General features: G+C 69.8%; 52 protein-coding genes, 1 tRNA gene and 2 pseudogenes. 31 read left to right on the top strand and 24 right to left on the bottom strand.

The features are described 5' to 3' along the window. Positions 1-159 precede the first annotated feature (159 nt). The 5 genes from ACZ4XX_RS33230 to ACZ4XX_RS33210 all read left to right on the top strand — a co-directional run bounded on the left by ACZ4XX_RS33230 (position 160) and on the right by ACZ4XX_RS33210 (position 7,632). Positions 160-2,370 (top strand): FG-GAP repeat domain-containing protein, encoded by a 2,211-nt coding sequence (locus tag ACZ4XX_RS33230; protein WP_468511578.1) that lies wholly within the window; start codon positions 160-162, stop codon positions 2,368-2,370. A gap of 147 nt (positions 2,371-2,517) precedes the next feature. After that, positions 2,518-4,782 carry an FG-GAP repeat domain-containing protein gene (locus tag ACZ4XX_RS33225; RefSeq protein ID WP_468511577.1) on the top strand — a complete coding sequence of 755 codons (2,265 nt, stop codon included), beginning with the start codon at positions 2,518-2,520 and terminating at the stop codon, positions 4,780-4,782. Positions 4,783-5,195: 413 nt separating this feature from the next. Beyond that, positions 5,196-5,444 (top strand): hypothetical protein, encoded by a 249-nt coding sequence (locus ACZ4XX_RS33220; RefSeq protein ID WP_468511576.1) that lies wholly within the window; start codon positions 5,196-5,198, stop codon positions 5,442-5,444. A 3-nt stretch (positions 5,445-5,447) separates the two neighbouring features. Beyond that, positions 5,448-5,924, top strand: a complete 477-nt coding sequence (locus ACZ4XX_RS33215; protein ID WP_468511575.1) for a lipase family protein — start codon at positions 5,448-5,450, stop codon at positions 5,922-5,924. Between the two features lie 349 nt (positions 5,925-6,273). Then, entirely contained in the window at positions 6,274-7,632 is a 1,359-nt protein-coding gene (locus ACZ4XX_RS33210; protein ID WP_468511574.1) for a hypothetical protein, read from the top strand. 785 nt (positions 7,633-8,417) lie between these two features. Here ACZ4XX_RS33210 and ACZ4XX_RS33205 read toward each other — a convergent pair. Then, positions 8,418-8,579 carry a hypothetical protein gene (locus tag ACZ4XX_RS33205; protein WP_468511573.1) on the bottom strand — a complete coding sequence of 54 codons (162 nt, stop codon included), beginning with the start codon at positions 8,577-8,579 and terminating at the stop codon, positions 8,418-8,420. A 34-nt stretch (positions 8,580-8,613) separates the two neighbouring features. On the opposite strand from ACZ4XX_RS33205, the gene ACZ4XX_RS33200 reads away from it, so the two are divergent. The 3 genes and pseudogenes from ACZ4XX_RS33200 to ACZ4XX_RS33190 all read left to right on the top strand — a co-directional run. Beyond that, positions 8,614-8,958 carry a hypothetical protein gene (locus ACZ4XX_RS33200; protein WP_468511572.1) on the top strand — a complete coding sequence of 115 codons (345 nt, stop codon included), beginning with the start codon at positions 8,614-8,616 and terminating at the stop codon, positions 8,956-8,958. A 450-nt stretch (positions 8,959-9,408) separates the two neighbouring features. Further along, entirely contained in the window at positions 9,409-9,906 is a 498-nt protein-coding gene (locus tag ACZ4XX_RS33195) for a YfbM family protein (RefSeq protein ID WP_468511571.1), read from the top strand. 178 nt (positions 9,907-10,084) lie between these two features. Beyond that, a pseudogene (locus ACZ4XX_RS33190) lies at positions 10,085-10,564 on the top strand (transposase); the annotation flags it as partial. Positions 10,565-10,574: 10 nt separating this feature from the next. On the opposite strand, the gene ACZ4XX_RS33185 reads toward ACZ4XX_RS33190, so the two are convergent. Further along, positions 10,575-10,970 (bottom strand): hypothetical protein, encoded by a 396-nt coding sequence (locus ACZ4XX_RS33185; RefSeq protein WP_231069407.1) that lies wholly within the window; start codon positions 10,968-10,970, stop codon positions 10,575-10,577. 349 nt (positions 10,971-11,319) lie between these two features. Here ACZ4XX_RS33185 and ACZ4XX_RS33180 point away from each other — a divergent pair, with 349 nt between their 5' ends. Next, positions 11,320-12,222, top strand: a complete 903-nt coding sequence (locus tag ACZ4XX_RS33180) for a hypothetical protein (RefSeq protein WP_468511570.1) — start codon at positions 11,320-11,322, stop codon at positions 12,220-12,222. An 86-nt stretch (positions 12,223-12,308) separates the two neighbouring features. Here the strand turns inward: ACZ4XX_RS33180 and ACZ4XX_RS33175 are convergent, their stop codons facing one another. After that, complete coding sequence (locus tag ACZ4XX_RS33175) at positions 12,309-12,554, bottom strand: helicase associated domain-containing protein (RefSeq protein ID WP_468511579.1); 246 nt, start codon at positions 12,552-12,554, stop codon at positions 12,309-12,311. A gap of 175 nt (positions 12,555-12,729) precedes the next feature. Between ACZ4XX_RS33175 and ACZ4XX_RS33170 the strand changes: the two genes are divergently transcribed. Further along, positions 12,730-13,197, top strand: a complete 468-nt coding sequence (locus ACZ4XX_RS33170; RefSeq protein ID WP_468511569.1) for a hypothetical protein — start codon at positions 12,730-12,732, stop codon at positions 13,195-13,197. A 154-nt stretch (positions 13,198-13,351) separates the two neighbouring features. Here ACZ4XX_RS33170 and ACZ4XX_RS33165 read toward each other — a convergent pair. After that, a pseudogene (locus tag ACZ4XX_RS33165) lies at positions 13,352-15,529 on the bottom strand (helicase associated domain-containing protein); the annotation flags it as partial. A gap of 208 nt (positions 15,530-15,737) precedes the next feature. Between ACZ4XX_RS33165 and ACZ4XX_RS33160 the strand changes: the two are divergent. Further along, on the top strand, positions 15,738-16,523 hold the full coding sequence (locus ACZ4XX_RS33160) for a hypothetical protein (protein ID WP_468511568.1): 786 nt from the start codon (positions 15,738-15,740) through the stop codon (positions 16,521-16,523). A gap of 157 nt (positions 16,524-16,680) precedes the next feature. Then, on the top strand, positions 16,681-17,127 hold the full coding sequence (locus ACZ4XX_RS33155) for a hypothetical protein (protein WP_468511567.1): 447 nt from the start codon (positions 16,681-16,683) through the stop codon (positions 17,125-17,127). Positions 17,128-17,153: 26 nt separating this feature from the next. On the opposite strand, the gene ACZ4XX_RS33150 is transcribed toward ACZ4XX_RS33155, so the two are convergent. Together ACZ4XX_RS33150 and ACZ4XX_RS33145 are read right to left on the bottom strand one after the other, a co-directional pair. Further along, positions 17,154-17,498, bottom strand: a complete 345-nt coding sequence (locus ACZ4XX_RS33150) for a hypothetical protein (RefSeq protein WP_468511566.1) — start codon at positions 17,496-17,498, stop codon at positions 17,154-17,156. 9 nt (positions 17,499-17,507) lie between these two features. Further along, complete coding sequence (locus ACZ4XX_RS33145) at positions 17,508-17,891, bottom strand: hypothetical protein (protein ID WP_468511565.1); 384 nt, start codon at positions 17,889-17,891, stop codon at positions 17,508-17,510. A gap of 536 nt (positions 17,892-18,427) precedes the next feature. Between ACZ4XX_RS33145 and ACZ4XX_RS33140 the strand changes: the two genes are divergently transcribed. The 6 genes from ACZ4XX_RS33140 (at position 18,428) to ACZ4XX_RS33115 (ending at position 23,811) form a co-directional block, all read left to right on the top strand. Then, positions 18,428-19,630, top strand: coding sequence for an IS110 family RNA-guided transposase (locus ACZ4XX_RS33140; RefSeq protein ID WP_468511564.1), 1,203 nt, complete (start codon positions 18,428-18,430; stop codon positions 19,628-19,630). A 534-nt stretch (positions 19,631-20,164) separates the two neighbouring features. Beyond that, a complete protein-coding gene (locus tag ACZ4XX_RS33135; protein ID WP_468511563.1) occupies positions 20,165-20,569 on the top strand; it encodes a hypothetical protein in 405 nt (134 codons plus the stop codon). 55 nt (positions 20,570-20,624) lie between these two features. Next, positions 20,625-21,677 (top strand): DUF6292 family protein, encoded by a 1,053-nt coding sequence (locus ACZ4XX_RS33130; RefSeq protein ID WP_468511562.1) that lies wholly within the window; start codon positions 20,625-20,627, stop codon positions 21,675-21,677. Positions 21,678-22,069: 392 nt separating this feature from the next. Continuing rightward, positions 22,070-22,237 (top strand): hypothetical protein, encoded by a 168-nt coding sequence (locus ACZ4XX_RS33125; RefSeq protein WP_468511561.1) that lies wholly within the window; start codon positions 22,070-22,072, stop codon positions 22,235-22,237. A 72-nt stretch (positions 22,238-22,309) separates the two neighbouring features. Next, a complete protein-coding gene (locus ACZ4XX_RS33120) occupies positions 22,310-22,543 on the top strand; it encodes a hypothetical protein (protein ID WP_468511560.1) in 234 nt (77 codons plus the stop codon). A gap of 29 nt (positions 22,544-22,572) precedes the next feature. Then, positions 22,573-23,811, top strand: coding sequence for an IS701 family transposase (locus ACZ4XX_RS33115; RefSeq protein WP_468511559.1), 1,239 nt, complete (start codon positions 22,573-22,575; stop codon positions 23,809-23,811). A gap of 152 nt (positions 23,812-23,963) precedes the next feature. On the opposite strand, the gene ACZ4XX_RS33110 is transcribed toward ACZ4XX_RS33115, so the two are convergent. Then, the gene (locus tag ACZ4XX_RS33110) at positions 23,964-24,344 is read right to left on the bottom strand and encodes an ankyrin repeat domain-containing protein (protein WP_468511558.1); all 381 of its coding nucleotides are present in this window, start codon (positions 24,342-24,344) and stop codon (positions 23,964-23,966) included. Between the two features lie 60 nt (positions 24,345-24,404). Further along, positions 24,405-24,911, bottom strand: coding sequence for a hypothetical protein (locus ACZ4XX_RS33105; RefSeq protein WP_468511557.1), 507 nt, complete (start codon positions 24,909-24,911; stop codon positions 24,405-24,407). Between the two features lie 254 nt (positions 24,912-25,165). Between ACZ4XX_RS33105 and ACZ4XX_RS33100 the strand changes: the two genes are divergently transcribed. The 4 genes from ACZ4XX_RS33100 to istB all read left to right on the top strand — a co-directional run bounded on the left by ACZ4XX_RS33100 (position 25,166) and on the right by istB (position 29,579). Beyond that, entirely contained in the window at positions 25,166-26,788 is a 1,623-nt protein-coding gene (locus tag ACZ4XX_RS33100) for a hypothetical protein (RefSeq protein ID WP_468511556.1), read from the top strand. Between the two features lie 301 nt (positions 26,789-27,089). Beyond that, positions 27,090-27,287 (top strand): hypothetical protein, encoded by a 198-nt coding sequence (locus ACZ4XX_RS33095; protein WP_468511555.1) that lies wholly within the window; start codon positions 27,090-27,092, stop codon positions 27,285-27,287. 106 nt (positions 27,288-27,393) lie between these two features. Further along, positions 27,394-28,812, top strand: coding sequence for an IS21 family transposase (gene istA, locus ACZ4XX_RS33090; protein WP_468511554.1), 1,419 nt, complete (start codon positions 27,394-27,396; stop codon positions 28,810-28,812). Next, on the top strand, positions 28,809-29,579 hold the full coding sequence (istB, locus tag ACZ4XX_RS33085) for an IS21-like element helper ATPase IstB (protein ID WP_468511553.1): 771 nt from the start codon (positions 28,809-28,811) through the stop codon (positions 29,577-29,579). The genes istA and istB overlap by 4 nt, the downstream gene beginning before the upstream one ends. On the opposite strand, the gene ACZ4XX_RS33080 is transcribed toward istB, so the two are convergent. Further along, complete coding sequence (locus ACZ4XX_RS33080) at positions 29,525-29,992, bottom strand: hypothetical protein (RefSeq protein ID WP_468511552.1); 468 nt, start codon at positions 29,990-29,992, stop codon at positions 29,525-29,527. The two genes, istB and ACZ4XX_RS33080, sit on opposite strands and share 55 nt — an antisense overlap. Before the next feature lie 270 nt (positions 29,993-30,262). Between ACZ4XX_RS33080 and ACZ4XX_RS33075 the strand changes: the two genes are divergently transcribed. Continuing rightward, positions 30,263-30,940, top strand: coding sequence for an HNH endonuclease family protein (locus ACZ4XX_RS33075; protein WP_468511551.1), 678 nt, complete (start codon positions 30,263-30,265; stop codon positions 30,938-30,940). A gap of 1,048 nt (positions 30,941-31,988) precedes the next feature. Here the strand turns inward: ACZ4XX_RS33075 and ACZ4XX_RS33070 are convergent. The 4 genes from ACZ4XX_RS33070 to ACZ4XX_RS33055 form a co-directional block, all read right to left on the bottom strand. Further along, a complete protein-coding gene (locus tag ACZ4XX_RS33070) occupies positions 31,989-33,023 on the bottom strand; it encodes a hypothetical protein (RefSeq protein WP_468511550.1) in 1,035 nt (344 codons plus the stop codon). Between the two features lie 2 nt (positions 33,024-33,025). Then, positions 33,026-33,199 (bottom strand): hypothetical protein, encoded by a 174-nt coding sequence (locus ACZ4XX_RS33065; protein WP_468511549.1) that lies wholly within the window; start codon positions 33,197-33,199, stop codon positions 33,026-33,028. A 494-nt stretch (positions 33,200-33,693) separates the two neighbouring features. After that, a complete protein-coding gene (locus ACZ4XX_RS33060; protein ID WP_468511548.1) occupies positions 33,694-34,680 on the bottom strand; it encodes a DNA polymerase Y family protein in 987 nt (328 codons plus the stop codon). After that, positions 34,677-34,919: a hypothetical protein gene (locus ACZ4XX_RS33055; protein ID WP_468511547.1), complete on the bottom strand. Its 243-nt coding sequence runs from the start codon at positions 34,917-34,919 to the stop codon at positions 34,677-34,679. Before ACZ4XX_RS33055 ends, ACZ4XX_RS33060 begins: the two co-directional genes overlap by 4 nt. A gap of 184 nt (positions 34,920-35,103) precedes the next feature. Between ACZ4XX_RS33055 and lexA the strand changes: the two genes are divergently transcribed. Further along, positions 35,104-35,790: a transcriptional repressor LexA gene (gene lexA, locus ACZ4XX_RS33050; protein WP_468511546.1), complete on the top strand. Its 687-nt coding sequence runs from the start codon at positions 35,104-35,106 to the stop codon at positions 35,788-35,790. A 286-nt stretch (positions 35,791-36,076) separates the two neighbouring features. Here the strand turns inward: lexA and ACZ4XX_RS33045 are convergent, their stop codons facing one another. From ACZ4XX_RS33045 to ACZ4XX_RS33035, 3 genes are all read right to left on the bottom strand, one after another. Further along, a complete protein-coding gene (locus ACZ4XX_RS33045) occupies positions 36,077-36,427 on the bottom strand; it encodes a DUF6104 family protein (protein WP_468511545.1) in 351 nt (116 codons plus the stop codon). Positions 36,428-37,320: 893 nt separating this feature from the next. Further along, a complete protein-coding gene (locus ACZ4XX_RS33040) occupies positions 37,321-37,836 on the bottom strand; it encodes a MucR family transcriptional regulator (RefSeq protein ID WP_468511544.1) in 516 nt (171 codons plus the stop codon). Further along, positions 37,836-38,342: a hypothetical protein gene (locus ACZ4XX_RS33035; RefSeq protein WP_468511543.1), complete on the bottom strand. Its 507-nt coding sequence runs from the start codon at positions 38,340-38,342 to the stop codon at positions 37,836-37,838. Before ACZ4XX_RS33035 ends, ACZ4XX_RS33040 begins: the two co-directional genes overlap by 1 nt. A 183-nt stretch (positions 38,343-38,525) precedes the next feature. On the opposite strand from ACZ4XX_RS33035, the gene ACZ4XX_RS33030 reads away from it, so the two are divergent. Then, positions 38,526-38,966 carry a hypothetical protein gene (locus tag ACZ4XX_RS33030; RefSeq protein ID WP_468511542.1) on the top strand — a complete coding sequence of 147 codons (441 nt, stop codon included), beginning with the start codon at positions 38,526-38,528 and terminating at the stop codon, positions 38,964-38,966. A 243-nt stretch (positions 38,967-39,209) separates the two neighbouring features. Here the strand turns inward: ACZ4XX_RS33030 and ACZ4XX_RS33025 are convergent, their stop codons facing one another. Further along, a complete protein-coding gene (locus tag ACZ4XX_RS33025; RefSeq protein ID WP_468511541.1) occupies positions 39,210-39,350 on the bottom strand; it encodes a hypothetical protein in 141 nt (46 codons plus the stop codon). Between the two features lie 733 nt (positions 39,351-40,083). Between ACZ4XX_RS33025 and ACZ4XX_RS33020 the strand changes: the two genes are divergently transcribed. Then, complete coding sequence (locus tag ACZ4XX_RS33020) at positions 40,084-40,245, top strand: hypothetical protein (RefSeq protein WP_468511540.1); 162 nt, start codon at positions 40,084-40,086, stop codon at positions 40,243-40,245. Between the two features lie 93 nt (positions 40,246-40,338). After that, positions 40,339-40,530 carry a hypothetical protein gene (locus ACZ4XX_RS33015; RefSeq protein ID WP_468511539.1) on the top strand — a complete coding sequence of 64 codons (192 nt, stop codon included), beginning with the start codon at positions 40,339-40,341 and terminating at the stop codon, positions 40,528-40,530. Positions 40,531-40,551: 21 nt separating this feature from the next. On the opposite strand, the gene ACZ4XX_RS33010 is transcribed toward ACZ4XX_RS33015, so the two are convergent. From ACZ4XX_RS33010 to ACZ4XX_RS32995, 4 genes are all read right to left on the bottom strand, one after another. Continuing rightward, a complete protein-coding gene (locus ACZ4XX_RS33010) occupies positions 40,552-41,478 on the bottom strand; it encodes a recombinase family protein (RefSeq protein WP_468511538.1) in 927 nt (308 codons plus the stop codon). An 85-nt stretch (positions 41,479-41,563) separates the two neighbouring features. Continuing rightward, positions 41,564-42,583: a hypothetical protein gene (locus tag ACZ4XX_RS33005; protein ID WP_468511537.1), complete on the bottom strand. Its 1,020-nt coding sequence runs from the start codon at positions 42,581-42,583 to the stop codon at positions 41,564-41,566. 263 nt (positions 42,584-42,846) lie between these two features. After that, the gene (locus tag ACZ4XX_RS33000) at positions 42,847-43,494 is read right to left on the bottom strand and encodes a hypothetical protein (RefSeq protein ID WP_468511536.1); all 648 of its coding nucleotides are present in this window, start codon (positions 43,492-43,494) and stop codon (positions 42,847-42,849) included. A 54-nt stretch (positions 43,495-43,548) separates the two neighbouring features. Beyond that, complete coding sequence (locus ACZ4XX_RS32995; RefSeq protein ID WP_468511535.1) at positions 43,549-46,761, bottom strand: Tn3 family transposase; 3,213 nt, start codon at positions 46,759-46,761, stop codon at positions 43,549-43,551. 299 nt (positions 46,762-47,060) lie between these two features. On the opposite strand from ACZ4XX_RS32995, the gene ACZ4XX_RS32990 reads away from it, so the two are divergent. The 3 genes from ACZ4XX_RS32990 (at position 47,061) to ACZ4XX_RS32980 (ending at position 48,394) form a co-directional block, all read left to right on the top strand. Continuing rightward, positions 47,061-47,144, top strand: a tRNA-OTHER gene (locus ACZ4XX_RS32990). Between the two features lie 99 nt (positions 47,145-47,243). After that, positions 47,244-48,158, top strand: coding sequence for a non-homologous end joining protein Ku (gene ku / locus ACZ4XX_RS32985; RefSeq protein ID WP_468511534.1), 915 nt, complete (start codon positions 47,244-47,246; stop codon positions 48,156-48,158). A 47-nt stretch (positions 48,159-48,205) separates the two neighbouring features. Next, positions 48,206-48,394 (top strand): hypothetical protein, encoded by a 189-nt coding sequence (locus ACZ4XX_RS32980; RefSeq protein WP_073919358.1) that lies wholly within the window; start codon positions 48,206-48,208, stop codon positions 48,392-48,394. A gap of 16 nt (positions 48,395-48,410) precedes the next feature. Here the strand turns inward: ACZ4XX_RS32980 and ACZ4XX_RS32975 are convergent, their stop codons facing one another. After that, positions 48,411-48,749: a DUF6233 domain-containing protein gene (locus ACZ4XX_RS32975; RefSeq protein ID WP_468511533.1), complete on the bottom strand. Its 339-nt coding sequence runs from the start codon at positions 48,747-48,749 to the stop codon at positions 48,411-48,413. 416 nt (positions 48,750-49,165) lie between these two features. Between ACZ4XX_RS32975 and ACZ4XX_RS32970 the strand changes: the two genes are divergently transcribed. Next, the gene (locus tag ACZ4XX_RS32970) at positions 49,166-49,564 is read left to right on the top strand and encodes an SSI family serine proteinase inhibitor (RefSeq protein ID WP_073919362.1); all 399 of its coding nucleotides are present in this window, start codon (positions 49,166-49,168) and stop codon (positions 49,562-49,564) included. A gap of 1,421 nt (positions 49,565-50,985) precedes the next feature. Here the strand turns inward: ACZ4XX_RS32970 and ACZ4XX_RS32965 are convergent. Continuing rightward, positions 50,986-52,542, bottom strand: coding sequence for an RNA-guided endonuclease InsQ/TnpB family protein (locus tag ACZ4XX_RS32965; RefSeq protein WP_468511532.1), 1,557 nt, complete (start codon positions 52,540-52,542; stop codon positions 50,986-50,988). 1,117 nt (positions 52,543-53,659) lie between these two features. Next, positions 53,660-54,051: transposase (locus ACZ4XX_RS32960; RefSeq protein WP_468511531.1), on the bottom strand; the 392-nt coding region annotated here is incomplete at its 5' end.

Genomic DNA, 54,051 nt, shown 5'->3' with positions numbered 1-54,051 from the left:
TGGGGGGGGTGTTCGGTTGGGTCCAACAAACAAAAAAAAAACAACACAGAAGGGGGGGGGCAGGACTTTCCCCGACGCACCACCTCCCCCCCCCCCCCGGGGGGGGGGGGGGGGGGCGCCCCCCCCCCCCCCCCCCACTCCTGGGGAGGAACGTCTCCGTTGTCCAACAACGTCCGTGCAGTCGCCGTCGCCGTCGCCCTCGTACTCGCCGTGACGGCCGGCGGTGCCTCCGTCGCCCCCGCCGTGGCGGCGCCCGCCGCGACCGGTGCGTCGGCGGCCGCCGACCTGTCACAGGAGCAGGCCGTGCGCGTACCCGAGAAAGGGCTTCTGCGCGGCGGCGGCCCGTCCGGCTTCCTGACCGTCCACGAGCAGGCGCGTGACCGCTTCACCTGGACCCGGTACGCGGACGGCGGCACCGTCGAGCTGTCGGCGGGCACGTACCGGGGGTCCGTCGGCAGCGACGTCATCGTGAAGCAGAACGGTCCCACCTCCTACGAGCTGCGCGACATGGCGACGGGCGCCGCGCCCGTCGCTGTCGACACCTCGTCCCTCGGCCCCGCCTCCGACCTCCTCAGGGCGGCCGGGAGGACCCTCCTCCTGGCGGTCGAGGACGGCTCCGGGGGCACGAGTCTGCACCTGGTCTCCGCCGGCGACGACGGCAGGCTCGTCGACCACGAGGTCGCCGGCCTGCCCGCGGACGCGGCCTTCGGGATCTACGACCTGTCCGTGCCCGATGTCTTCGCCCTCGCGTACACCGGCACGGTCGGAGGGACGGCCCAGCGGCGCCTGGCCGTCGTCGACCTGGCCACCGGCACGATCGCGGACGACCGGGCTCTGCCCGCCTCCGCCACCGACGTCAGCGCCTCCACCACCCACGTCGCCTGGGCCGAGAAGGACGCGCAGGGCCGGCTGACCATCGTCTCGGCCCGCCGCGGCGAGACCGCCACGGTCCGGACCCCGCTCACCGGCACCGGCACCGGCCTCCGGGTCGACGTCATGGGCAACTGGGTCACATACACGCTGCACGGCGGAGCCGACGCCTCAGCGCCGAACCCGCTGTTCGCGCTCATGGCCCGCCCGCTCGCGGGCGGGGACGCGGTCAAGGTCATGGACAGCACGAAGGCCCTCTACGGCTGCGGCACGGTCCAGGGCGGGACCCTGGCCGGCGGCGAGGGCGTCTACCGGATCGCCCCCGGCGCGGACGGTCGGCCGGTCGCGATGCTCCGTGCGAGCAGCGGTCTGGCCACCGCGCTGACGCTGACGTACGAGTTCGTCCCCACCACTCTGAGGTTCCGTACGGACGCTCCGCAACCGACCCTGATCTGGCACGTCGGCCGGAACAACGCGGTGGCGGACTTCGAGCTCGTCCACAAGGCGACCGGCAAGCGGTGGACGAGGGGAGAGGGCCTCGTCAACGGGAACATCGGGCTCGCCGCCGCCACCTGGGACGGCGTCTTCCCCGACTGGTCGGCCGCCCGTAACGGCGCCTACACCTGGACGCTGACCGCCAAGCCCCTCAACGGCATCGGCCCCGACCTCGTCCGGACCGGCACCCTCACCGTCGACAGCGGCACGGGACCGCACGACTACTCGGACAGCGGCGCCCCGGACCTCCTGGTCCGCAACGACGACGGCCGGCTGCTGTCGTACGACTTCCGGCAGATCCTCACCCAGTACGCGCATGTGTCCGAGCGGACCGACCACGGCGGCGGCTGGAACACCTACGACCGCGTCATCTCCACCGGCGACGTCGCCGGCTCCCGCTTCGCCGACGTGGTGGGCCGCGACCGCTCCGGCGTCCTCTGGTTCTACCAGGGCACCGGCACCTCGCTTGCCCGCCGGATCGAGGTCGGCGGCGGCTGGCAGACCTACGACAAGATCACTGCCGGCTCCGACCTGACCGGAGACGGCCGTGCCGACCTCCTTGCTGCCGACAAGACCGGCGTCCTGTGGCTCTACCACTCCACCGGCAGCGCCACGAAGCCCTTCGCGCCCCCAGTCAGGATCGGCGGCGGCTGGCAGACGTACGACAGGATCACCGCCACCGGGAACATCGCCGGAGCCCGCGGCGGCGACCTCGTCGCCCGCGACCGGGACGGCGTCCTCTGGCTGTACCTCGGCAAGGGCGACGGCACCTTCACCACCCGCACCCGGATCGGCGGCGGCTGGCAGGAGTACGACGAGATCGTCGGCATCGGCGACGCCGACCGGGACGGCCGCGCCGACCTGCTTGTCGACGGGAAGGCGATGTACAGGGGCCAGTCCCTCTCCTACTACAAGGGCACCGGCGACGTGCGCACCCCCTTCGCCCCAAGGCGGAAGCTGAGCACTCCGAACACCTTCAACGACGACAACGGGCTGGTTCTTTGAGAAGGCCGCGGAACCCCCGACCTGACGGACTACCGGGGCACGGCCCAGCGTACGGCGCCGTTCGCCCCCGGGCGCTACATCGGCTCGCTTTGGAGCGACGCGCAGCTCTACTGACCCGCTCCCCCTCCCACTGAGAGGCTTCCTTCCGTGGCTCGCCCCAGATACACCCCACACCGCCGTCTCGGCGCGGTCGTCGCCGTCGTCCTGATGGCCACCGCCGGCCCCGCCGCCCTCACAGCCGGCGCCGCCACAGGCAGCGGCTCCCTGTCCGGCGCCGCGCCCGCGGCGCCGGCGGACGCCGCAGCGCCCCTCCTCAAGCCCGGCGACATGGTTCTGGGCATGGGCCGGACCGGGTTCCTGAGCCAGGACGCGGACGACTTCGCCCTCCGGCGCTGGACCCGCCTGGCCGACGGGGCGGTGACCACCGTCCCATACAAGCCCCGCACCTACCTCTCCCGCGACTCGGACGTCGCGGTCCTCCAGAACCGTGCCACCACCACCCTGAAGGACTTGGCCACGGGCACGGACCTCTTCTCGCTGCCTCTGGACTGGGACCGGTACGCGGGAGCCGTCGGCTCCCACCTCTTCGTCCGAGCCGACCTCTCGGGCCACGGCCCCCTGGACGTGTACTCCCCCGGCACGGACGGACCGGTGCGCCGAACGGTGACCGGGCTGCCCGCGGACGCGTCCGATCTGTTCGTGGTGGCGGGCGCCGACGGCGAGGCCCTGGTGAGGTACTTCACCGGTGACGGGACGACAGCGGCCGCCCATCACCTGGCGATCGTGGACCTCGACTCCGCCACCGTGACCTTCTCCCGCCGGGTCCCGGCCGAAGGCTCGATGGAGGAGTTCGCCTACGCTCTCTCCTCCGGGCACGTCGCCTGGACCGAGTACGAGTCGGGTGCGGGTACGAGCGTCGTCGTCCTCGACCGCTCCACCCACAAGGTCCAGCGCTTCCCGATGCCCACATCGGGGAGGCTGCTCTTCGGCCTTGCCGGGGACTGGGTCACCTACTCCAGGCCCGGGGGGCTGCTGGCGGAGGAAGCGAGCACGCTCATCCCGCTGACCGCCCGCAGCCTCACCGGCACGCCCACACGCAAACTCCTCGACCACACGGTGTCCGGTTTCGACACAGCCGGCGACACCCTCGGCTTCGTCGGCGGCACAGTCAGCGGCGGCGAGGGCCTCTACCGGGTCGCGCCCGGCACGGACGGCGTCCCGGTCGTCACCCGGCTCGCCGCGACGGGCGAGCCGACGCAGGTCACGCTGCTCGGCCAGGCCGTCCCCACGACGGTGGACCTCGACCTCGCCGGCGGCAAGCTCCCCATGTCCTGGGAGCTCAGCCGGACCAACGTCACCATGTGGGTCACCCTCCGCAACACCCGCACGGGCGAGTCGATCACGGAGTACGTCGCCCAGCCGGAGCAGGGCGAGGATCCCCAGCCGACCCGGTTCGACTGGAATGGCACGCTCAACTGGCAGGGAAACCCCAACTTCTGGACCTCCGCCTCGGCCGGCCCGTACACCTGGGAGATCAGCGCGAGCCCGCTCAACCGCGTCGGGCCCGCACTGAAGGCGTCCGGCTCCTTCACGGTCACCCGCAAGACCGGCGCGCACGACTACGACAGCGACGGCTCCCCGGACATCCTGGCCCGCGACGAGTCCGGCAACCTGTGGCTCCAGGACGTCCGATACCGGGAGGAGTGGCGAGAGACCTACCAGAATCCGGACTCGCTCGTCGGCGGCGGCTGGCAGGCGTACGACCGGATCGAGGCCACCGGCAACATCGCCGGGGCCGCAGCCCCCGAGGTCGTCGCCCGCGACCGGAGCGGGGTGCTCTGGCTGTACCAGGGCACCGGCAACGGCAAGGCCCCGTTCATCACTCGCACCCGGATCGGCGGCGGCTGGCAGGCGTACACCCTCCTGACGGGCGGCAGCGACCTCACGGGCGACGGCCGCCCCGACCTCGTCGCCACCGACGGGTTCGGCCGCCTCTGGCTGTACCGGAGCACCGGGTCCGCGAGCGAGCCCTTCGCCGCCCGCCGCCTGATCGGGAGCGGGGGCTGGCAGACGTACGACCGGATCACTGCGACCGGAAACCTCGCGGGCGCCGCCCACGGCGACCTCGTCGCCCGCGACCGGGACGGCGTCCTCTGGCTGTACCTCGGCAAGGGCGACGGCACGTTCGCCGCCCGGACCCGCATGGGCGGCGGCTGGCAGCGCTACGACGACCTGATCGGCTCCGGCGACGCCGACCGCGACGGCAGGCCCGACCTGTACGCGGCCGACGTCAACGACGCCATCCCGGCACCGTTCCTCTACCGGGGCACGGGCGCGTGGCAGAGGCCGTTCCGCCCCGCAGAGGGAGTGAACCTCATCCAGGACAGCCGTTGGTTCAACCTCTTCGCCTGATCCCTACCGGCGGGCACGGTCGCTCAGACCGTCTTGCCAACCGTCCGGTCCCTGACGCCCCACGCCCTCGCGAGGGTGGCTACGAGCAGCAGGCCGTAGCCACCCTCGTCCGGCTCCCAGGACGGTAACGTCCGGCACTCGCCGCGCGCGTCCGACAGCCCCATCCGTACGTGCCCGCCCCCCGCTCCATCCGCGGCTCGAAGTCCCGACGAGCACCCGCCCCTGCTGCACCGTGCTTGCAACGAAGGAAGCCGGGGATGCGCTCCCCGAGGCCGAGCAGTGCAAGGTAGACGAATGGGCGGCCAAGCTCGCCAGGCAGACCAGGGTGGAACGCGTCAAGTTGGCCGAAGACTGGAGTCAGGCTGTCCAGGAGCATCGCCACGCACATCGGCACGAACGCTGCCGCACCGGGGATGACTACCCCGTACTACGGCGATGTCTTTCCCCGCGGCCGACTGCAGCTCGGCGAGAACGAGGAAGCGGCCGAGCTGGAAGCGGACGGCGACGAAGAGTTCCTCCTGCAGGCTCTGGAGGCCCACACCCCGCCGGACCCCTCAAAGCAGCTGCCAGCAGGCACCCTGGGCACGGTGACGCGCGTCTCCCCCCGCGTCACCGCGGCACTGGCTGCAATCGACCGCCGCTTCGGCCCCCGTGCGGGATAGGCAGTGCTCAGCAGGCTCAGCGAGGTCCAGGGTTACTTCAGCGACAAGCACAAAGACAAGGCCGACGAGGTCCGCGACCGGGTACTGCAGTCGATCAAGCAGACCGGCGCCACGCTGATCATCGCCCACTCCCTCGGCAGTGTCGTCGTGTACGACATGTTCCGGCGCGGCCAGATCCCGGCGTCTGTGAACCACCTCATCACCTGTGGCTCGCCACTGGCCTGGCTTCCCCTTCACCGCAAACTCCGTCTGGAGACGCCGGCGACATTGCAGCTTCCGACACACGTGGCCTGGCTGAATGTCTTCGACCCTAACGACCCGGTCACTGCGGGCCTCGGCCTTGCCGCCCTGGCGCCGGACGTCACCGACGAAGCCGTCGAAAACCAGGACGACCCCCACTCCGCTGAGCTCTACCTCGAACAGCGACCCGTGGCACTGACCGTGCATGCCCACATCAGCCGGCAACTGCCCGCCTCGTGACAGCGGTCGCATCCCTCCGAGCCCGGGGGCACTGGGTCCTTGACGCGGGAGGCTGAGAGAGCCTGCCTCGCAGAGATACGGAACGGCGCCACCCTTCCCGCGATCGAGCGGCAGGCCGGCTCAGTCGCAGACCAGTTGACGGGCTGACAGCGATGGGGCCTGTCACCAGCATCAGGCGCAACGGCTTAGCCGGGCCGGGGGAGTGGCCACGTCCATCGGGCCGCGGACCGGCAGGGGTTGTGGACGGACATGGCGCGTGGGGTCCGGACTCAACAGCCTGACAGCTGCTGAGTCCGGATCATGTGCTTTCCTCGGTGCGTTGTCAGTGCCTCCGGCTAGCCTGCCCGCTATGAGTCTCTTGCGCCGTCCCGTATCGGAACTCCCCGGCGATCCGGCCCGCTTGCAGCTGACCTACACCCACGGCCACCCTGCGATCCCCTACGACTACGAGGACACCCTCGAGCACTGGGGCGTCTCCGTCCGCTACATCCACGATGAGGACATGGAGTGCGCGGGCGGCTGCACGGAAGCTTGTGAGGGCTCCAAAGACGACGGCAGCGAGGTTGGCCGCCTGAGCCTGTGGCGGCTGCGGGACCACACCGGAGCCGACCGCTGGATGGTCGCCGACAGCGAATCGGGCGACCTGGAAGGCATCGTCTCGACCGTCCTGGACCATGACGAGTACTCGGCAGCCTTCGAAGAGGCCATCGAGTGCCCGGTGGGCGATCTGCTCATCCTGGACCGTGTCTTCCTCACCAAGGCCTGGCGAGGATTCGGCCTTGGCCCCGTGTTCGCCGCAGAAGCCGTCCGCCGGCTCTCCGGCGGCTGCTGCGCCGTCGCAGCCGAGCCCGGGCTGGGGGAGTGGCCCGACTACAGAGACGACATCACCGACGCCTACCGCGCAACCGCGACGAAGAAGATCGCCGCTCTATGGGAGTCGATCGGCTTCCACCCCTTCCGAAACGGCGTACAACTGCTCGACACCAGCCTGCAAGAGCCCGACGACCTGCTGCGTCAGCGCCGGAACGACCTGATGGAGCTCTCCGCCGCCTACCAAGAGCACGCCGCCGGCGGACCCCAGGCAGACGCACCCGCAACAATCCTGCCCACGCCAGCCGTCCACACCGCGCCGAAGCCAGCTCCGGCCAGCGTGAAGCAGGCCGCGGCCGTGCCTGTCGTCCCACGGGACCACCACGAACACCTCACAGCGGACACGAGCCTTGACGGCCTCAAGAAGGACTGCGACAGCTCGGGGTGGAGCCCCAGCGACCGAGCAGCAGCTCTGCGTGTCGCCGCGCAAGCCACCCACGCCACCGACCTGCGTGACCTCGCCACCCAGGTCAAAGACATCCACTTCGGCCTGAGGCAAGCCTGGGAAGCAGCACTCACCTTCCCCGGCCGGTTCATCGACCTACGGCCCTTCCGCGCAGACCACGCCCTCCTCGGACCCCTGGCAGAAATCCCCGTCTACGGCTCCAACCTCACCGGCCGCTACCAGGGGCGCTCGCACTCGCTGGGAGGAGACTGCCAGCACTCACGACGCCTCGACCGGCACACCGAACGCATGACGCTCGCCCAACTCCTCGCACACGAAGCATTCTGGGAGTGGAATGGTCCGGCCTGCTCCTTCTGTCAGGGATGGTCCGGCCAGCGCCTGACAAGGGCTCAGCACGCGCACTACCTCAGCGTTCTTTCCGAGACCGGCTGAAGGACCTGAGATCCGGACGATTCACGGATCGAGGGGCTGGCCTCCGCACTGGCCGACAGTTTTCTGAGTCGGCGCGCAATGCTGCAGGTGCCGACCGGCTTCGGGAGCCAGTCGGACGCCGCCTCCCGCTACGCCATGGTCAACCACCACCGTGAAGACGAGGCACCTTCCATCACGCGCTTGAACCGGGCAGTCGAGGCGAAGCTCCGCGCGGCCGGTGTCGCAGTCCCGAGACAGACATGCTGAAAAGAGGAAGCCTTCCCCGCGAACGTGACCCGGGCGTCCCGCCGGCGTTCCCACAGCCCCCGGCACCCCCAGCACCACTCTTCTCGGACCCGGCAGCAGGCGGGGATCCACTGGCCGGCCACGGCCCTGCGCCGCAGACGAGCAACGGACCGTCCCGCTCCTCCCCATCACTCCTGAGCAGCCGAGCAGCCGAGCAGCCGAGCGGTGGTACGGCTGTGCTCGAGGTGGTTCAGGCCGATTGCGTGCAAGCCGCGGGAACTCTGGGGTAGACCGCGGTGCGTCCAGCATGTGAAGTCCGCTCGACCGGCCTATGGGGGGCGCATGAGCAGTGCAAGGCCCGGAGACGGCGAGGCGCCGACCAGCAGCCGGGACTGGGGGAAGATCACGGCGATCGCCACAGCCGTGGGAACCCTCCTGGCAGGGATCGCCGCGCTTGTATCGATCTTCACCTACGGTTCGTCATCTCCCGCGCGGGGAACAGCGCCGGGCCCGCCTTCGCAAGCCGGTGCGGCGCCCTCAGCCTCGCGCGAGGCCGGTCCTTAGGCCTCTGAGGACTCCGGGCCGGCCAGCCCCTCCGCAGACCCGTCCACGACGAGCTCACCGCCGGCTGCGCCGACGAGCTCACCGCCGGCTGCGCCGACGAGCTCACCGCCGGCTGCGCCGACGAGCTCACCGCCGGCTGCGCCGACGAGCCCGTGCAAGCAGCCGACTCCGCGCACCGCGCAGTTCGACCTGGTGGAGGGCTACGGGTTCAGCCTGAACGACGATCCGCTGCGGCTGGGTGAAACGGGCCCGCAGGGGCAGGGGTTCGAGGCTCACTGGGACGACTTCTTCAACGCGCTCGTGGCGGACCAGGGCGCAAAATTGATCAAGGACGGGTCGAAGTCCCTGGCCGACTGCAAGAAGGCCACACGATTCGAGGACAGCCTCAACGAGTACTTGCTGGTCAAGGGCGACGGCTTCTGTGTCATCTCGGCCACGGGAGCGGTCGGGCTGGTGGAGGTCACGGGCCTCGAACCGGGCACGTACTTCGGCCTCAAGGTCACGGTCCTGCCCGCATCCGAACCGGCCGCATCATGAGGTGAGTACCGGCGGCTCGCGGATGGCCGCTACGGGGACGGTGCCAGGGCGCGAGGCGGGCTCCGGCGCGGACGTCCGGTTCGGGCCGGACCGCACGGAGCGTGCGGCTCACGCCAGGACCACGCCGCCCACGGCCTCGGTACGCCGGCACCGTAGCGGGCCAGAGAACATCGGCTTGGCGAACGTGCGCTGGTAGTCGCGCGCCGCTGGTGCAAGCAGCGCGCCTCGTTGGTGACAGCTGCCGGGCTTGGCCCGACTGAAGCCGCAGCTCACCAGGTGCCGCTGGCGGCACCCATCGTGCTTCGGCCCAGCGCAACCCCATCGGAGCCCGGCACCGCTTCCCCGGCCCGGCACACTCGCGCGCTGCGGGAGTCGCCAGCGAGCCTGGCCGCGTCGTTCACCCAGCTGGACACGATGATCCTGTCAGTGCCTCCTTCTACGGTGTGGTCTATGAGCATGATCGGGCAGTACCTCCGCCTCACCCCGGCCGAACTCGAGCGCGCGCTGCAGGACCCCGACTGGGCGGCCGCGCACGCGCACGCGCCGTACGTCCGCGACGACGCGGCCGCCGAAGCGCGGGTGCATGAGACGGACAAGGCATGGCACGCCCTCGACTTCCTGCTGAGCCGGCGCGGCTTCCCGGTGGACGTGGTCTTCGGAGAGGCGGACATGCCCTGGCCGGAAGGCGAGGACTGGGGATACGGCCCGCCCCGGCTCCTCACCGCAGACCGGGTACGCGCCGCCGTGGATGCCCTGGAGGCCCACGCTCCCGACAGCCTGACCGACGGTGTCACCCCGGCCGATCTGGCCGCCGCGGACATCTACCCGCAGATCGTCTGGGAGCGCGGCGAGGAACCGGACTGGGTCGCCGCCCACTGGGCCGACCTCACGAAGTACCTGCGCACAGCGGCCCGGGAGGGCGACGCGATGCTCCTCTGGATCTCCTGAGCCCAGCCGCCCCCCCCTTTCCTGCGGGGCCATTTCTACGCCAGCCCGCGGCCAAGGCCGGCTCCTGCGCCGTCGTCAGCCAAAGAAGGGACACTGGAGCCCCGGGCCGCGCTTCCGCGCGGGTTCCGGGGCTCCGGTGTCGGGTTCGGTCAGCGTTCGAGGAGGGCGATGCAGATGACTCGCTCGACGTGGTGCGCGACGTTCTCGTGGCCCGCCGCGTTGGGGTGGACCAGGGTGGCGCGCTTGCCGACGACGCCGCAGTCAACCTCGCCTGATACCGCCACGCCCAGTACCAGGCTCATTTGATGACGCTGGCCACCGCTCTGGCGACAAGGGACCGCGCACCCGGCCCGACCATGTCGGCGGCGATATGGCTTACTCGTCTCGCCGTATTCGGCGTCGCCTGCGTAGACGCCAGATCAGGCACACGATCCCCGAGCCGAGAGACCAGCGGGCCAACCGCCGGCGCCGTGGCAGTCAAGGCGGTCGGCCCACAGGGTTCGACAAGACGATCCACCGGCGCCGCAACGGAGTCGAGCGGACCATCAACCGGCTCAAGAACGTCCGGGCTGTAGCCACACGCCTCGACAAACGGTCGTACGTCTTCCACGAGATGGTCACCGTGGCCGCGATCAGCCTGTGGCTACGACCGGCGTGAAGCTCCCTGTTCAGAGATCCTTGGTGCCAGGGTAATGACGGCGGAGGTCGCTGAGCACGCGCTCGTCGACCGCCCTGACGTCCCACAAAGAACTGTCGAACTCGGTGAGGACGACCACCAGTTCGTCCCCGGCGAACCCACATGCTTCGGCGTCGATCAACTGGAGGAAGGGGGTCGTCAGCGACAACAGCGTCAACGTGTCCATGCCGGATTCGGCGGACCGTCTCTCCATCTCGGTACAGCGAGGATCGACGATCTCGTCGAATTCGACGCGCCAGGTCAGGTCCAGGCCGAAGCTGCCGAGGCGAACCAGCAGCTCGGCCAGGGTCACGTAGTGCTTTCCGTGCCAGGCAGGAAACGTGATCCCCTTCATCCTCGCCTCTGCTTCGGCTGTGTAGCGCGACATGCGGCCTCCCTCGTTCAGCGAAGACTAGGCCACATCCCTGATCGGCTCACACGCCCCATCGGACAGCACCTAGCTGACGTGGATGCGAGAGATCGCAGGTCAGGGCTTGGCCAACCCGTGATAGCGGGGATGACAGGTCAGGGGCACCAGGGAGGCGGTTCAACGACCAGTTCGGCCTGACCTCCCACCGCGCACGCTAGTGGCCGGCAGGACTGTGCCGTCCGACGCTTCCTCCGATGGAGGGTTCCGACACGAGGCCGAGTGACGCCCGTGGCGCCCTCTGCGATCTCTCGGGTTCGGGACAAGGTCGAAAAGACCAATGTCAGTGCCGTGCTGTTCACTTGGCCGCATGGACGCCCCAGCTCTGCGCACCCGTCTGAACGACGCCTGGCGCGCGCCCGAATTGCACTGCCCGCTGCCCATTCATGGGGCAGGGCATGTCTGTGTGCCCAGCGACGCGGAGGATCTGGCCGAGCTCGAGCGCATCGCCGCGGACGTGATCGACGGGGCGAGTCTGCCCGTACGCGCGTGGGTGGTCGGGGGTATGGCGGCAGAGGTGCCCGACGGTGCGCCGGTGGGCGGGGAGGGAGGGATCCCTGTCGGCGGGGAGGGCGGGCTGCTGGAGCTGCGCGGGTGGGTGCTGGCCGAGCACTGGTTTGGATACGGCGTGACGGCCACCGCCGATGGCCCGCGCCGCGTCGTGATCCTCGCCCAGCGCGTGTTCACCCGCCCGCCCGGTGTCGGGTGGGCGGCGTTGCTGCGGGAGGCCACCGGGTGGACGGGGCCCGATCGGCGCGGCGTCGACTGGGCCGCGACGGAGGCCGCGCTGGGCACGGCGCTGCCCGGTGACTACAAGGACATCGTCGACGCCTTCGGCCCGGGCAGCTTCGACGAGTACCTGGACCTGCTGGTGCCGGGTGCGCTGGGCACGGATCTGGTCTCCTGGAGCCAGGACATGGCGCGGTACGCCGACCTGTACCGGCCGTACCCGGTCCACCCCGCGCCCGGCGGCGTGCTCACATGGGGGATCTCCGAACAGGAGCTGACCTTTCACTGGCTGACCGGACCGGAAGATCCCAACGACTGGCCGGTCCTGGTGCAGTACCTGGGCGGTGAGTGGCAGCGCTTCGACTGCGGCACCGGCGAGTTCGTGCTGCGCCTGCTCACCGATCGCACCCCGCCGTTCGCCTTCCCGCCCTCCGCCGGACCGTTCCCCCACTGGTTCGCTTCATCGGAGCTGCCGGAACACTGAGCCCTGCCGAAAGGCCCGCCAGGCCCTGTGAGACCACTGGCGGATATGGGCTTACCGGCGTCTGCCTGGCACGGCGCAGGGAGCGGTCAGAGGATGTCGGGGGCGGCCTGGGGGATCGCCACCGGCCTTGCCCAGGCCATGCCCAGCTCGGCGAGCGCGGCGAGCTGCTCGGCGCCCAGCCGGTCTCTCCTGGATTTCGTGTTCGAAATCCATACGCCCAGCTTCACTGGCACTCGCTCGTTCTGGCCGTCGACCTCGATCTCGACGATCGCGCCGCGTGGGACGGGCCTGTGGGCGCCTTCCCGTTCGACCCACTGTGTGAGGGCGGCCAGGCCCGCTGTCCGGGACCGTCTCCGTCATTACCGGGTAATGGAGGCACGGCCCTCCGCGTCACTCTCGTGACTCCTGCCACCTGCTGCTGTCCGGCCTATTCAAAGGTTGGCCGATCTCATTGAACTTGACCGCCCAGCAAGCACCGCAAGGCGTCGTGCAGCCTATGGTCGCCAGATGACGACATGGTTACCCCTCGTCGGGACTCTCCTGGGTGCAGTCATCGCTCTCAGCTCTGCCCTCCTTGTTGAACAGCGCAGAGCGTGCAAGGAAGATCGCAGGGAGCGCCGCAAGGTGAAGCAGGAGGTGTACGCGCGGTACCTCGCTGCTCATGCCGACACTCGCACCCAGCTACGAGTGCTCTCTGTGGCCGTAGGGCTGACCGACGAAGAGCGGGGGCACCGGGCATTCACCGCGTACGCGGGCTGCTACGCGCCGCGGTACGAGCTTGCGGTTCTTGCCCCTCAATCAGTGCTGACGCTGGCCAAGGACTTCGACAGGTGCGCGCGTGACCTGCGAGACCTCATCATCGACGGCACGAACCTCCAGACCCAGGGCCGGGAGTGCATGCAGAAGTACCTCGCCGCTCTGGCCCTAGTACACACGGGGATGCGCGCCGATATGGGTGCAGACTCAGACAGGTGAGATGTCCGCCGGTTCTGAAGTCAACGGCCTCAACTGCGGCAGTCCATGTTCGATGAGACAGGCCATCCGGTCGGCAACACGCTCGCTAGCCGCCGCCCAGGACCCCGTACCTCCTATGAGGCCCGGTGTCTGGGCAAGCGGCGTAAGACGGCGGTCAGAGGGTGTCGGGGGAGGCCTGGGGGATCGCCAGGGGCCTTGCCCAGTCCATGCCCAACTCCGCGAGTAGGGCGAGCTGCTCGGCGTCCAGCCGGTCTCTCCTGGATTTCGTGTTCGAAATCCATACGCCCAGCTTCACGATCGCCGGCTCCGTCTCGCCGTCGACCGCGATCTGCTCGCCGTGACCCCTTGGCACCGGCCGGTCGCCTTCCCGCTCCACCCACTGCGTGAGGGCCGCGAGGCCCCGCTGGAACGCCTGCTGCGCCTTGCTCGGGGCCTTGGCGGCACGCGCGGCTGCGGGGGTGGAAGACGGTGTCTGGTCGGGCTGCACGCCCACCTTCGCCAGCCGCTGCTGCTGCTCGGGGAGAAGCTGCGCCCAGGTGCCCGGGTTCTTCTGCCGCTGGAGCCACCGCCCGATGTCGTCGCCCTCGAAGACCACGCCGGGTGCGATGGCCGGCAGGTGGCCGTCGGCGTCGACGAGGTCGGCGAGGACGCGGTAGTGGCGTTGCCAGTCCAGCGGCCACGGGCAGTTCCAGTCCGGGTCGATCGCAGCCAGCTGCGCGGCGCGCTCGTGCGCCCGTTCCGGGTCCTTCCCGAGACCGTCCTTCCTGCGCAGGTTCGCCAGATGCTGCCCGATGGGCACCATCGCCTCGCCTTCGCCCCAGACGGCGTCCTGTCGGGGTGCGAGGTGTCCAGTGGCCCGCCGGTAGGAGCGCAGGGCGGCGAGCTTGTTCTCCCACGCCTCTTCGCCGGGTTCCCAGACCATCCCGGCCTCAGGAGCGTCCAGCAGCGTCTTGCGTCGCTCCTCCAGCTCCCCGGCCCGCAGCGCCTTCCGCTGCTGATGCACCCACCGCCCAAGCGGGAACTCCTTCGTGACCCCCACCTCGACCTCGACGTCGTAGGCCACGGAGTGGACGCCGGTGATCTCGTTCTCCTTCCGCCAGCGGATCAGGGCTTGGTAGCCCTCCAGCCACACGAGAGACTCCGGCCGGTAGACCCGGGTGCGCAGGAACGCCGCGATCGTCGCCGCGTCGCGCGGGCTGGAGAAGTGCAGCAGAGCGGCTTCGGTGGCGGCCTGGGTGTCGTCGTCCTCCTGGTCCTCGCCGTCGCTCTCGCCGCCGGCCCCGACGATCCGCCCGTCCTCGTCACGCCGGACGTGCACCTTGCGCTTCCCGCTCGTGAGCGCCCGGGAAGCGAGCTGCTCGACCAGACGTTCGTCATGCGAACGCAGGCCCTGGAGCACGGCTACAAGAGGGCGGAACGAGGCGCTGGCGACCATGTCGGTGGGGTCTTCGTTCGGCTCCAGGAAGACCGGCACGATGATCCTGGCGACCTTGGTGCTGCCGTCGCGGTTGAGCCGGAGGGCCCGGCCGATGTTCTGCACGATCTCCACCTGTGAGCCGCGGGTGTCGGCGAAGCAGATCGAGTCGACTCCCCGCTCGCCGGTGATGTCCACGCCCTCTCCGAGAACGCGAACGCTGGCGAGGAACGCCCGGTGCACCCGGCGCCCGGCCGCGTCGATGCCGTTGGCGAACTGGCGCAGGACCTCGCGCCGCTCGGTGACGAGGTGGTCGCCGCACAGCCACGCCGACCACACGCGGTCCGGCGGGACGTGGCGTCCGGCCTCGAGTTCGTAGAACTCGGCGTCGATCGACGACGCGGGCAGCTTCTCCGCCTTCGCCAGGTCCTCATCGGAGGCGTCGTTCATGTACAGCTCGGCCGCCGTCTCGGGCAGCTTGTCCGCGAACGCCCTGGCTTCCTCCACCTTCTGGTGGAACGTCATGACCGTACGCAGGTTGTACGCCGCCGCGTGCTCCAGGAGCGCGGTCTGCAGCAGCGCCAGGCGCCGGCCCCGCTGCGCTTCCTCGGTCTCCCCGAGAATGGGGGAGGGGTCGCGGATCTCCAGCACGTCGATCTCGAACCCGGCGAGGATCTCCCGCTCGATCGCCTCCGAGAGCCCGAGTTCTGCGATCCACGCTCCATAGGTCCCGTTCGGGTCGTCGACCATGGTCGCGAGCCCCACCTCCTGACCGTCCGCGCCCTTCTGCGGCCGGGGTGCGGCGAGGATGCGCGGGGTCGCGGTCAGGTAGAGCCGGAAGTCCGCCGGGATCCGGGCGTTGTCGTGAATCGCCGCCCACGGACGTCCAAGATCCCCAGCGGTTCCGTGCGCCTCGTCCGTTTTACCGACTGGGGTCGTGTTGGGAATGCCGCTGAGCTGGCGTTTCAGGTGTCGTGCATGTTCGCGATGTCGGAGTGGGTCGGGGAGGTCGTTCATGGCGACGGCGGCACCCAGCACCAGGGGGCCAGCGCAAGAGGGTGACCGTCGCCGTGGACGGCGAGCCGGTGGAAGTGTCGAAGCGTACGACGCCGATACCGACGCGACGGTGCACCCCCTGGTTCTGACTGTCGGGCGGCATGCCAAGGCGGAAGCCGTCGGCTTCGTTGCCCGCCGCGAAGAAGCCCGGGAGCGGAAGGCGCGGCGTGCGGCGCTCCGTGCCGAGGCAGAGACGCTGGCCGCAGCCGAGGCCGCAGTCCGGCAGGCTGTCACGTGTGAGGAGTGCGGCCGGGAGCGGTCGGCCGGGCTGTGCGACGCATGCGACCACCGGCGGCAGATCGAGGTCCTGATCAGCGAGGCCGGCCTCCTCCAGGCCACCTGGTCGGCCGACCTGACCGACCCGTCCAGCGTCGCGGCCGTCACCGCCGAGGTCCGCGCGGCCATCGAGAACGACATCGCCGCCGAGTGGGCGCAGTTCCAGAAGATCACCGACCTTGCCGACCTGGATGCCGCCGGTCCCGAAGCCGCCAAGGACGCAGCCGCGTACAACGCGTTCCTCACCGCCGAGGACGCGGTCGCGGACTACCGGCAGCGTGCACTGGACACGCTGGGCCGCAGCGAGGAAGCCCAAGCCGAGGCACGCAAGGCGTACGCCACCGAACGCGGCAAACCCTGGCACCAGTCCATGCCCGACGGCGACGCCGCCCTCCGCGCCGCGACCCAGGCCGCCGCGACAGCCCAGACCCGGACCGCCGAGCACCTCCTGGCCGTACGGCTGGAGAAGCTGCGTACCAAAGGCCGCCCCGAGCCGGTCCGCCGCGCGCCATGGGCACAGCGTCTGCCCGAGCTCGCCGCCGTCCCGCTGCACGGCAAGAACGCGAAGGTGATGGCGTGAACGCCCGTACCGGACGTGCCCCAACACCTCGCACCCGAACGCGCGATGCGGGCTACCCCCCGGTCATCGCGGACCGCCGGTCGCCGCTGTAGCGACACGCCGCCACGAGTGGGCCGTTCGGGTGCTTCGCCGGATCCCGCATCGGTAGGGTCGCGCCATGGACGACGTACGCGGCACGGTCTACGCATTCCTCTACGGTCCCGCCGAGCGCTTCGACGAGGCCCTCGCTGCCCTACACGCCGCTGGTATCACCGCGGCGCGCGACACCATCGAGCTGGAGGCGATCCGCGCCCTCTTCAGCGACGGGTCAATCCGCCCCTCAGCAGAGTTCATCCACCAGTGCCGGGACCGGGCCATCGCCGCTTCCGCGGGCACCGGCTTCACGGTGGCCGCCGAAAGGATGGGGATCGAGGAGGGCAACGCCGCAACCAGGAAGATCACGTACAACCGCCATACGGGCGAGTACCTCGGACAGTTCGTCGACACCGAAGCACCCCTCTTCATGCGCGAGGAGCAGCTGCAGCGCCTGGCCGACGAGCAGGGAATCACCGTCAGCGACATTGAGCTGCGGGACCCGCCGTACATGACGCCGCCGACGGCGTAACGGGGGACGCCTGGGAGCTCACTCCATCAGGCGAGTGTCCATCTGATGGGGCAGGAGTCCCGCATCAGCTGCGTGACCCACTCCGGGACCCAGTGGGCTTCATGCGTGAACTCGACGTCCACCAGGCCACTCTCCTTCGCCTCGCCAGGCTTCCTCGGCGATCCGAAGACGCGCGCCCTGGCGGTCGTGCGCTCGTTGGGCGGGTAGTAGTGGTCGTAGTGGATCCGGATGTAGGTCGGCACAAGCAGGCCGGCACCGTACGGGAGTGGAACCTCCGGGGCTCCGCTCGGTAGCTCAAAGACGACAGTCCGGAATTCCGAAAGATGTCGAGTCCGGATGCGGGTGGTCGTCTGGTGCAACTCGTCCGCCATGACGGCCTCCTAGCGGGTGAGTCCTGTGGCCGTGTTCTCCAGCCAGCGCACCGCCCAGGCGATCCCCTCGTCGAAGTCGCGCGTGCCTTCGGGGGCGGCTGCCTGGAGACGCTGTGCAAGCACTCGGAGGTCTGACTGCAGCCCCTTGGCCTTAGCGCGTTCCATCTCGTCTCGAAGTTCGTCCGGCACGGCCCAGTCGGATGATGCTCCCTGCTCGCGCTTCTGCTCCTCTTCGGCCTCCTGCTCCGCCCAGCGCTCGTTGATGGTCTCGATGAAGGGCAGCTTCAGAAGGAGCTCCGCGTCGCTCAGCGCGGCAAGCGCGGGCTTCACGACAACGATCACTCTGGCGCCGTCGGGCATGACGATCGCACGGCTGACCAGGTCTTCGCTCACGGCGATCTCCGTTCTCTGGACTGCCACACTCACTGACAGAAACCTGCTGGTCAATGGCTTTGACCAGGAATCACTACGCAGAGAGGGCCCCGGTGCGGTGCCGGGGCCTCTTCAGTCGTACGCGATCTGCGCTTCGGCTTGATACAAGTGAGGTGCCGGGACGCCGCCGAGCTCGCTCTGCCCGCGATCCAGGCGGAGGTCACGGGGCTGCTGAACGAGCAGCACTCGGTGACGCCACCTACATGACGATGCGAGAGCTGTTCGATCGAGCTGCGCGAGGAGCTCGGTCCCCCCCCGTTACCTTTTTCGTGGCTCCGCAATGGGGCCTCCGGCCTTCGGGTCCGGCATGACTTCCCCCCCTTGTTGCGGTTGATGATCCGGGGGGTGGTGTCACCGGGCCCGGAGGCATCGACGGACCGCTGATGAGGGGCTTGAGCACCGGCTTCACCCGAGCCGGAAGAGCTCTCCGTAACGTGGATGTGGCAGCTCGGTGCCGAGGCAAGGCCGGACGAAAGCGTGAGCGGAGGGGCCTGCACGTGATCGACATCGGCGACATCGACGTCTTCCTCGGCCTGGACGTCGGCAAGGGCGAACACCACGCCACCGCAGTCACCCCAGCTGGCAAAAAGGCCTTCGACAAGCGGTTACCCAACACCGAACCCAAGCTCCGCGAGCTCTTCGCCAAGCTGAAGGCCAAGCACGGAACGGTGCTTGTCGTCGTCGACCAGCCGGCCTCGATCGGGGCCCTGCCGCTGGCCGTGGCCCGGGACATGGGCTGCCCGGTGGCCTACCTTCCCGGGCTGACGATGCGAAGGATCGCCGACCTCTACCCCGGCGAGGCCAAGACAGATGCGAAGGACGCGTTCATCATCGCGGACGCGGCCCGCGCGATGCCCCACACGCTGCGGGCGATCGACGGCGAGGACGAGACCATCGCCGAGCTGGAGATGATCGTCGGCTTTGACGACGACCTGGCCGGCGAGGCGACCCGGGTCGCGAACCGGCTGCACGGCCTGCTGACCCAGATCCATCCGTCGCTGGAGCGGGTCCTGGGGCCACGGTTGCAGCACCCGGCCGTCCTCACGTTGCTGGAACGGTTCGGATCTCCGGCCCAGATCCGCAAGGCCGGCCGACGACGGCTGATCACCCTGTTACGGCCGAAGGCGCCGAGGATGGCCGAGCGGCTGGTCGAGGACATCTTCACCGCTCTGGACGAGCAGACCGTCACCGTTCCGGGCACCGAGGCGGCCGCGCTGATCGTCCCGAGCCTCGCCGGATCCCTGACCGCCGTCCTTGACCAGCGGAAACTGCTGGCCGCACGGATCGAAGAACTCCTGAAGGCCCACCCTCTTTCGAAGGTCCTGACGTCCATGCCCGGAATCGGCGTCAGGACCGGAGCCAGGATCCTGATCGAGGTCGGCGACGGCAGCACCTTCCCGACCGCCGGCCACCTCGCCGCCTACGCCGGACTCGCACCCGCGACCCGCAACTCAGGTTCCTCGATCCGCGGCGAACAACCTTCCAGGAGAGGGAACAAGCAGCTCAAACGGGCCTTCTTCCTCTCAGCGTTCGCCGCCCTGGGCGACCCGGCATCGCGGGCCTACTACGACAAGAAGATCGCTCAGGGCAAGCACCACACCCAGGCCCTGCTCTGCCTCGCCCGACGACGGGCCGACGTCCTCTTCGCCATGCTCCGCGACGGAACCTTCTACGAACCCCGGCCGGCAGCCTCAGGCTGATCCTCGTCACGATAGCCACACACCGGGCAGTCGTACTCGTCGACCGAGTCGATCAAGACCGGGTGACCGCAGTAGTCACACGGACGCAGGCCCTCATCAGCCGACTCCTCAACAGGTGCTTCAACACTCATGACAGTCACAGTGCCAGGCGGCCTCACCGCCCGGCACCCACCCCACCACCTTGACCAAAGAGATAGGGGCACCCCCCCCGGCGACAGGGACCGCTTCGACACCGAACGCGACACCGTCGCCCTAGAGCACGCGCGGAGGAAGCCCCGGTCGCAGGTGGCGGGCGGAAACCAAAGCGGCCGGCGCCCACTTCCGCCGAGGCGGGTGGCAAGGGCGCCGGCCAACCGAAAACACACACTCCGGGAAACCCGAGAGGCGTATCTCGCTTCTGAGTGTATCCGTACGAGGCGGCGTTGCGGATCCAGCCGACTTGCCAGCGATGATACAAGCTAGGTAATGTTGTCTTGCTCGCGGGTGGTGGCAGCCCGCAGCGCCGAACACACACCCACCCACTCAGGAGGCCCCATGCCCCTCTCCCTCACCCACTCCGCCGTCAGCACGACGCAGAACGCTGCCGCGTCCGCGTGGCCGGCCACCGCCGAAGCCGCGGACGCTGAACTCGCCCACCTTGCCGAGCTCCTGGCCGAGGCCGGTGTCACCGCCGTTCCCGGCGCGGGCGTCCTGGCGGCTCCCGGCCTCGCCGCGGGCCCGGGCGACACCGCTGGCATCCGGGTGCGCACCACCGCCAACCCGCCCCACGCCCTCTACCTCATCGCCGCCGGCCGCCTCACCCCGCACACCACCGCCGGCAGCGCCTTCGCTCACCTCCGCCCGCTCCTCGAGGCGGCCGCCCGCCCCTGCGACGGATGCGGCGCCGAGGCCGGCGAGCCGTGCAACCCGCACTGCCTGCCCGACCCGACGACCGACTGACACCCCCGCCGGCGGGGCGCGACGAGCGCCCCGCCCTGTGATGAAGGAGAAGCACATGATCCGCGCCGGACGCCTGCCGTACGTCCAGACCATGTCCGACCTGGCTGACGCCCTCGGCAAGAAGCTCACCACGCTTCGAAACCAGAAGCCCTACGCGGCAGAAGGCCACCCGGCGCCCATCAGCTCGCCCGACGCCCGCAACCAGCTCTGGGACGCGGAGCAGACCAAGGCCTTCTACGCCGGCGAGCCCATCCCCGAGCTGCCCCAGGTCGACGACGACGAGGACCTCCTCGACCGCCACGAGGCCGCCCAGGCGCTCGGCATCGAACCCGTCACCTGGAACACCTACAAGAAGGACCCGGCTCTGGTCGCTGGCATGGTCCTCGTGCCTGCCGGCCCCAAGGGCACCGAGCACTGGCCCCGCCGACTGGTCACCGCGTACAAGGACAGCCGGCCCGGCCGCGGCGCCGGCGGCGGCCGCCGCGAGGGCAGCGGCGACATGATCCCCCGCGACCAGATCCTGCCCCGGATCGCCGAGCTCCTGGACGCCGACCCCGCCGTCACCGTCGAGACCGTCTCCGACACCCTCGGCATCACCAAGTTCCCCACCGCGCAGAACGGCCTGGCCACCCTCCGAGGCAGGCGCATCGCCGACCTCGTCGAGCAGCAGCCCGGCCTCGACCTGAAGGACGCCGCTCTCCAGCTGGGCTACCCCGCCATCACCCACCGCGCCGCCGTCACGCACGCTGAGCGCGAGCTCCACGCCCGCGGCGCCCAGCCCTACCTGCAGCACACCGCCGACGCCCTGGCCGCCGCCGACATCGCCCAGCAGGCCCAGGTCGAGATCCGCCAGCTCGACGGCGACGCCCTGGCTACCGCCGTGATCCTCAACCCTGACCAGCCGGCCGCAGCCGTAGTGTGGGACTCCCGCTTCGGCTGGCGCACCTCCACCAGCCGCCGGCACCCCATCGGCAAGGACACCGACACCCCACCCGAGGGCGAGGGAATCCGCTACCTGGGCAGCGGACTCCAGCCCAACCCCGACGAGCTCCTCGCCGCGCTGCACGACGGCCGCATGGGCACCAAGCGCCCTCACCCCAAGCCCTGACGCACCAGCAGTCGAGATGTGGGCACCGACGCCCGCCTGCGCCCAGTCCGGACCGAACCCTCCACCACACTCGCGGGGGCGAGGGAGACGCAGTCTGCACCCAGCAGCCCGACTGCGACACGTACGGCCAGGAGCTGGCCCTGACCGGCCACCACCAGAGAGTGGCAGCCAGTGCGCGGTTCACCGTGTTCCGGGCTCGGGCCGCTGCCGGGGCCTTGCCAGAGCAGGCGGACAAGATCGTGTCGAAGCTGGAAGCCAAGGCCACCGAGTCGGTTCGCGGCTGGGGTACACCCACCCCGCCGACCAGGCCCTCGAGGAGACCGTGCGACTCATCGTCGACGCGGTCTCCGCTGACGAGGGCTGGCGGATCAGCATCCACCCGACCAGGACAAATGCTCGTCGTCGTCCTCAGCCACGCGGCTGCCGGCGCCGACGATGCGGTCCTCGCCGACCTCTTTGCCGTCCCCGGCACCGCCAGCTGCGGCACCGACACCTCCGAGGGAGGCCGGCGGGTGTGGGTGGTGCTGTCCACCGAACGCCCGCGGACCAGGCAAGGCTGAACGGGAGTCACGCGTCACCTCCGTCCGCGCGGGGTCGTTATCAGCGAGCCGCAGAACACCCCAGGAGGTCCCATGGCTCAGGAACCCGACTACGACACATTCGCGGAGATCTACAGTCGGGGCGGGAGGCAGGCGCTCGAGGGAGCGCTGGCCCACTACGCGCCGCGTGCCTCCTGGGCCAGCCTGAACGACGCGGAGAATCTGGCTGTTCAGGTCGTCGAAGGCGCGGCAGCCCGGACCGCGGCCCATGTCGACCAGCTCGAAGCCCAGGCTGCGGCACTAGTAGTGCTTCGTTACGTTGGGTGATCTTGCCTGGTGGTGGGCATCTTCCGGTCATGAGGTTGGGGGAGGTGGAACGGCTCCGGGGTGAGATATCGGAGTTCGTTGCCGATGTGTTCGCCTCGTTGCCGCGGCGGGATCAGCGGCGGTGGGGCGGGTGTTATCTGCGGGGTCTGATGCTGGACGGGCGGCGGAAGTCGGTCCAACCGATGGCCGAGCGGCTGCCGGACGGGAACATGCAGGCTCTGCAGCAGTTCGTGAACCAGTCGCCGTGGGATCCGCTGCCGGTGCGGCGCCGGATCGCCGAACGGCTGAGCCGGGCGATCAACCCGGAGGTGTGGGTGATCGACGATGTGTCGTTCCCCAAGTGCGGCACCGCTTCGGTCGGGGTGGCCCGGCAGTACTGCGGAGCGCTCGGGAAACGGGCGAACTGCCAGGTTGCGGTCAGTGTCCACGCCGCCACCGACACCGGCTCGTGCCCGCTGGACTGGCAGCTGTATCTGCCGCAGGAGTGGACGGACGAGCCGGACCGCTGTCGTCGGGCCGGAGTGCCGGATGAAGCCGTTGCCCACCAGGAGAAGTGGCGCCTGGCGCTCGGCATGCTCGACACGCTCGCCGGCTGGGATCTGAAGGCGCCGGTGGTGGTCGCCGACGCGGGCTACGGCGTCAGCACCCTGTTCCGGACCGGCCTGGAGGAACGCGGGCTGTCCTATGTCCTCGCGCTGACCGGCAAGGAAGTCGCTCATGCCGAAGAGGCCGAGCCGCACCGGCCCGCCTATGGCGGGCTCGGACCGCCGACCCTGCCCCGCTACCGCACCCCGCCCCGAGCCGTCAGTGCCCTCGCGGAGGAAACCGGCCCGGAACAGTTCACCGAGGTCACCTGGCGACAGGGCAGCAAAGGAGCGATGACCTCGCGGTTCACCGTCCTGACCATCCGTCCCACGGGCAAGCGGTCCCTGGCCGCAGCCCAGAGCACCGGCGGTGGCCGCAACCGGTGGGACGGTGTCCTGCCCGCACGGACCCTCCTGGTCGAGTGGCCGCACGGTCAGGACGTCCCGACGGGCTACTGGATATCGAACCTGCCCGCCACCACCCCGGTCGCCGACCTGGTCCGCTGGGCGAAGATGCGCTGGCGCATCGAACACGACTACCGCGAACTCAAGCACGGCCTGGGACTGGACCACTTCGAAGGCCGTACCTGGCGCGGCTGGCACCACCACGTCACCCTCGTCACCGCCGCCCAGGCCTTCCTCACCCTGCGGCGGCTCGACCCAAAAGCCCACACGCCGGCCTGACCCTCTACCAGGTCCTCGACACCCTCCAGGACCTGCTGCAGTGCTGGACCGGCACCTGCACCACCTGCGGCCGATCCCTACCCCGCAACAGAACCAGACGAAGAACCTAACGAAGCACTACTAGGACCTGTCCGGCCGATCATCGGCAGAAGCTACCGTCGGCGGATCCTTCTGAATCGGGCTGCCAGCTTGGTGGTGCGGGTGCTGAACCGATCCATCAGCCTGATCGCCATGTCGTGGCGGAGCTCGTGGGCCCAGTCGTAGGCAGCCTGGCCGTTGACCGCGAGATGTGGATCAGCACCGTATGCCAGGAGGATCGCGGTCAGTGCGCTGTCGATCGGCTCCCCCGACTGGTTCGCGACATCGACCTCTGTGTCGATGGCGTGCATCAGCAGAGTCATCCGGCAGCAGACCTCGTCAGCGTCGGCTCCCTCGTCGAGGATGCGCGTGAGCGTGGCGTGCTCGCTCAGCTCCACCGCTTGGTGAGCAGGCGTCCAGGGATTCTTGCGATTCAGGGCATCCGCCATGGTCATAGGGGCATCCACCCAGGGCATTATGCCGATGGAACGCGACCTTGATCGGCCGGACAGGCCCTAAGCGTCCGGGGCGGTGCGGCGCTGCAGGTGCCCGATCTCGACCTGCCCGGTCGTGCCGTCGGCGTACTGGACGGTGCAGCGCTCTCCCGGCGGCGCACCGCACTTGGGGCAGGTGCCCACGGGCTTGCGCGGCCCCGGGGGCCGCTTCTTCGGCGGAGGGGTCGCGTAGGCGTTCTTCGAGGCCCCGGGGCGCGGAGGGCGCTCGGGCCGGGCCTTGGGATCGCACCGGCCGTGCACCGGCTTGTTGCGGGCGCGGCCGCGTTCCCAGCTGTAGAGGACCCGGTCCTTGATCGCGTAGCCGCAGATGGCGCACACCGCCGGGCCCTTGCTGCGCCGGGCGGGGACCGTGGCCTTGGCCTGCTTCGCGGGCTCGGTCACGACCGTGCCGTCCGCCCGTGTCACGGTGACCTCGGAGGCCGGAGTGATGTCGTAGGACTGCAGGTTGGGCTTGGCGGTGTAGGTCTGGCCCTTCCGCCCGCCCCGGCGGGCACCACCACGTGTCATGTCGTAGAGCGTAGGACACCACCCACCTCACCCGACGGTCCCTGCATCGACGGCCGGACCGCGCAGATGCGTGCCTGGGCGGCGCACGCCGCAGCCCGCGCGCCGGGGCGACAACACGCAGCAGGGGCGCCCGGGGCCGTGAAGCTGCCCGCCCCGGCCCGCGTGACGCCGCGCAGCCCGCCGAAAGGCGCCGCGCTGTCAGTCCCCGGGAGCACAATGAGGAGAAGTCACCCTTCTGGAGCAACTGGAGCAGGATGGACCGACGCCTCATCCAGACCGCGGTCTTCGGCAGCCCCGACTCTGACGAGCCGGCCCTGTGCCCCGAAACCCCTGACGAGCTGGAAGCCTTCCGCCGTGAGCACACCGGCGTCACCATCTGGTGCGGGACCCAGTTCGAAGGCGGCTGCGGCCGGCAGCTGACGACCCGCCTGTGCACAGACAAGATCTGCCACTTCGCCCACCACGGCAGCGGCGGCACGGGCGGCCCCTGCGGCCGCAAGGACCGCGGCAAGGACGACGCCAACCACCTCTTCGCCAAGGCCCACCTGAAGTCGTGGCTGCGCACCCAGGGCATCGAGGCCGAGTTCACCCTTCCCGAGCCCCTGGGATCCGCCGTCATGGTCCATCTTCCCGACGGGCGGGCGATCCTTCTCCACCTCGACCGGAACCAGCCCATCACCTGGGACCCCGGAAGGTGGGAGACCATCCTGGGCCCCGGCGTCCGAGACACCCACGCCCTCATCCAGCGCGGCCACCTCCACCGGGTCCGCTTCGCCGACCGCCCCGGCGGCGGCCGCACCCTGCAGTTCGGCACCGAACTCCACGGCCGCGGCACGGACCACTGGGACCCTCTGGACGACATCGTCCTGACCCCCGCCGGCCTCGTCTCCAAGTCCAGGCCCGCCACCAGCACTCCGGCCCCCGCACCGCAGCCCGAACAGGCGCCGGCCGGCCGGGAGATCGTCACCATCACCCGCGCCACCGCCCGCGACCCCCGGCGCAGCGACCCCGCCCACGAACTGCTGCGCCACCTCGACATCGACCACGACAGCCCCAGGAAGATCAAGGACGTCGTCGAGGCGATCCCGCGCCTCTTGGAGACGGACCTGCATCCGGATGACGCCAACCGGCTGCGCGTCGCCCTGCCCAAGTGCCTGCGGCGGCTGGAGGCGCACGCGCAGCGCCGGCAGAAGGTGGTGCAGCAGCTGCGGGAGAAGCCGACGGAGGCCCTTTACTACGAGGCCGTCAGGCTGCTGGAGGACGACCCCGATGCCTCGCAGGAGGAGAAGGACGTCGTCGCCGCCCTCACAGACCGCATCGAAGAAGCGCGTGCCGCGAAGGAAGCCGCCCGGCGTGCCGCACAAGAGCGCGCCCGGGAGGAAGAGCGCCGGGCCGAGCAAGAACGACGTGACGCGTGGTTGAAGGAGATGGCCGCCAGCCAGGAAGCCACGCAACGGGAGCTGGCCGCCAAGAAGGCCGCCGCTGCCCAGCGAGTAGCCCGAGCCGCAGAACAGCGATCCCGGCAGGCGCGTGCCGACAAGGTCGCACCGCTCGCCCCGGCAGTCCGCGGAGCCCTGAAGAAGGCCGCCCGCGAGCACCGCGTCACCACCTGGCCCGAACTCCGCGACAAGACCGGCCTGCGCCAGCTCGGCCAGCTCAACCACGGCGACAAGGTCGAGCTCCTCGCCCTGGTGGAGGCCGACACCACCCCCGAAACCCCCCTCCTGTCCACCCTCCTCATCACCGACGACGACAGCGCCTCCCTCAACCTCCACCGCGACATCTCACGGCTGCTGGGCCGCCCCCTGCCCTCCAGCGACACCGACCTGATCGAGCAACTCGCCCACGACCGCACCCAGCTTCACAACCAGCGGTGAACACAGCGGGAGGCCAGGCCGACTGATCAAGCTGGTGCGCTCTCCCCTGCGCCCCCATACCTCGATACGGGGGCGCAGCACGTTCCGGGTGGTTACGGGACGGGCTCGTCTTGGAGTTCTGATCCGCGCAGAGGTCCCGGACCGTCCGGCACGCGTGGCGGTCCCGGGCTACTCTCGCGGAGAGGCGGTTGTGAGCCGATTGGTCGTCGCTCCCGTTGCAGCCTCCGCCCGTGCCCTCGTCATCCCCCCCCGGCGAGGGCACGGGTGTAGCGGCACAGGGCAGTGCCCTTGCGGGGGAGTGGTGAATCCCCGGCGGCTCGTCCCGGCCGACGGTGGCACGCTCGCCCGCTGCCCCGTCGGACCCCAGCTTGTGCTCACCGCCACCGACGTCATCGGCCACAACATCCGGGCCGCCGCCCTCGTCATCACCGCCCCCGCCCCCGCGGTCGAAGGCCCGTCCTGTCCAAGCTCACGGTCCCAGTTGTCGGCGTACACGTGAACGTGCAGGACCGCGTACGGATGAACGTGCAGGGTTCCTGATGTGCTGAGGTTGAGGATTCGGCACTCTGCTGCCTGTTGGTCGAGGTCGCAGAGATGGGGTGGCCGTGGTCCTGGATCCGCAGCGCTGGCTGGAACTACGGCGTTTTCGTGGTCTGGTCGAGTCCGGAGCGATGAGCCTGACCGAGGTCGCCAAGGAAACGGGCCTGAACTGGCGGACGGTCAGCAAATACCTGGCAGCCGACGGACCCGCCGCACCTCCGCGCCGGTCGCCGAACGGTCGGTCGAAGGCGAGGGTGATCGACGAGTTCGCTCCGCTGGTCGACTCGATGCTGAGGGCCGAGATCCTGATGAAGGCCGCAGTGATCCACGAGCGCCTTGCAGCGGAGTACGGGTTCACCGGCAACTACCAGCGGACCAAGCTCTACGTCCAGGAAGCCCGGCTCCGGATCGCCGAGGAACTCGGCATCACGCCCAATGAGCTGGCGGGCATGCACCGCCGTTTCGAGGTGATCCCCGGCGCCCAGGCCCAGGTGGACTGGGGCGACGAGGGCAAGATCCTCGCCCACATGGGAATCCCGAAGGTCTACTCCTTCCACATGACGCTGTCGTACTCGCGCGACCCGTTCTGCTGCTTCACCACCAGCCAGGACCTGCAGACGTTCTTCGACTGCCACCGCCGCGCGTTCGCGCACTTCGGCGGGGTGCCGATGACGATCGTCTACGACCGCACGAAGACCGTCGTCCGCCGCCACGTCGCCCCGGGCGAGGCGGTTCCGCTACACCCGGAAGCGGTCGGGTTCGCCGGCCACTACGACTTCGACATCGACGTCCTGGCCGCCTACCGGCCCACAGGCAAGGGACGTGTCGAGCGGCAGGTTCTGATCGTCCGCGACCACGTCCTGTCCGGCCGGTCCTTCTCCTCCGTCGAGGAGATGGACGCCGCCTTCATCACCTGGGTCCCGCAGCGACGGGCCCAGGCTCACCGGACTCACCAGCAGATCATCGGAGAACGGGCGGCCCGTGATCACGTGGCTCTCCGGCCTCTGCCGCCGACTCCGTATCTGGTGGCCGAGCGGCATCTGCGGCCAGTCGGCAAGGACTGCCTGGTCGCCTTCGGCGGCAACCTCTACTCGGTGCCCGCCCGCAGGGTCCGCCCGCGGCAGCTAGTGGAGATCCGGGCCACGAAGTCGCAGATCATGCTGCATTCCACCATGGCCGACTCCAGCGGCGAGACACTGCTGGCGACCCACCCGCGGGCGATCGGCCGCGGGGTCCGTGTCGTCGAGGAAGCCCACTGGGACGGCCTGCCCACGGGCGAGGGACGCCGGACCACCACCGGGGATGTTCTGCCGCAGCCCCGTCGTGAGCGTCATCGGGGCGAGGAATCAGGGCCTTTACGGGCTCTGCTGAACCGGGCCGCAGCCACCCGCGTCGAGGTCGGCCGCCGGCCGCTGTCGGTCTATGACGAGCTGACCGGAACCCGCCCCTTCACCACCCGTCCGAGCACGAGGGAAACGTCTTGAGCGAGCTGGTCTCCACCCGCATCCGCAACACGGCCGGCAAGCTCGGCCTGCCCCACCTGGCCGAAACGATCAACGAGTACACCCGGCGGGCCGACGAGGGGAAGATGGGCTACCTCGACTTCCTCGACCTGGTCCTGTCCGAGGAACTGGCTGTCCGCGACGACCGCCGCTTCCGCCAGGGCCTGCGGCTCTCGAAGCTGCCGCACCACAAGACGCTCGACGAGTACGACTTCTCCTTCCAGCCCGAGCTCGATCCACGGAAGGTCAAGGACCTCGCCACCCTCTCCTTCGTCGAGGGCAAGGCGAATGCCGCCCTGCTCGGGCCGCCCGGGGTCGGAAAGACACACATCGCCGTCGCCCTGGCGGTCGCGGCCTGCCGGGCCGGCTACTCGATCTACTTCACCAGCCTCGACGACATGGTCCGCAACCTCAAAGCCGCCGAGACCACCGGGCGCCTGACGAACAAGCTCGGCACCTACCTGCGGCCCGGCGTCCTCGTCGTCGACGAAGTCGGCTACCAGCCCCTCGAACGAGCGGAAGCGAACCTGGTCTTCCAGGTCATCTCCAAGCGCTACGAGAAGGGCTCGATCATCCTGACCTCGAACAAGACCTTCAGCGAATGGGGCCAAGTGTTCGGCGACGAGGTCCTGGCCACCGCGATCCTCGACCGGCTCCTCCACCACTGCGAAGTGATCTCCATCAACGGCCCCAGCTACCGGCTGAAGAACCGCCTCCAGGCCATCGAGCGAGAGAACGACGTGGCCTGACCAGCTGCGATCAGGACCCCATGGTCCTGGCCCGGCGGGATGAAGGCGTCGGCTCCATCGGCATCCTCGACATGCCCCTGGGCATCGACCGTGATGGCCGTCGCACGCCCCTGCGACGTGATGAGCCAGGCCAGCACCTGTTCCGTCAGCGGCGTTCCACCCGGGCCCTCGTCCTTCCAGTGCACCCGCCACCCTCCGCCAGGCACCGCGGCCACGACCTGGTCAGCTCGCTCCAGGTGGGAGAAGTCCTCGTAGTCAGTCACCGCACGCAGGGCACCACGCTTGGGATCGACGACCAGGGCCGTCCCGGTCGCCTGGTCCCAGCCCTCCACGCGCACCATGCGGCCGACCTCGGTGTCGGTGCCATTGAAGATCGCGGTCCAGCCAGTCTGATTGAAATAGCGAAGAGACACGCTCCATCATCTCGAACCACGACGCCCGCGCTTCACAGGTCTCCTTGCTCTGCACGTTCATCCGTACGCGGCTCTGCACATAGGCGAGTACGCCGACACCAGTGGCCCACTTGCCCCCCGCGGACGTAGAACAGCACTGTTTCTTACCCCGCGGCGTCAACCAGCGCGAGCCGCCCGGTGATCGTTTTCGGTGAACCTGCCTGCCCCCACGAGTGACATCCCACGGATCCACCCCGCCCGCTCCCACCGGAGCCGGTACCTCTACGGAACGTGATCACTTACCTGACCCGGGCCGCAGCAGCGGCCACGCTCGCCCTGGCCTCCCTCGCCGTCACCGCGCCCGCACACGCCGGCGGCGACACCCCCGCCGGCCTGCTCACCCTGCCCGGCGCCGTCGCCGTCCTCCCGGTCGCCGAGGAAGCCCAGAACGACACGTACTCGCGCGACTTCTTCCGCCACTGGAACAGGGGCCTGAACCTCACCGACGCGTGCAGTACGCGAGGCGAGGTCCTGATCTCCGAGGCCGTCGAGGCCCCGGTCGTCGGCGCGAACTGCGCCCTGACCGGGGGCGTGTGGTGGAGTTATTACGACGAGGCCGAGGTCCGCTCGGCCTCCGGTCTCGACATCGACCACATGGTCCCGCTCAAGGAGGCCTGGGGGTCCGGCGCCTGGGAGTGGACGGCCGAGCGCCGGGAGGCCTACGCGAACGACCAGAACGCCGCGGTCTCGCTGATCGCGGTCACCGCCCGCTCCAACCGGGCCAAGGCGGACAAGGACCCGGCGCAGTGGATGCCGCCGGCGCCCAGTGCCCGCTGCCGGTACGCCACCGAGTGGACCGCGACGAAGCTGCGCTGGAATCTGAGCGTGGATCCTGCGGAGGCTGGCGCCCTCCAGGCGCTCGCGGCCGAGTGCCCGGATGCGATCGTGCAGTTCGAGCCCGCCGAGTAGGACGACGGATCGCCGTCTGCGGCTCGGGGGATCCCGCAGACGGCGACGCCGCCCGCCCCGCCTGCTCACAGGATCACAGCTCAAACCATTGCATTCGAGGGTGAAAGGGTGCGCATGGCTGTGAAGTGTGGGGGTAGGCGGGTGCAGAGCGGACCGGGGCCGCTCACGGGCCCGCGGATTCCCCTTCCCGCAGTGGCCCGACCGGGTGGAGGACCGGCCCGCACCAGTGGTGTTGTGCGGGCTGGTCTCCCCGAAGCGGGGAAACCGCGGTGTGCTGCCGGTCGAGGGCCGGTCCCGCGTACGTGCGAAGGGACGCGGGACCGGCTGTGGACGCCCGTCCTGTGGGAGTCATGGCGACCGTACGACGCACCTGTTGCAGTGCGCAGGTTCTGATCCGCCGTCAGTGGCCCGCCGGCAGACCGTGCGGAACCGCTCGGCGGGCCAGCCGCCTCCGGGCTGCCTCAGATTTCAATACGCCGGTGCCACCAGTGCAGATGTTCTGGGGCGAAAGGATCGTTGACCGTTCGTCTGAGGACGCGTGCGTCGACAGGGGCCAGCGCGGCTCGCAGCTCTCGTCGAGCCCGGGCCCGCAGGTTCCATGCCGCCACTTCGAGCAGTGTGCGGATATGCCCGGTTGCGACGTCTGAATACCCGTAGTGCCACTCCTCAGCACCACGGGGTCGGCCGGCCCGCAGGGTCCAGCGCCGGAATGCGAGCGCAACATCACCCCTGGACAGGCCGCGCTCGCGCTCGATCTGGAGGATCTGACGGTTCGCCGACGCAGACAGCCCTGGTATGACGGTCCGTCTGGCGTTCCTTATATCCCGAAGCGGCAGCTGAGACCTGATCTCGCCCGGTGTCCGGCGAGGCATGTCGACTTCCTGAAGGTGCTGGTGCTGGCAGGTCTCCGAACGCTAACTCGGCGGCCAGTGAGCCTCAAGGTCTCAGCTGAGGGGAGGACGAGGTAGTGCCCTGTTTCAGCGACTCTTCCAGCGTTCCAGATCGCGGCCGGGGGAGTTTCCCTCGGCCGCACTGTTGTGTCCTCCGCTCACGCGGGAGGCTGGACGTTGGTGGGGTCGAGCAGGCTCTCCATGAAGGCCTGGAAGCGGTGCAGGTCGTCGGCCCACCCTGGGACGGCCAGGTACTGCACGGTGCTGATGGCAACCGCAGCCTCACCGGCCGCTCCGTTCGGTGCGAGACCGCCCACCCGGACCCACTGGTCCCACATCGCGTCGGCCATCAGGTGATGTACAAGCTCCGGGTTCTCCACGGCACGCGTCCACAGCAGCGCCACTGTGCCGGAGGCCTTCGTGCAGGCGCGGACCGCCGCGCACAGAAGCCGGTCGTCGGCCTGCTCGACCACCCTCATCAGCCCCCGGAGGCCGTCCGCCATCGGGGACTGCGCCATGAGGTCGACGCCGGCGAGTTCGGCCTTTCGATGGGCGGCCCGGATGCGCTCGATCATCTCCCTGCCCTGCGGCCAGGTGGCCTCCCACGACTCCATCAGGCCCTCGAAGCTCACATCAGCTGCCCCGCCGACCAGCATGCGGGCCCCCGGTTCCGTGAGCGCCCGGTGGAAGAGGTTCGGCACGGAGTGGCTCGGGGGCAGCTCGACACCGTCCTTGGCCGCGTATGCGCGCAGCGTTCCGTCCAGGTCCCGGCGCGGGGAGCGACGGTTCCTGAGCAGCTGCGCCGCGAGTTCCTCCCGCGCCTCGAACGCGGCGTCGGAGTCGCCGCCGGGCACCTGATCCACGTTGAGCCCGGCCTTCTCCAGGGGCTTGCGTATCGAGGAGAGCAGAGCGTCCCTCAGCCGCTCGGCGGTCTCCGGGGTGTCGGCGAGGGCCCAGCAGTACCAGCCCGCCCAGCTGACGCTTCGGCCCTGCCCAGACGCCCGGACCAGGCCCATGGTCAGGTGCACGACCTCGGGGCGGAGCGTGCCATCGGCGTCGCGCCAGTCCTTCGTCCTCGGCAGCCACAGCTGCTGCCGCCACCGTTCCAGCTGCGTGGCGGTGACGCGGTACCCGTGCTTGTCCACCTCGGCGATCAGTTCGAGTTCGAGGCGGGACGGCTTCGTACGGGGCATGGTCAGCTCCTGCGGTTCGGGTCGCCGGTGGACATGGCGGTGTAGACGGCGGCCGCCGTTCCCAGGGCGCTCGCCCACTCCTGGCTCTGCGCCGCGGCGACGCCGGCGGCGAGGACCAGGAGCAGGACGAGCACGCGGCCTCCCCGCGTGGGGTGAGGGGTGAGCGGGTTGTTCATGTGCGCGGAATCCTTCCGGGTGAACTCTGCCCGGCCATTCCGGGAGAGGCAGCGTCGCTCGGGAGGCCCGGGACCGGCTTGCACGACCAGTTCCTCATGCCATCCCGGGCGAAGTGCGGGAAACCTCGCGGGGTATGACACTTCGCCAGCCGCCCCTTCCCCTCATCGAGCCGTCTCCCTCGACCACCCGTACCCGGGTTCCAGACGCCGGCGAAGGCCCTGGGCCACCGGCCCCCGCCGTGGATTCGCCCCCACCGGACAGAAGCCCCGGCGCATGGCGCCGGGGCTCCACTCATGTGACGGCCCTACCGCCGACGACATGGCGCGCGCTGTCGCGAGTGGGTCAGCTCCCCCACTCCGGGTCGAAGTTCCGGACCCATCCAGTGTCGACACGCATGCCTGCTCCCCTCGCTGCGCGGGCCGGTGGTCCGGCCCTGGTGTGGCGACGCTACTTCTGACCAGCGGAAACAGGGAAGAGGTGGGCGGGGCCTTCGTCAGGAGGCGTGGCGGTAGGCGCCCGCCGGCCGGACCACGGTGTGCCCCCACCGGGCGTTCAGCTTGTCGAGGACCGGCTCGATGCGGAGTCGTGCCTCGCGTTCGGGGTCGAGGGATAGCTGGGTGCCGGGGCCGTCCTCGGCGGCGGTGAGTTCCTCGGCGGTGACGGTGACCCTGCGGACGCGGGCCCTCTGGAAGGCGAGCGCGTCCCAGCTGCGCCACACGGCGGTGCGCAGGTCCTCGGTGTGGCCGGACGGGGTGGGGAGCTTGCGTGCCCGTTCGACGCGGGCGCCGTCGGCGAGGCGTACGGAGAGGGTGAGGCCGCGGGCGATCTGCCCGCGTGCGCGGAGCCGTTCGGCGAGTTCGGCGACGAGGTCGAGGAGCGCGGCCCGGATGAGGACGGGGTCGAGCATGTCCCGCTGGAAGTCGTGCCGGGCCGAGGTCGACTCCGGCCGGCGGAGCGGCACCACGGCGCGGGGGTCGATGCCGCGGGCCCGCTGGCGCAGTGTCCGGCCCGCTTCGCCGCCGACGACGCGGCAGACGACGTCCTCGGGCATGGCGGCGAGGGCGCCGATGGTGTGCAGTCCGTACCGGCGGAGCGTCGCGGCCTGTGCGGCGCCGACCCCGTAGAGGGCATCGACCGGCAGCGGGGCGAGGAAAGCCGTCACGGCTCGTTCGTCGGGGAGGTGCAGCACGCCGCCGGGGCCGGTGTGGGCCGAGGCGGTCGCGGCCGTCGCCCAGGTGTCCGCGACGCCGATACGGACGTCGGTCCCGTGAAGGAGCGAGCGCACCCGCACCCGCCGGGCGATCTCGTCCGGCGTCGCCTCGTGCAGCCGGAGCACACCGCCGATCTGCGCGAGGGCCGCCGCAGGCGGGATGGGCTGGACGAGGGGGGTCACGTCCGCGAGGAGGTCGAGGACGGTGCGGTACTCCTCGGGCTCGATGTCCGGACGGCACCGCACGTGCATGATCACGCTTCTACTCATGCCGCTCTTGCCTCTCTTTCGTGGCCGGTGCGGACGTGCTCGCGCAGCGCTACCCGCTCTGCCGGTCCGACGGACGGCGTGTCCCAGGACGGATGCCACCACAGCTGTACGGACAGCCGCAGCAGCCGACGCCGCAGGACCGCCGTGCTGCCGGTGCCCGCGGCCGCGAGGGCGGCGTAGGTGTCCGTCCACGCCGTCTGGGTGCGGATGAGGTCGAGGGGGAAAGGGTCGCGCTCCACCCGTTCAGTGAAACACGTGCTCGATTTTCTCGACCAGTCAAAGCTCCGCGACCGCGGCGGGCATCCTGTTGATCGCCGGTGAGCAGGGCTCGTTACGGAACGCAAGCATCGAATTACTGTTCCCTATGTGACGGTTGGCGGGTTAGTGTCCCCTTCAAGCAAGATCCCGCCAGGGGGGTACACCATGCATGCTGCCGAAACCGCAGGTCGGCCGGGGCGTCCGCCCGGTATCAGCGTCAACGCGGAGGGCCTGACAGCCCGGCAGGTCGCGATCACCGAGTTCATCGAGCGCGAGGTGACCCGTCAGGGTTACCCGCCGTCGATGCGGGAGATCGGCGCCGCGGTCAAGCTCAGCAGTACCTCTTCCGTCGCGCATCAGCTGATGGCACTGGAGCGCAAGGGCGTGCTCTACCGGGACCCGCACCGGCCGCGCGCCTACCGTGTACGCGCCCGCTGGACCACGGGCTTTCCCGAGGCGCCCACCCATGCCGGTCCCGGCGTGGCCGCTGTACCGCTCGTCGGCCGGATTGCGGCCGGAGCCCCGATCCTCGCCGAGGAGGCAGTCGAGGACGTGCTGGCGCTGCCCCGGCAGCTGGTCGGCGAGGGGCGCCTCTTCGCGTTGAAGGTCGTCGGCGACAGCATGATCGACGCGGCGATCTGCGACGGCGACGTGGTCACCGTCCGCCAGGCCGACAGCGCGGACCACGGGGACATCGTCGCCGCCATGATCGACGGCGAGGCCACCGTGAAGCGTCTGCGCCGCGAGGACGGTCACGTCTGGCTGATGCCGCACAACCCCGCCTACGAGCCGATCCCCGGCGACGACGCGGTCATCCTCGGCAAGGTCGTCGCAGTCCTGCGCACCCTGTAGCGTCCGCCGGTCGCCGCTGAACCCCCGCCCGCATATGCCAACGGCTGATTCGTGCACGCCTCTGGCGTGTGCGGACAGCCCGGTGGCAGGGTGACAGCACGCGGCACCCCCGTCCCCACCCCACGCGGGTCACGCCGCCGGCCCCGCCCTCGCGCGCCCGCACGGGCGGGGCCGCGCCCGCCTCCCGGCTCCCCGCGGGAGGCCGCAGGCGCTCACCGAGCCCGACGCCCTGTCCGTCACGCCGATGACGAGCCGGGCGCCTGTGAGTCACGACCACTCCTGATGCTCAATTGAACGTGACTTGGTCCTCGCCGCGCCGCTTCTCCTGTTCTTCGATGCCACGGTCGGTGAAGTACACGGAGTGGGTGAGGTGCTGGCCACCGCCGTGTGGCGGCCGGAACTGCGGCTCATGACCGTGCCTCGACCAGGTGCCACGCTCGCCGGCAACCGGTCTCTCCAGGGTGCTCGATCGCCGGTCATCCCTGTTCTGCGCCGCGCTCCGGGTCACGTACGCGCTCCGTACTGTTCTGCCTGACCAGCGCAGGGACGTGGGGCAGAGGGACGGTCTCAGGCGCTGGAAGGGCGGTTGAAGCCTCGGCCACCCCGTTCGCCTGGGTGAAGCATGGACGTAGCGCATGCGGCAGCGGCTTCTTCGTCGCCCCGGGCTGGGTCCAGACCCGTGTTGGCAGGACCCGCAGCGCGGCCGGATGGAAGCGCAGACACGGAAAGGGCCTCACGGATGAACGGCCAGATTGATCAGCGGACGGTTCTACTCGCACTCGTGGGCTGCGGCACCGTGTACGTCGCCTTAGAGCACCCCCCGTTCGGTACTGCCCTCATGGTGGGCGTCGGCGTGGTGACGTTGCTGCATCTGCTGATGAGGCAGCGCTGACCCTCCCGCCCGTACGCGCTCAATGAGTGAAGAGCCGTTGCTCCTGGCGCTCGTTGAGCACGGCATGAAGAAGAGGACGAGGAAGAGCCGCAAGCCGGTCAGGGCGAGGGTGCCCGCGGCCGTGGTGGAGCCGGGGCAGATCGAGGGGGAGACGAGGGCGGTCGACCTGGTGGCCGCGTACGTGCGCGGCGACGTAGAGCAGATCGCGGCGTGCGGGCTCCAGGGCGACGAACTCGCCCGCGCCTACATGTGGCAGATGCTCGACGGGATGCTCAGTGACGCCGTCCTCGCGGACCCCAGTTTCGACCTGAGCCGCCGTGCGGTGATGCAGCCGGCGGGAGTCGCGTGGCTCTCCACGGTGCCGATGTCCGAGGACGTCGCGGCCCTGGTCTGGGGGCTCGCCGGGGACGGCGGGGCGGGCCCGTGGCTGCGGATGTCGGCGGAGGACCGGGCGACCGCGTACGCGGTTTCGGTCGCGGCCCGGGGAATCGCGGTCTGGGGCCCCCGACCGGCTCCTCGCCCACCTCGCGCGGACGCGGGCGACGGTGTCCCGGCCGTAAGCGACCGGATGGCGACGGTCCGGGCCACCCTCGTCAGCGGATGCGCTGCGACCACGCCAGGACACCTCACCCTGGGGCCTACTGGGTGCGCTTCCGCCACGCTGCGACGGTCCTCCTGGACACTCCCAGCTCGCGCGCCATCGCCGAGACGCTGGTCTGCATACGCGCCTGGAAGTAGTCGGGCAGGCTGGCGAACCCGGCCCTGGCGATTCGCTCCGCCATGCGCCGGCGGGCCGCGTCGGCGTGCCCCTGCCCTCCCCGCTGCCGCGCCGCGCGCACCATCGGCCGCAACGCGGTCTCCTGGCTGCTGGGGATCGCCGAGGTCTCCGGCGCATTGGTGCGCCCGAGCTCCATCGCCTCGCGGATGTCGGACCGTTCCCGGTAGCGGGCCCGGCCCTGTTCACGTGCCCGTTCCGTGAGCGTGGCAGCCCGGAGACTCAGCCGGCGCGGCAGCTCGTACGCCTCGCGGTACTCCGCACTGCTCATCTCGTGGACTCGGGCGAGGTGCGGGGCCAGCAGGGCGAACGACCGCCCGCAGCCCAGACAGATCAGGCGGCCGTCCTCCTCGTACTCCTGCACGCCATGGGGTGCCATCAGGCTGCTGCCCGCGCCTTCTTCACCAGCTTGTTCACGGTGGACTGGTCCAGGCCGAGCTGCCGCGCGGCGAGGGACTGGTTGCCGCCGCAGTGCTCGACGAACGCGGCCACGCGCCCGGCTCGTTCCGCCGCGAGGCGGTTTGCCTCCTGAACAGCCTCTTCCCAGGCCGCTGTCGTCTCGCGGATCTGGTGAATCTGGACGAGGCCGGTGAGGCCTGCGTCGGTGTTGATGACGGCGGCCATCTCGTCGGCGACGGATGGGATGAGGGTGCCTGCTTCGTCCAAGGCGTCGGGGAACCACTCGCCATCGGCGATGGTGGCCCGGGTCAGAAGGACCTGGACCTCGCGGCCGTCCTCCAAGGTGACTGGGCCGTAGCCGATCGCTTCGGGGAGGCGGGACGGCCACGGGGCGTCGGTACCTTCGTAGACGTCCCCGGCAAGGACGAGGAGGTCGGAGCCACCCTCGTAGAAGTTGATGACGTCGGAGCCGGTCAGCAGCCGCATGGTGTCTCCTCCGAATGGGGGCGCCGGGTGGAGTTCCACCCGACCGCACGACTATGGCACCCATGCCATAGTCGTGTCAATGGTAGGGGTGCCATATGCCCGAACGGTGCGGACGCCCCCGCACGAGGGAGTGATCACCGCCCCGGCCCCGTGACGGCAGCCCCCGCGCCGGGTTGGCCAGGCATGCGAATGAAGATCGTGAGCGTGCTCCTGACCGCCGCGGCGGCAGTGGTCGCCATCCCGGCCGGACCGGCGATGTCGGTGGCGGCGGACAAGCCGTGTGCGGCGTCCGAGCGCTGGGAGGGAGACCGCAAGTGCTACACCGCCACCGCGCGGAACGTGGCCCTGGTGGACCTGCACATCCAGAAGCAGCGGGGCCGCGACCACGCGCGGGCAGAGGGCTGGGTCGAGGAGGGCGGCGCCGTCTGGATGGAGGTCAGGAAGGACGGCGGAGCCGCGAAGCGGGTGCACCTCAAGCGGGTACCGAAGGGCAGCACGTTCAACCCCCACGGCGCGTCACGGCAGAAGGCGACCGGGTGGCAGTACGACGGTCCGGGCTACCTCGTCCGCGGGTGCGCCGCGAACGCCGGCGACCGGCTCAAGGCCTGCACCGGCTGGCACTGACACCCGTCGTAGCGGCCTCATACGCAGGCTCGGCTACAGAGAGTGCACTGGTATTTACGGCCTAGGTCATGCGACAGTGAAGGCCCGTCAATAGCACATTGAACGCTTTCGACGGGGACACGGCAGGACCCCCGCACCTGGAGGGTGCGAGGGCCCTGACGACCGGCGAGGAACCCGTGCCCTAGGAAGTTTCAGGTTCCAGCGCCTTACATCACGCGGTCGGTCCGTCGGCCACCTGGTGTTTCAGCACCAGGGGCCGACGGGCGGCTGCTGAACCAGGGTCCAGAGCTTCCAGCACCAGAACGCGGTCTGCGCCACCGCTCCGATGACCTTGACGGTCATCAGCGCGGCCTTGGCCCGCTTCTTCGGCTGATCCGACTGCATGCGGCGATGACGACCCACGGTCGCCCCCCTTCATCTTCACGGAACCCCTGCCAGGGGGCTCCGCTCTCGGACACGGCCTCTCCGGCCGTACGCGTATCGGTCGGATGCGCGCCCGAGTTGGGGGACGGAAGCCCCGGAGGACTTCCGTCGAAACCATCGTAAGGGCAGCCAACGCCCCTCCGCAGACCGCCCGTTCCTGTCCCCTGGTTGCAAAGGCGCAGGTCAGGGCAGGGATGAACTGCAACCGCAGGACAGGAACGCTACTCCTCTGTCTCATCGGAAACCTGCGCAAAGTGGACACCTGGCGCGCTGACCTGCGGTGGGGCATCGGCGCCCCCGAGACGTCCGTGACAGGCCATCACTCGACCCACCACACAACTAAGACGTCGTCAACCTTGCCCACGGGATAAGCGTGTGACGTTCTGCACATTCACCGGTCATCCCTTTGGGCGAGAACGGTCGTTCGTGTGTCGGACTGTCGCTCAGTGCGCCAGGCGCGCCGGGCCGACACGATGACGAGGCGAGCGCCCCGCTCGTCCGCATGGCCGAGCATCCCGAGCCGCCTCACCCTCACGCGCCGATCCTGGCCCTGTGCCTCGCCTTCGCCCAGGCCGTGCCGCGCTGTTCTGCATAGTTCCCTGTCAGTACCGCATGCCACCCTGGGCGGGCCCGGCGGCGCCCATCCTTGAAGCCGATGCCGCCGGGCACCCAGAGACGACAGAGGGAGTGCACGGTGAAGAGCTACCGCCTGGAGTGGACCAAGGAAGGCCGGGACGAGCGGCAGGTCTCCGCCGTCATGTACGGCGAATCCGCCGCCGAGGACTACAAGGCCCGCAAGGAGGCCGAGCCGGGCGTCAGCGACGTCCGGATGGTCCCGGAGAAGCTCGGCAAGTAGTCCGTCGGCCGGGGAGTGTCAGACCAGGCTCGTACGGTCGTGAGCACGAGGGCCGGAACCCCTTCCCGGCCCGCCGGACGTACGGGAGCGGTCATGGGTGAGATCACCGTCAGCGCACAGCACATCGACCACCTGGTCCACGACCCGGAGAGCGCATACGGCGCCCCCTACATGCAGGCCTACGCCGCCCTCGCGGTCTCGCACCGCGGCCGGCCGGCCGCCGAGATCGTCCCCCTGCTCCGTAGGGGCATGACCCAGATACGCCAGAAACCCGCCACGGGATGATCTTGGAGTCCGGGTTGCTCGCTATGGGGTGCCTTCCGCGAGGGCGTTGACGCGGTTCGCGTACTCGCGGCGGGCCTTGCGCTGGGCCGGGATCACCGGAAGGCCCGCGGTGCCGTCGAGGGGGTGGCAGCGGGTGAGGAGCCTGCGGTGCACAGAGGGGATGGCGCTTACGCGCAGGGTGTAGCCCTGGCCGCGCCGTACGGTCACGCCTTGGTCGAGCGCGGCGCGCTCGGCGGGCTCCAAGCCGGCCGAGCGGAGGAAGTCGGCGACCTTGCCCGGCATGTCGAGGACGATCGGCACTTCTGGAGCCGGGGCGTCTTGGCCGACGACGGTGTGCTCAGGCAGGAGGTCAGCGACAGAGGTACGGATGGCTCCGCGACTGACGTGGTGGTCGCGGGCGAGGCTGGCGATGGACTTGCCGCCCAGGTACGCGGCGCGTACGGCGGCGGCCTTCGCTGCCGTGACGACCGGGCGGCGCCCGCCTTTGTTGCCTTTGGCCTCGGCGGCCCGTAGCCCGTCGTAGGTCAGCTCCCGTTGGAGGTCTCGCTGGAGTTCGCCGGCGGCGGCGAGGGTCTGCACCATGAACTTCACGGTGGACAGCAGTTCTCCTGTGCGCGGGTGGCGGGCGGTGAGGTCCATCGCGGAGAACGCGCCGTCGTGGATGCGCAGGGCGAGGCGGCCGGTGTGCAGGGCGTCGAGCACGTCGAGGATGTGCTGGGTGCCGCGCACGAGGCGGAACATCTCGGAGATGTGCACGGTGTCGCCCGGCCGCGCGTACTTCAGGAGCTCGCCGAACTTCGGGCGTTGGAGGGGGTGGAGGCGGCTGGAGGTGCCGGCCGCTTCCTCGAATTCCACTGGATCCTCGATCCCGGCCTCGGAGAGGACAAGGTTTTGGCGGTTGGTCGACTGCTGGTCGGTGGAGACCCGCTTGTAGACGAGGTTGACCATTGCGTCCCTTTTATCTCTGGGCCCACGGTGCAAAGCAGCAGCGGATCGCCACCGGCCCCTGTTGCTGCACGCCCCGGGGAGTCAGTCAGGTGAGCGCCGGGGTCGATCTCCAGGGGTCGTCCCACTGCGGCTCGGGGCTCTCGGGGTGGAGTAGTCCGCGAAGGGAGCGTCGAAGTCCCGAGTCGCCGTCGTGGTCGACCGCACGCATCCACGGCAGCGGTGTCATCAGCCGGGCCGTCTCGTCGGTCGCGCACGCGTCCAGTACCGCGCGCAGGGCGTCCGGGACGAGGGCATCCGTCAGGCACAGCCACCCCAGCGCGGCGCTCACCCGGACCGCGGGCGGCGCCGCGGGGTCGGACCACAATGCCTGGGCCCATGCCTCGCAGGCAGGGTCGGCATGCGCGTAGGCCAGTTGCGCGATCGCGAGTACCAGACCAGCGCTCACGGTGGGGTCAGCCTCGACACGCAGGCGCGTGTGCAACGCGCCGCGGATGTCATCGATGCGCCCGGACGCGACCACCCCCGCATAGGCGGCTGCGGCGCGCACCTCTGGGTCGAGGTCGTCGAGCAGAGCTATGACGAGGTCGGCGTCCGCAGCGATTGCGTCCCGCGCCGCCTCGATCCCCCAGGTCCCGAAGTAACCGCTCGGTTCGTAGCGCCCCTCACCGTCGGTGACGCGCAGCAGTTCTCCGCGGGTGCACCGGCCGGGCCCCGGCGTCCACTGCACGATCCCCGCCGTCAGCTCCAGCGCGTAGGCGCGGCAATGGCCGCGGGGGTCGGCCGCGACGCGGAGAAGGAACGGCACCGCCAGCGCCGCCACCGACCAGGCGCTGTTCGCCAGTTCCCCATTCACTCCGCGCACCGCGTGGTACACCACGTCGGCGTCATCGGAGCGCAGACACGCCACGTCGTCCCGGGTCTCCGGGCCGCGGGGAAAGCGGCCCCACGGGACGTCGTCGAACGCGAACGCGTCCTTGGTCTCTCGGGAGATCGACGCCACCACGGCACGAACATCAAGCGGACCGCCCGCGTGCTCCTCGGGGTCCCCGTCCACGAACGCTTGCGCGACCGCCTGGTAAACCGGATCTTTCTCCCACCACGCCATCCATGACCCCCTCGACACCATAACGAGACGCGCTCACCAAGGCGGCCGCACACGAGTACTGCGGACCAGCCGGCAGCCTATCGATCAGCAGCCGACCGCAATCGCGCCCATGCCGAGGCGGCGATCCGATGCTGTTCGTCAAACCCTGTCGTCAACCGTCATCGGATCTCATTGGATCGGGAAGGCGTTGACGTCCAGAAATGTCCGGGTTAATTGGAGACCCCGGCGCCTTGTCGTCAAACGATCGTCTGACGACACCTCTCTCAGCTGAAGGCGATGGCTGCGCCGGTCGAGACCGAGAGCTTCGCAGCGCGGAGGAGCTGAAGACACACGTAGGACTCGACGCGGTAGCGTTGCCATCCTTCGGAGGCCGGATCCTCGGCATCGACGGCGTCGGAGACCTCTTCCGAGTCCGGATCGAGGTCTTCCGGAAGACCGAGGGCTTCAGCGAGCCGGCGGGTTTCCGCGAGCAGTCGCACCGAAGAGCCCAGGTAGCCGCCCGGTGCCTTCTTGTCGACGATGACGTGGGCGAAGTCCACGGGGACGTAGTAGCCCTCGCAGTCCGAATGATGGACCAGGTGGTCGAACGGTCCAGGAGGATCACTCGGGAGAGCCTCGTACACCTTGCTCAGGAGCGGGTCGTCAGTCGCCCGCTGGGTCCTGTCCAACGGCTCGGGCAGGCGCCCGTCCGCGGCAAGGTGGACGGCGAGACGGCGAACGGTGTGCAAGCCCGAATAGCCCCACGCCTCGAACTCCGCGCCCTCTTCCTCATCCAGGTCGGGCTCAGTCCACTGCCGCGCTCCCGCACGCTCCAGCAACTCGCCGATCGAGACGAAGTCAGCGCGGACCATCTCGGTGTAGTCGTCGTCCTCGGCATCGACGAGGGCACCGACGACTATGTTCAATCCCATGACCCGATCTTGCCATCGGCGATCGGATGACCACACCTTGCCCTGCTGTCGGGGTCACGCCGCCTGGCCGTAGCCGGCGGCCTCCGGCTGACCGTCGCCGCGCAGCTCACTGAAGTCGACGTCCAGGTGCGGGTCGTACGCCTCGGGCTGGATGCCGAGTTCGTGGGTGGAGTACTGGCCGAAGCGTCGGATGTGCTCGGTGAGGTACGGCGAGATGTGAGCCAGGTCCTCGGGGTCGATGACGTAGCCCTCCTCCTGGAGCCGGCGGACGATCTCGGCGATGTCCAGGGCGTTGTGGAAGATCACCGCGTTCGTGAGCAGGGCGTTGAACTTCGCGGTCTTCTCCTGTTCGACCGGGTCGTTGTCGGTGATGACGCCGCCTTGGCCGAAGCCGATCCACTGGGAGAAGCCGTTGAACGCCTCGACCTTGTTCGTCGCGGCGGTCACCCGCCGGCGCAGTGGGGCGTCGGAGAGGTAGCGCAGCAGCTGGACGGTGCGGATGACGCGGCCGACCTCGCGGAAGGCCGTGTACGTGGCGTTCTTGCGCGAGCCCGCTCGCAGACGCCGCAGCAGCAGGGTGGAGGAGATGGCGCCCTCGCGCACGGAGACGGCCACCCGCATCAGGTGCCGGAACTGGGACTCGATCAGGTCGAAGTCGATCACGTTGCGGCCCGGCTCCCCGAACAGGGCGTCGATGTGTACGTACTGCGTCTGCTTGGTGGGACGGTAGAAGGTCAGGTCCTTCCAGTTCCTGATCCTGGGCATCAGGTCGAAGCCCAGCAGGTGCGCCAGGGCGAAGACAGGGAAGCTCTGGCCCTGCGTGTCCGCGTGGACGGTGGTCGGTTTCACCTCGGAGGTGTTCTTGAGCAGGCCCTCGATGATGTAGACCGCTTCCCACACCCCGCACGGGATGAAGTGCGTGAACAGCGCGATGTAGGTGTCGGAGATGTGGTGGTAGGCGATGCCGCCCGGCTTGCCATAGCGAACGGACGTCTCGGACAGCAGGTTGTTGAGGTAGGTGTCCATGTGCGTGCCGTCCGCGGCGACCGTGGAGCCGTCGCCCCATGCCTGGGAGATGTCCAGGCGGGCGTGCGCGTTGACCAGGTCGGCGATGGCCTCGTTGAGGGTCGGGATGGAAAAGTGCCGGTTCGCGGCCAGCGACAGCTCGTGCCCGCTCACGCCGGGGATGTGCCGGGCGGCTTCGTAGGGGCCCATGTTGGTGCCCTTGACGAAGGTGGTGATGACGTACCGGCCGAAGGGGTCCTTCAGCTTCGGTTCGTTGCCCGAGGCGGGCCCGAAGCGGCGCCACCACTCCACCCAGTACGCGGTGCGGGAGATGATCCCGAGCAGTGAGCGCTCCGGCATCCGCGCCTTGATCTCCTGCTCCAGGGCCTTCGCCGAGGCTCGCTGGCCCTCGGAGCGGTGGGCTTTGAGGGAAGGAGTGCCGGTCTCGGGGTCGATGACCAAGCCCTCGTTGTCCGGGTACCCAGCATCGGCCGCCGCGGCCGCCGCGGTGAGCTTGTCCTCCAGCTGGCGGCGGAAGGAGACCGCGTCGTACGTCACGGCTTCGCCGGGCTCCGCGAGGCCGACCTCCACCAGGTAGTTGCCCAGCTTCGCCTCTACGCCCTCCCAGGGGAGCAGCTGCTCGCTCCAGTCGGCGTACTCCTCGGAGCCGGCCACCGCGACGTCGCCGGTCCGCAGTTCCTCGGCGAGCGCGACGAAGACCATCGCCTCGAAGTGCTTGCGCACGAAGGCACCGGGCCGGTTCTTGTCGCGCACGGCCTTCTGCCAGTTCAGCGTGGCGAACGAGATGTCGACCAGTCGGCCGTCCTCGTGCCGTTCGGGGATGTAGTCGCGCAGGTGCTTGTGGCGGCGGGCGTGCGCGAGCGCGTCCAGGACGCGGCTGTCCTCGGAAGTTGCCCGCAGTTCCAGACGGCTGACCAGGTCGTACATCGTGGAGCGGTCCTTGAGCAGGTGCCCGTACAGCAGCACCTCCCAGTAGTTGCCGTGATGAGCTGCGACCTTCTCGATGCTCTCGTACTGCCCCTCGAAACCGCCGAAGCCGTCCACTGCCGCCGCGGGCACTCCCAGGGCGCCGGCCTGCACTCGCAGGGCCTTCGCCATCGTGTGCAGAGCGGGCGCGAGCTGTTCGCCGAGCCGCACGGCGACGACATCGGCCCCCGCGTCCTGGTCGAGACCGGCGACCGCTGTCAGGATCTCGGCGGTCAACGCGGCCGCTTTGTCCCGCGCGGCCTGCACCGGGCTGTCGGCGTCGATCTGCTGGAGCACCGTGCGGTAGTTCCCGATCAGCGCCTCGACAAGGGCCTGCTGCTGTTCCCTGATCTCCTCCAGCTCCGCCTTCGCCCGCTTGACCTGCAACGCGACGCGTTTGCAGAACATCGTCGTCAGGTCGTCCCGGGCCCGCATCTGTGCCTTGTGGACCAGGCAGACCAGTAGCGCGAGCTGCTTCACCAGGCCGTAGTCCCGCAGCCCCGGCGCGTCTGCGGCGTCCGCCTCACCGGCGAAGCCCGTGATCTTTCCCGAGGCCACGCCGGCCAGCCACACCCCGGTCTCACCCAGCTCGTCCACCCACGCCAGGTGCTCGGCCTGGTCGCGGAAGTGCGACCACGTCGGAGCCTTCGCCGACTGCTTCAGCCTGTTGTACTTCGTGGTGCCGGAAGTGTCCTTGTCCGACAGCAGAGCCAGCAGCCGTTCGCGGTGGACCTCGCTGAGCCGGTCGTAGATGCCCATGCAGATCGCGGCGTTCACCTCGGTTCGGACCTTCGCCGCGAGCGCGTCCAGCGTGGTGAAGCCGGGCAGCTCAAGACCGGCCTCGACGACCTTCTCCAGCGCGATGTTGATCAGGTCTGCCGGACGGTTCTTCGACACCGCCTCGCTCCGCATCACCGCCTCGGCGATCTTCCGGGCGCGCGCCTGGTCGTAGACCAGGCCCGTCCGCTGTCGCACCGCGGTCCGCTGCCGCTCCGCCGTACGGTTCACCGCTCCCGGCACGGTGCTCTCCGGCAGGTCCACCGCGCGGCGGACGAAGTCGACGACCGCGTCAGGGATCTCGTCCAGCTTCGGGAAACAGCCCATGCGCTGGTACGACTTCAGCGCCAGTAACTGGGCCAGCAAGTGCTCGTCGCAGTCGGTACGGGCGGCAGCCCACTCGACCTCGTCACGGCTCGGCGCGAAGAACAGATGCAGCTCATGCGCGGTGATCAGCCGCTTGAACCGCGGATACGCGGTCCTCTCGATCGAGGTCACAACCCACCCCGCCCCAGACGAAACCCAACATCACCACCAACGACGCTGAGCCGAACGAGTGACGGGGGCGGATGCGCTCCACGCTTCAAGATCATCCCGTGGCGGGTTTCTGGCGTATCTGGGTCATGCCCCCCGTACGGCCGCCGACGCCGCCCTCCTCGGCTTCACCAGCGCCGACCTCGCCGAGCAGGCACACGCGATCAGCACCGGCGCCCGCTACGAACTCCGCGTCCACGTCACCGGCCCCTGACACCGCAATCCCGGTGCGATGCGGTGCATTGGCCACGTAGCCTGCCGGAGGTTCCTCGTCGTCTAGTTGGCCAAGGACACCAGTCGCCGGTCCGCCGGAGCTGGAAACCCGGGTTCGAATCCCGGCGAGACCATCCCACTCTTCCTCCGTCACCGGTCATGCGATCACGGCACGAGTCTGCCTAGCCTGAGGACACAGCCCAGGGGGGCCGTCCTTCGAGGAGTGCGACTCGATGCCCCGACCCATGTGGAACGGCGCCATATCGTTCGGTCTCGTCTCCGTGCCGATCACCCTGGAACCGGCGACCGAGTCGCATGACGTGCACTTCCGGCAGATCCACCTGGAGGACGGCGGCCGGGTGCGGTACCAGAAGCGGTGCGAGGTCGACGGCCAGGTCCTGACCGAGGACGAGATCAGCAAGGCGTACGAGGTCACCAAGGACCAGCTCATCCCGATCACCGAGGACGATCTGTCCGGGATGCCACTGCCCACCGCGCGCGCCGTCGAGGTCGTCGCCTTCATCGACGCCGGCAGCGTCGACCCGGTCGCTTTCGGCGCCGGCGACTACTACGCCAGGGCTAAGGGCGCCGTCGCGGCGAAGCCCTACACGCTCCTGCGCGAGGCACTCAGCCGCACCGACAAGGTCGCGGTGGTGAAGTACGCCCTGCGCGGCCGAGAGCGCCTCGGACTGCTGCGCCCGGTCGGCGAGGCCCTGAGTATCCAGGGACTGCACTGGGACGACGAGATCCGCTCCCCGGCCGAACTCGCCCCGCCGGAGACCGACGTCAGCGAGTCGGAGATCAAGGGCGCGCTGACGCTGATGGAGACGATGACGGTGGCCTCGCTCGCGGACCTGGACGTCACCGACCGCTACACCGAGGCGCTCCACGAGGTCATCGACGCAAAGGCCGAGCACCGGACACCGAAGCCCGCGGAAGGCGAGGAGAGGGCCGCCGCGCCGGTCGTCGACCTCATGGCCGCCCTGGAGAAGTCCGTAGCGGACGCCCGGGAGCGCCGCGGCGAGACCGGCGGGGGTGAGGCGACCGTGCACGAGATGCCCGCGAAGCCGAAGAAGAAGACGCCCGCGAAGAAGGCCACGGCCAAGAAGACCGCGGCGAAGAAGACGGCCCGCCGGAAGACCGCCTGACCCGTTCGGGTCGTGTCCTGGAGGCCTCAGCGCGGGTTGGGCCCTGCATGGAGACTGATGAACAGGCCGTCACCGGCGGCTACCCGGCGAGCCCTCGCCTGCCCCTGCTGACGGCGGCGGAGGCCCGGGACGCGGTCGGCTACCTGCTGCTGCTGGAATCACTCGACCTCACACCCCGCGGACAGGCCGCCGGCCAGCTCGCTGCGGACCTGGCCCGGCGGCTCCCCGCCGACTGAGCGCGGCACCGGCACGTTACTCGAGGATGCCGAGTTCGGAGTCCGGCCGGCAGATCTCGCAGGCCCGTATCCCGTCGGCGGTCAGCGCCCGGCGGGCCTCCTCGCGGCTGAGCGGTCTGCGATGCGGCGCGGCCAGACGGCAGTCGCCGATGTGGACGCTGTCCGCGACCGGCCGCCCGCCCTCACGCAGGAACGACAGCACCCAGCCGGGACCCTCCGGGCGCTGCCGCACGGGGCGCAGGGCGGCCTCCCGGGTCTCGACCTCGGCTATCCGCTCCCGGACACGAGCCAGGGACAGCACGAGCCAGTGCTCCAGGGTCCGAAGCCGTGGAAGGTCTGGAGGCAGCTCGGACATCACGCACCCGTGCGCTTCTTAGCCTGGAGCTCAGCCACCTCTCGCTGATGCTGCTGACACAAGGGGTTGCCACCGAAACCGTACCGGTGGCATGCGGCGTGGCAGCGCGCACATTTCCCGAGGAGCTGGGGAGGGCACATCTGCGGCGGGAGGTTCACCGGCCGGGCAGGGGTGGTCATGGCGCGCATCCTCGGGGTCGGGCGGACAGGTGCCGATGCGGCCGAGGGTAGGACTCGCGTCCGGCCTGGCCGTACCCGGCACGACTACACCCAGATTCGAACAGGTGCTCTAATCAGTGTACGGGGTGCCCCGCACCCTCCGACGGCCGCGAGCGCCCCACCGAACAGTGGGCAGTTCCGGCGGCGTGACCCCATCGAGCGAGGTGACCGGCCACCCCGCCCCGCGTTGACCCGATCATGAACAAGATCATGACCGCGCTCGCTGCCGCGCTCCTCGCCGCCGCTCTCGCCCCCGCCGCGACCGCCGCCGCCCCGGCCCAGGACACCCGGCTCCAGCTCACCGCCGAGCGGACCGTAGACCGGGGCCCGGACACCGTGGCATTCGTCTGGCTGGACTGCCCCGCCAGCGACCGCCCCGCCCACCCCCACCGCGCCGAGGCCTGCGCCGCGCTCGACGCCGCCGGCGGCGACCTCGACCGCCTGCGCGGCGAGCCCGACCGCATCTGCACCGCCGAGCACGCCCCGGTCACCCTCTCCGCCCAGGGCACCTACCGCGGCCGCACCGTCGAATGGACCCGCACCTACGCCAACAACTGCGAAGCCGCCGGCAAGACCGGCGCCGTTTTCCACTTCTGACGGGCATTCCGCCCCGAACACGGGCAGGACACTCCTACCCTGATCTGCGAGGCGGGACCGAGCCGACTGGTCCTCAGCTCCCCGACCGCCTCGCACAGCGCCCCTGCCACCCCCCCCAGGCAGGGGCGCTGCCACGTCCACTACGGACCCTCCAGTCACTCGTCACGGTGGACCCGTGCCGTGTCACCACCCCCCGCCGCCTCACCTGCGGAAGCGTGACGACCATGAAGCGCCGCACCACTCTTCTCCTCCTGGCCGCCGCCCTGACCACCGGCTGCGTAGCGGTCCCCTTTACCCCCGCTCCCGCACCACCTGCCGCGCGGCCCGCACCGCTCGCCCCCGCAGATGACAGGCCTCCGGCCCTGCTTCCGTCCGAGCCCAGGCCGACCGAGGCCCCTGCACGGGAAGAGCTTGCCGGCGCCGGGGTCACACCGCCCACGCCCGGCCGCGCCGCCGCGAAACCTCCGGCCAAGGCATCGCCGCCCGCCCCATTCCCGGCTGGGCGGCCTGCCGCACGCCCCCACCCGCCTCACCGCCACTCCGCCGCCGCGAAGCCCGCGCCCAAGAAGACCTCGAAGGCGAAGACGTCGGCGAAACAGCCCAAGCAGACGCGGAAGCAACCCACGGCCCCGCGCCGCCAGCAGCCGGCGACCGGGCAGGCCCCCGAGATGCGTCAGCTCTGCCGCCAGGCCCAGGGCATCCAGGCGCCCATGGGCGCCGCCGACCTCTGCCGCAGCGTGTACGGGCGCTGATCAGACCCCCTGCGGCCGAGCCCGCTGCGCGTATGGGGAGCGGTTCAGGCGTCTGGAGCGGCCCTGCGCTGGATGTGCCCGATCTTGACCTGTCCGGTCGTGCCGTCGGCGTACTGGACCGTGCAGAGCTCCCCGGGCGGCGCCCCGCACTTGGGGCACGTGCCCGCAGGCTTGCGCGGCCCAGGCGTCCGCTTCGGAGGCGGGGCCGCGTACTTGTTCTTCGAGGTGGACCGCGGGGGACGTTCGGGCCGGGCCTTCGGGTCACACCGGCGGTGCACCGGTTTGCCCCGGGCAGACCCGCTACCCCAGCTGAACAGAACCCGCTCACCCGTGATCGGCCCCCCGCACATGCCACACACCATCGGGCCTGTGCGCGGGCGGGCGGACGCCGTCTCCTTCGGCTTCTTCGCCGACTGGGTCACCACCGTTCCGTCGGCCCGGGTCACCGTGACATCGGAAGCCGGCGGGACGTCGTAGAGACGCAGGTTGGGCGTGGCGGTGTGGGTCTGTCCCTTCCGTCCGCCCCGACCGATACGTCGAGTGCCGCAGAGCGTAGGGCAGCAGAGGACGAGCCCACGACGTCGAGACCGGAGCCGGACAGCGCAGACGCGCACCTCCCAGCGCACGCCGCACCCTTGCACCACCGCCAGTTGACCCTCGCGGCCTCAGTCAGCCTGGCTGGCTGACAGGCGAGTGTGACGCTCTGCCCTTCGGTACTTTGCCGCTCACTTCTCCGGAGTAGGGCATGCCGGGCTTTGCTAGAGGGGCATACCGTCGGGCCTTGGGGCGGGTCTGGTTCGCCGGTGCTCCGCAGTGAACGCCTTGGTCATGGTTGGCGAGTCCTGGGGCGGCGGACTCGGACGTGAGCTCTGCGCGGGCTTTGATGTTGATCGCGGCGCCGATGTCGGCATGGGTGGCGTGGCCGCAGCGGGTGCAGGTGAACTGATCGCGGGTGCGGCGGCTCTTGGCGTCCACGTGCCCGCAGCGGTTGCACGTCTGCGAGGTGTAGGCCGGGTCGACAACGGTCACCTGGGCCCCGTACAGCAGGGCTTTGTACTCGATCTGGCGACGGATCTCGCCGAAGCCGACATCGAGGATGGCTCGGTTCAGTCCGGCTTTTGCTCTGACGTTTCGGCCGGGACTCTCCGCGGTGCCGCGTGCGGAGGCCGTCATGTTCTTCACCCGCAGGTCTTCCAAGGCCACGTGGGCGTACTGGGTGACCAGCCGTTTGGTCACCAGGTGCTGGCTGGATGCTCGGCGGGCAGCCACCAGAGCGTGCAGTCTGGCGACCTGGTCCCGGGCCTCCTTCCAGCCCTGCGACTGCTCGTGAGACCTCAGCCCGCGCACATGCCGGCGTGCCATGCGCCGCTGCCACTTCCGCAGCTGCCGACGAGTGTTCTCCAGATGCCGGGGATTCTCGAACAGCTGGATCTTGTGGTCGTTGATGACCACCGGATCAGAGGTCGCGGCGAACACCTTCACCCCCAGATCCACCCCCACCGTGCCCGCCTCCCGCTGGCGCCGACTCGGCCGCGGGGCCGGCCCGACCGGGACACGGACGTTGAACGCCGCCACCCAGCGGTGCCCCTCACGGGAGATCGTCACCGACTTCGCCACGCCGCCCCGGGCCAGCAACCGTGCCAGACGCCGCGCAGGACGATGAAGCCGCACCGAGAACGCCGGCTGACCACCGCCACCGCCGATCCGTACATGCCGCAGATCCTGTTCGACCAGTCGCACGGCGAACATCCGAAACGAATCCCGACACCGGCCACGCCGCTTGAACCGCGGATAGCCGACGGGAGCCCCCTTGCGCCGACCCGAGCTCTTCCAGTTATTGAACGCTGCATCCGCGTCCCGGAAGGCCTGCTGACACACGATCGCGTTCACCCCCTTCCACCACGGGAACAGCAACCGCGGCTCCTGGCCCGGCAGCAGAGGACCAGGCAGCGGCTGGTCCCGCTGCGCCAGAAAGATCTTCTGAACAGCGAACTGAGAGGGCACATCGACCTTCGGTGCGTTCCTGGCCGCCTCGGCCGGCGTCTGCCCCTGAGCGATCAGCCGGTCACGTCCGTGGGCCCAGAGCTGTTGCGTACCGTGCTTGAGGCCGAGGGCGTAGTTGAAGCTGCAGCGCGAGGCGTCGGCGTAGCGCTGCAGGATCGCTCTCTGGTCGGCGGTGGGATCCAGCGTCTCCCGGACCACGACAGTGGTGGTGTTCTCGTCCATGCCCGCACCATCACACCCACCACTGACAAATGCGGCAAAAAGGTGAATAGCGAAGCCAATGCGCTGTTCTCTTCGGTTCATCTCGTACCGTGTTGCTCGTTCGCCTCCCCAGGAGGCGAACTCGTCCCCTGGAGGGGGGAGTAGAGCGCCCGTGGACTGCACCAGCCGCAAGGCAAGGGCAGGAAACCCCTAGCCCCGTGAACGCGGCTGGGGAGGGAAGCGGGCAGGAGAAGGCTGGAGACAGCCTGCGACCAGGCAGCTGGTCGCCCAGAGCGGCCGGGTAACCGAGTCGCCCGTCCCTAACACGCCGATGGGTTACGTGCGGAGTACCACCTCTGCTGAGAACTTCAAAGTGGTGCCGAAGCTGCGCCTTCCAGTGAGAATGCCCAGGTTGCCGATGGTCCGGCCCGCGCGTATAGGGGCGGTCCCCGGCAGAACCCCCGGCAACGCTTATCACGGACGTCCGGCCCGCGCGTACAGGGGCGGTCCCGTCTCCGCGCTGCCGAACAAGCGCCACAACGGGTCCGGCCCGCGCGTACAGGGGTGGTCCCTGGAACGGGGTCGTCTGGGCCGGACGCTGCTTGTCCGGCCCGCGCGTACAGGGGCGGTCCCACAGCAGGCAGCGCCCTGGCGTTCCTCACCTGGTCCGGCCCGCGCGTACAGGGGCGGTCCCCGTCGGTGTCGAGGTTGCCCGGGGTGGTCGGGCCCGCGCGTACAGGGGCGGTCCCCTGCGCAGCTGGTCGTCGGTGCTGGACGCCATGTCCGGCCCGCGCGTACAGGGGCGGTCCCCGATGCCGATTTCGAGGGGGAGGCGGCCGGCGGTCCGGCCCGCGCCTACAGGGGCGGGCCCGCCGAGAGCGTGGCAGAGCACGGGCTACGCGCGCGCGGCACGGATCGGTCTGGGCGGGGACCGACTGATCACGACCTGGCCGCTCGAGCGGCTGCTGAAGAGCAGAAGCGGCCGCGAATGAGCCGCCTGTCCCTCCGCCCACCACGGCGCAGCTGCCGGACCCCCCGCTACCTAATGGGGGATCGAAGCCGGCGGATCGCTACCCGCTACCGGGTCCCGCGAGACCTCGACAAAGAGCGCGGCCGCCGGCTTCATTTAGACCGTGTCCTATGTGGTGAGGCGGTGGAGCCGCTTGTAGCAGCACAATGCTGCGGCGAGGCCGAGGAATGCCAGGTAGTTGCGGGGGTGTCGTTCGTAGCGGTGGTTGAGCCGGCGGTAGCCGGTCAGCCAGGACATGGTCCGCTCGATCACCCATCGGCGGCGTCCGAGTCGTTCTGAGGACTCGATTCCCTTGCGGGCGATGCGGACGCCGATGCGTTTGCCGCGGAGCCATTTCCGCAGTTCAGGTATGTCGTAGGCCTTGTCGGCGTGCAGGCGCTGGGGCTTGAAGTTCCGGCCGCGGTAGGGGTCGTGTCTCGTTTGGTGACCGAGCACCATGGGCTTCAGGGCTTGGCTGTCGTGGGTGTTGGCGGCCGAGACGCCGACGATGAGGGGCAGTC

This window comes from Streptomyces sp. NPDC029956, assembly GCF_055574655.1.
Note: the sequence above shows the minus strand (reverse complement) of the source record. Positions and strands in the feature narration are given on the sequence as shown.

Bases quoted from the DNA above. Each gene is read 5' to 3' on its own strand.
- ACZ4XX_RS33150 (WP_468511566.1), bottom strand. From the start codon at position 17,498: ATGGCGGACGAGTTGCACCAGACGACCACCCGCATCCGGACTCGACAT.
- ACZ4XX_RS33110 (WP_468511558.1), bottom strand. From the start codon at position 24,344: ATGACCATGGCGGATGCCCTGAATCGCAAGAATCCCTGGACGCCTGCT.
- ACZ4XX_RS33000 (WP_468511536.1), bottom strand. From the start codon at position 43,494: ATGGGATTGAACATAGTCGTCGGTGCCCTCGTCGATGCCGAGGACGAC.
- ACZ4XX_RS32965 (WP_468511532.1), bottom strand. From the start codon at position 52,542: ATGGACGAGAACACCACCACTGTCGTGGTCCGGGAGACGCTGGATCCC.
- ACZ4XX_RS33220 (WP_468511576.1), top strand. From the start codon at position 5,196: ATGACTACCCCGTACTACGGCGATGTCTTTCCCCGCGGCCGACTGCAG.
- ACZ4XX_RS33185 (WP_231069407.1), bottom strand. From the start codon at position 10,970: ATGTCGCGCTACACAGCCGAAGCAGAGGCGAGGATGAAGGGGATCACG.
- ACZ4XX_RS32975 (WP_468511533.1), bottom strand. From the start codon at position 48,749: ATGTCCGAGCTGCCTCCAGACCTTCCACGGCTTCGGACCCTGGAGCAC.
- ACZ4XX_RS33025 (WP_468511541.1), bottom strand. From the start codon at position 39,350: ATGCAGTCGGATCAGCCGAAGAAGCGGGCCAAGGCCGCGCTGATGACC.
- ACZ4XX_RS33115 (WP_468511559.1), top strand. From the start codon at position 22,573: ATGAGGTTGGGGGAGGTGGAACGGCTCCGGGGTGAGATATCGGAGTTC.
- ACZ4XX_RS33120 (WP_468511560.1), top strand. From the start codon at position 22,310: ATGGCTCAGGAACCCGACTACGACACATTCGCGGAGATCTACAGTCGG.
- ACZ4XX_RS33125 (WP_468511561.1), top strand. From the start codon at position 22,070: ATGCTCGTCGTCGTCCTCAGCCACGCGGCTGCCGGCGCCGACGATGCG.
- ku (WP_468511534.1), top strand. From the start codon at position 47,244: ATGCCCCGACCCATGTGGAACGGCGCCATATCGTTCGGTCTCGTCTCC.
- lexA (WP_468511546.1), top strand. From the start codon at position 35,104: ATGCATGCTGCCGAAACCGCAGGTCGGCCGGGGCGTCCGCCCGGTATC.
- ACZ4XX_RS33010 (WP_468511538.1), bottom strand. From the start codon at position 41,478: ATGGTCAACCTCGTCTACAAGCGGGTCTCCACCGACCAGCAGTCGACC.
- ACZ4XX_RS33155 (WP_468511567.1), top strand. From the start codon at position 16,681: ATGGACGACGTACGCGGCACGGTCTACGCATTCCTCTACGGTCCCGCC.
- ACZ4XX_RS33015 (WP_468511539.1), top strand. From the start codon at position 40,339: ATGGGTGAGATCACCGTCAGCGCACAGCACATCGACCACCTGGTCCAC.
- ACZ4XX_RS33105 (WP_468511557.1), bottom strand. From the start codon at position 24,911: ATGACACGTGGTGGTGCCCGCCGGGGCGGGCGGAAGGGCCAGACCTAC.
- ACZ4XX_RS32980 (WP_073919358.1), top strand. From the start codon at position 48,206: ATGGAGACTGATGAACAGGCCGTCACCGGCGGCTACCCGGCGAGCCCT.
- ACZ4XX_RS33210 (WP_468511574.1), top strand. From the start codon at position 6,274: ATGAGTCTCTTGCGCCGTCCCGTATCGGAACTCCCCGGCGATCCGGCC.
- ACZ4XX_RS33130 (WP_468511562.1), top strand. From the start codon at position 20,625: ATGATCCGCGCCGGACGCCTGCCGTACGTCCAGACCATGTCCGACCTG.
- ACZ4XX_RS33070 (WP_468511550.1), bottom strand. From the start codon at position 33,023: ATGCCCCGTACGAAGCCGTCCCGCCTCGAACTCGAACTGATCGCCGAG.
- ACZ4XX_RS33030 (WP_468511542.1), top strand. From the start codon at position 38,526: ATGCGAATGAAGATCGTGAGCGTGCTCCTGACCGCCGCGGCGGCAGTG.
- ACZ4XX_RS33180 (WP_468511570.1), top strand. From the start codon at position 11,320: ATGGACGCCCCAGCTCTGCGCACCCGTCTGAACGACGCCTGGCGCGCG.
- ACZ4XX_RS33035 (WP_468511543.1), bottom strand. From the start codon at position 38,342: ATGCGGCTGCTGACCGGCTCCGACGTCATCAACTTCTACGAGGGTGGC.
- ACZ4XX_RS33135 (WP_468511563.1), top strand. From the start codon at position 20,165: ATGCCCCTCTCCCTCACCCACTCCGCCGTCAGCACGACGCAGAACGCT.
- ACZ4XX_RS33170 (WP_468511569.1), top strand. From the start codon at position 12,730: ATGACGACATGGTTACCCCTCGTCGGGACTCTCCTGGGTGCAGTCATC.
- ACZ4XX_RS33100 (WP_468511556.1), top strand. From the start codon at position 25,166: ATGGACCGACGCCTCATCCAGACCGCGGTCTTCGGCAGCCCCGACTCT.
- ACZ4XX_RS33195 (WP_468511571.1), top strand. From the start codon at position 9,409: ATGAGCATGATCGGGCAGTACCTCCGCCTCACCCCGGCCGAACTCGAG.
- ACZ4XX_RS33045 (WP_468511545.1), bottom strand. From the start codon at position 36,427: ATGCGCTACGTCCATGCTTCACCCAGGCGAACGGGGTGGCCGAGGCTT.
- ACZ4XX_RS33040 (WP_468511544.1), bottom strand. From the start codon at position 37,836: ATGGCACCCCATGGCGTGCAGGAGTACGAGGAGGACGGCCGCCTGATC.
- ACZ4XX_RS33060 (WP_468511548.1), bottom strand. From the start codon at position 34,680: ATGAGTAGAAGCGTGATCATGCACGTGCGGTGCCGTCCGGACATCGAG.
- ACZ4XX_RS33005 (WP_468511537.1), bottom strand. From the start codon at position 42,583: ATGGCGTGGTGGGAGAAAGATCCGGTTTACCAGGCGGTCGCGCAAGCG.
- ACZ4XX_RS33065 (WP_468511549.1), bottom strand. From the start codon at position 33,199: ATGAACAACCCGCTCACCCCTCACCCCACGCGGGGAGGCCGCGTGCTC.
- ACZ4XX_RS32970 (WP_073919362.1), top strand. From the start codon at position 49,166: ATGAACAAGATCATGACCGCGCTCGCTGCCGCGCTCCTCGCCGCCGCT.